A 52,612-nucleotide genomic window follows, 5' to 3' on the forward strand; every position below is an offset into this window, starting at 1 on the left:
AGACAGTAGCGGATTTGCCGTCCCAGCATTCACAGGAAGGCCAGACAGTAGCGGACCTGCCGTCCCAGCATTCACAGGGTGATACAGCAGAGGATCTTCCTTCTCAACATAGTTATGGTAATACAATGTCGTAAATTTTTACGCACAGCCTGAACCTGTTGGTCAGGTTGTTTTTTATGTTTTAAACCAATTTTGTTATACTCTTTAAAACTTTAACGTATAATTTTTCGAAAAAGGAAAAGGCTCTGGGTACTTTCATAACCAGAACCTATAATGTTTATTATTAAATTGCTGATGGCCACTTCGGCTACAAATATTAGTCGACGATATCCATATGGTTAGGGTCCATCATATTGAAGTTCTTGCTCGGCATGGCACTGTTTGTACCGTGGCAATCATTGTACATTTGCTTGACTTCTTCATCGGACAAGTCTGGGTGCATCTTTTCGATTAACGGCTTCATTTGACCAAAATTAAAAGTACCTTTACCTTCTGTCCCTTCTTCTGCAAAGGCAGCAGTGCTTGCTCCAACTATCATTGCTGCGCCTAAAAAACTTAACGTTAGTTTTTTCATGTCCTGGTCAGCTCCTTTCAGGTATACATAAATCTTACCGGAACAGTTTGCAAAAACTAAGCAGAAGCAGTGACAAAGTTTTGAAATTTGACTGGAGGCTGGCATATGTCATTATTAGAAACTTTATCTGGCCAGCCGGTTTGGCTTGCCATTATCATTAGCCTTGTAGTCAGTATAGTGATCGCGATAGCAGGTATTGTCCCGAGTGCTTTTGTGACAGCTGCGAACATCGTTTACTTCGGATTTGTCTGGGGACTCGTGCTCTCTATTCTCGGTGAAGCTTTAGGAGCGGTCATAAGTTTTATTCTGTATCGGAAAGGACTTAAAAAGCTGAGTGGCAGTACCGATTCATCAAGAACGATTAAAGTTCTGGAAAGGCTTAAGCAAACAAATGGCATGGAGGCATTCGTGCTAGTGATTTTACTAAGGCTCTTTCCGTTCGCGCCATCTGGACTCGTCACCCTGGCTGCTTCATACAGCAGGATGGGGACACGGGCCTTTGCGATTTCAAGTACTATTGGCAAAATTCCGGCTCTTTTTATTGAGGCGTATTCAGTTCATACAGTACTTGGCTGGGAAACACAATACCAGCTTGCGGCGGCAATTTTTGTGGCGGTGGCCGGAATTTCCTACTATTATTGGACAACAAAGAGAAAGAAACGGAGGAAGTAATATGTTTAACTATAGATTAGTATTGATCACTTTCTTTGCAGCAGTCTTGCTTGTATTTACCGGATGTTCAGGTCAAGAAGGACAGGAACTGCAAAAGTCTGCTTCTGAAGAAAACAATTCGAAAAATGAGCAGCAAAACGAACCTCAGGCGGAATCAGATAATGATTTTATTATTAAGGCAGCCACACAAAAAATTGAACATATACATGGGATTGGTTACCCGGGAAATGATGAGGGACTATATGTGGCTTCCCACCATGGTTTGAAGATATTCAAAAATGGTGAGTGGCTGGAAACGACGGATGAAAAACATGACTACATGGGATTTCAGGCTGTTCAAGATGGATTTTTTGCAAGCGGCCATCCAGCAGAGGGCTCAGACCTGAAAAATCCGCTTGGCATTGTGAAAAGTACCGACAAAGGAAATACATTGGATAAAATAGCTTTTTACGGAGAAAGTGATTTTCACTTCCTTTCTGCAAGCTATCATGATAAAGTCTTATATTTGATTAATGAAGAACCTAATTCTGAGCTGGAAAGAGGCGTATATGTCTCCAAAGTTAGAGGTGGGGCATGGGAACCTGTAGAACTTAATGGACTGGATGCAAATTCCCTTGGAATAATCGCGGTTCATCCTGAAAACGGCAGAACTATAACGATGTCTACGAGAGAAGGGGTTTTTGTATCGGATGATTTTGGGACAACTATGGAAAGAGCTGGAGATTATCAAATGGTTACCGCCGCAGCCTATTCTAAGGAGTCTTTGTATATCGCACCAGTAAAGAATGAAGAGATTAAGCTAATCAGACTTCCAATAGAGGAGCGAAATGCAGGGGAGGAAGTCACTATCCCTAACCTGAAGTATGACAATCCGATTACTTATATAGCTGCTGACCCAGAGCAGGAAGACCGGATTGCCTTCATCACCATCCTGAACGATCTATACGAATCCGAGGATGGCGGTAAGACATGGAAGCAACTCTTAGTAAACGGAAGAATTGAATAAAATGGAAGAGCAACCCTGCGATTTGCTTGTTATAAAGTAATTGCTAATACAATGATATTGAATAGCCAGACACCATCCTCCCCGGGGTACATATCCTGACTATTGGGAGGTGATCGCAATGGCAACAAGCAGAGCTATTGTGTATGTGGGACAAATGGGAGCTGATACGTTTACCCAGGCCCTTAATGGTGTTTTATATACAGAAGATCAAATCGGATTCATGGCTGACAGGATTTTATGGACAGAAGGCCAGATTGGAGTTATGGCAGACAGAATCGTATATGTAGTTGAGCTTTCGCAGTTCAATACGATCAAGGCAATGTATATGGTAATGAATATGTCCTTTATGGGGATGGACAGTATGATGAACAATATGTTCAAGTATGCAATCAGTGTGAACCCAGTGAGTTACATTCCATGGTTGAGCAGGAACGGGTACGCCAATCCTCCTTATCCAAATACCTATTATGGCAAAGAATAAGAATGAAACAGCAGCCAAGGCAAAATGGTTGCTTGTTTTTTTTTTATCCTTTTACAATATACGCATAGTTTTTACCGTAGAGGGTATATAAACTAGGGAGAATATTTGCAGTATGTATTCCGCGAATTCATAAATACTAATGTGTAGGAAGGGGGATTACTATGTCAATTTCTGCGGATAAGGTACTGGACGCAAAAGGACTTGCGTGCCCGATGCCGATTGTCAAAACAAAGAAAACCATGAATGAGCTAGAGCCAGGACAAGTCATCGAAGTGCAGGCTACTGACAAAGGATCTACGACAGATCTGAAAGCTTGGGCTGAAAGTACAGGCAATCAATACCTCGGTACAATAACTGAAGGTGATGTGCTTAAACACTATCTTCGTAAGGCTAGTGAAGAAGAACTAAACAATGAGTCACCTCATCCGCACACAGCTTCACTTGAAGACGTGCTGGCGAAGCTTGAGGGAAATGAAAAAATAACGATTCTGGATGTCAGGGAATCAGCTGAATACACTTTTGGACACATCCCGAATGCAAAATCAATTCCACTTGGGGAGTTGGAGCAGCGTTTCAATGAACTGGATCCTGAAGAGGATGTATATATCATTTGCCGCTCCGGCTCAAGAAGTGACATGGCAGCCAAGAAGCTGTCTGAAAAAGGATTCAAAAAAACAATTAATGTCGTTTCGGGAATGAAGGACTGGACAGGCCCTACCGAAACGACAGTTGAAAAATAAGGAGGAACCAAAAAATGAAAGTAGCTATTATCGCCTCTAACGGCGGAATGTTCGATGCATACAAAGTATTCAATATCGCGACTGCGGCGGCAGCAACAGACGCAGAAGTAGGAATCTTCTTCACGTTTGAAGGTTTGAACCTGATCCATAAGGAAGCGCACAAGCAACTTCCTATGCCTGCAGGAACTGAACACTTCCAGGAAGGTTTCGCAAGAGAAAACGTTCCTCCAGTAGAACAGCTTGTTGAAATGGCAGCTGAAATGGGCGTGAAAATGATCGCTTGCCAGATGACAATGGATGTAATGTCTCTTGAGAAAGACCAGTTTGTTGATGGAATCGATGTAGGTGGAGCTGCTTCCTTCCTGCACTTCGCCAGCGACGCAGACATTACATTGACATTCTAAAATATCAAAGCCAAAACAGGAGGAATCAAATGGTAAAGACAATTTCAGCAAAAGAAATAGCACAAAAAGTCATTAACCATGAAGACCTGTTTATCATTGATGCAAGAAATACAGATGACTTCGATGATTGGAAAATCGAAGGCCGCAATGTAAAAGTTCATAATACGCCGTACTTTGACCTGCTTGAAGGTATTGATCCAATAAAGGATGTATTGCCTAAAGACCAGGCGATTTACGTTGTATGCGCAAAAGGTGGATCGTCAGAGTTTGTTGCCGAGCAAATTGAAGAGGCTGGCTATACGCATGTTTACTCAATCGAAGGCGGCATGAAAGCCTGGAGTGAACATTTAGAGCCTGTGAAAATCGGCGACCTTAAGGACGGCGGTTCCCTTTACCAGTTTGTCCGTATTGGTAAAGGGTGCCTTTCTTACCTTGTTGAATCCAATGGCGAGGCGGCGATTATCGATACTGCGCGGATGATTGAGCAATATGAAGATTTCATGTCAGGAAAGGACTTCAAGCTTGTTGCCCTGCTTGACACACATCTTCATGCTGACCACATTTCTGGTGGAAGAAAGCTAGCAGAAAAAGTGGGAGCTAAATATTACCTCCCTCCTAAAGATGCTGAAGAAGTAACGTTCCAATATGAGCCTCTTCAAGATGGCCATGAAATCAAGGTTGGAAACACGGTAATCCGTTCAGTGTACTCTCCGGGTCATACAATCGGAAGTACTTCTTTCATCATTGATGACCAATATTTATTGACTGGTGACATTCTGTTCATCGATTCAATTGGACGCCCTGACCTGGCCGGATTGGCTCAGGACTGGGTAGGAGACTTGAGGAACACTTTATACAAACGATATAAAGAACTTGCGGATGAACTACTTGTCCTGCCAGCTCACTATATGGGAATCAATGAAATGAATGATGACGGGAGCATTTCTGAAAAACTTGGCGTCCTGTATGCCGAGAACCACGGTTTGCAAATCGACAGTGAAGATACGTTCAGGAAGACAGTTACCGAGAACCTTCCGCCACAGCCAAATTCCTATCAGGAAATCAGGCAAATGAATATGGGTAAAATCGACCCGGATATCGAAGAACAGCGAGAAATGGAAATCGGACCAAACCGTTGTGCCGTTAGATAAATAGAAAAGCGCAAGCGCCTTGGTCAGTCCCGACAATCGTTGGAGGGCCGACCAGTGAAGTCGTTCTTTGACTTCAAAGGGCGGACCGAAATCGAAAAGCGTAGGCGACTGTCCAAATCCGACAAGCGCTGGAGGTCCTGCCAGTGAAGTCGTTCTTTGACTTCACTGGCAGGACCGAAGCGTCTCGAGGAGTTAGGAGCCGCAGCTAGACAAACGATCGAGGGGCTAGGCGCTGGAGCTGGCCAACCATAAAGGAGTGCCTTATGTAAGGTACTCCTTTTTTATATAAGGTAAAAAGGCTTTTTCCATAAGCTTCATGCCAATCAGGACGTTTATGGAAATAGCTTTAAAAGAGTGGAGGAGAGGATACTATGACAAAGTTGACGATTATACAGCAAAACGATACACATGGGAGCCTGGAACTCCATCCTGAACTTTTTTGGAAAAACAACAAACCTGAACTACGTAATACAGGAGGCTTTCCGAGGATTGCGAGATATATCAAAGGTATTAAATCACAAGCAGAAAATGTTTTATTCCTAGATGGAGGAGACCTGTTTCATGGGACACTCCCTTTAGTAGCGTCGAAAGGCGAAGTGATTTTACCAGCATTGGAAAAAATGGGGCTGGATGGCTGGGTCCCTGGAAACTGGGATTTCGCCTATGGGAAGGAGAAGCTATCTTCTTTGGTAGAAGCTTTGCCGTTTCCTTCAGTCGCTTGTAACGTGAAGGACGTGAATACCAATGAAACCTTCATGAAGCCATTTATCATCAAGGAGTTTGAGGACCTTAAGGTGGGTGTCATTGGACTGACCTATCCATATGTCGATGAGACGATGCCTGAAAGCTTCTCAAAAGGCCTTGCGTTCTCAAGAGGCGTGGAAGAGACGCGTGATTGTGTGGAAGAGTTAAAGGGTCAGGTGGATCTTGTTGTGTTATTAAGCCATATGGGACTCCCTCTTGATGTCGAGCTGGCAACCCTTGTAGATGGTATTGATATCGTCTTGTCGGGACACAGCCATGACAGGGTAGAAGAGCCGATCACCGTTAATGATACGCTCGTCGTTCAGGCTGGTTCAAGTGCATCATTCCTTGGGAAACTGGATATTACCTTTGAAGGCGGAAGGATGGAGGACTATCGATACGAACTAGTGGCGATTGACGAAAGCTTCCCTGAGGATGAGGAAATGGCGGAAATCATTTCTGATATATTAGAGCCATACGGTAAGGAACGGGGCAATATAATCGGTAAAACCGGGTCAATTTTACACAGAATGACCTTGAATGAAGCACCAATGGACCAATTGATCACAGATGCCTATCTCCATGCCTACGATGGCGATTTGGCATTCTCACATGGGTGGAGGTACGGTACTCCTTTCCCAGCAGGGGATATTACCGAGTATGACCTGCATACCATCATCCCGACGAACCCGGAAATGTTCACACTCGAAATGCCGGGAGAGCGCCTGATTAATGCCCTCGAGAAGAATCTGGAGATGGTGTTCTCAAGAGACCCGTTTAAGCAAAAAGGCGGATATATACTGAGGTCCTCCGGATTATTCATGTCCTTCAAGCCATACAATCCGGAAGGCAACAGAATTCAAAAGCTGCTCATAGGCGGGCAAGAAATCGATCTGACGAGGAAATACAAGATTGCTGGCGCAGGCAAGCAGCTATTTAAAGGCGCTGAAGCAGATAAAACCTACCATGGTGTCCATGCAGTTGATATTATTAAGCAATTTTTAAAAGAAAAGGGAACATTCAAAGCTGATGGAGAATCAAAAATTCTGAGCACCTAGAAATTTTGGTTAAATGGACATTTCGAAGGCGAAGCAAAGCCAAAATGTCCAATAAAGGGGTGTTAATGGACATTTCAAAGGTGAAGCAGTCCCAAAATGTCCAATAAAGGGGTGTTAATGGACATTTCAAAGGCGAAGCAATACCAAAATGTCCAAGAAAGAGGTTTTAATGGACATTTCGAAGGCGGAGCGGCGCCAAAATGTCCAATAAGAAACAAAAAAAGTCACGGCCATAGCCGCGACTTTTTTACTTAACACCCGTAAGTTCCTTCATCATTTTCTCATCCATAGGACCAACAATTTTCTTCGTAATCACACCGTTTTCATCAAGGATATAGCTGGTTGGGATGGTAAACGCCTGATAGGTCGTTCCGGCGTTCCCATCTTCATCCATAGGAATCGTAAAGGTTAAACCATATTCCTCGACGAATTTTTTGACTTCATCCTCACCTTTATCCATATTTGTCAGGTTGACTGCAAGGATCTCAACGCCCTGGTCATTGTATTCTTCGTAGAAATTTTGCATATGCGGCATTTCGGCCTTACATGGAGGGCACCATGTAGCCCAGAAGTTGAGGATCACTTTTTTGCCACGGTAATCAGATAGCTTGATTGTATTTCCATCAAGGGTGTTCAATTCAAAGTCAGGTGCTTCAGCGCCTTCACGCAACGAAGAAAGCTTCGCGCCTGGGATGTCTTCTGTTGTATCTACAGATTCGCCTGCTGGAGCTGTGGTGGTATTCTTCTCGCTTTCTGTTGATCCTGGTTTCCAGATGTTCACGACAAGAATGACAACAGCCAGTGCTAAAATCGCAAATGATAAAAGATTTTTATTCAATGCTGAATTTCCTCCTTATTAAATCGCTGAAAAATGATTAAGTAAATTCCGAGTGCGAAGATCAAAATGTTTTCCAATGAGAGCATATCCGAAAAAAGGCTAAGTATTAGTGCTTCAAGCATGAGAAACAATATTGCATACTCAGCAATGAGCTTAATGTTTTTGATGAAAAACAAAATGTAGCCTAATAAAAGGACGGCCTGTATAGAAGTTGCAAGATAATCCTGTGAGAATGCAAATAACCCTGTCCAATACACTAAAAAGAATATAAAGTACACAGGGAGATACTCCCCCGGTTTGATGGTGCTGCCCTTTTTCCTTGTTAGCCAATATAAATAGATTGCGATTCCGATATATGCAAGAATCTGACCCTCTGTACCGCCATTAAAGTAGACAAGAGAGAAGGGAGTATCAATGAACAGCTTGAAATTGAAAATTACATAGCTGAGCTTATAGATCGCAATGTAAAGGAAGAAGCTGTTCCAATACCAATCATCGATACTCTTTTTCTCTCTGGCCCGGTAAATCAGGGCTCCGATAAAAATGGCAGCAAACGCTGCAAGCAAATCTGCTGGCAGCGTGAATCTGCCGAAAGTTATATAGTTCAAGCAACATCACCTTTTTTTGGCTGGTCTGGCGTGAACTCAATCTGATAACCGATGTCGATACTTCCGATCACAGATTGGATCATGCCGCAATTTTTCAGGACAAGTCCGGCAAGCTTCTCCGCTTGATCCGACTTATTCACTATATCAGTCTGAACACTTACATTGAAAATCAGTTGTTCAATCCGGTTTACTTCTTCCGGATTCCGCGTTGATGACACTTGTACGTCAATTCTTTTATAGTCTATTCTCTTTTTGGTGAGAATATTTGCGAGCACCGAGGTGCTGCATCCAGTTAAAGAGGATACGAACAGCTCCATAGGCCTGTAGCCCATCTCCGTATTTGGAGATATTGGCAGGAATCCATATTCAAGCTGGCCAATTAGTTTTTCATTATAATACGTAAATTCCATCACAATCGCTCCTTTTGTACGAAAACATCATTTACAGTCCAGTATGTGATCGTATTGTTAAGGAATGATTAAGAATTCCGGTGGATTGGAATCGTTATCCAAAATGTGTGATTATGCCCATCTGTATTAACGCCAATATTCCCTTTATGGGCGTCAATGATGCTTTTTGCGATAGCAAGCCCGAGTCCTGCACCATCAACTTTTGTGCTGCGTGATTCTTCAAGCCTGTAAAATCGTTCGAAAATGAGTTCTTTCATCTCCGGATCAATGTACTTTCCTTGGTGGGAAAAAGTAATTTTGTAAACCTTACCATCAGGTTGTGCAGCGATTGAAAGGTTCCCGCCAGTATCATAATCGATGATATTCTGCAGCAGATTGGATAGGACTTGCTTTAAGCCGTCTTCATGACCAAAAATGGGGGCATGTTCTATATGCTGATTGACTATTTCAAATTTGTTCGATAACTTCAGCTGGAAGGCTGCCAGTGATTCTGCCATGACTTGTTTAATATCAGTTACTTCAAACTGTTTCTCAAGAAAGTAAACCTCTTTATTCCACGCGTCAAGCTCAGCAATCAGGTCGACAATCCTGGTAATCCGCTTGGATTCCTCCAAAAGAGAGCCGAACAGCTCACGGTCGCCCGGCAATACACCGTTATGAAGGGCTTCAAGATAGCCGTTGATATTCGTTAACGGAGTCCTCAACTCATGGGCGATGTCTCTTAACATTTCTTCCCGTCTAGTCTGCACAACAGAAAGAGTCTCAGACATTGCGTTAAAATTCGTTACAAGTTCGCCCAATTCACCGCTCGCAGTGACATCGATTTTCGAAGGGATCTTGCCTTCTTTAATTTGGTTGGCGGCAAACGCCATAGTCTTCACCGGTTTCACGATCCGCTTTACTGAAAAATAATGCAAAAGCCCGGCAATGACAAATGCAATGATGCTAACTTTGACAAGGAACGAATTCAATGTGTCAACCAGCTGAGTCCCAGTCACCTGTTGATTATTGACAAGGAAGCAGGCGTAATCTTTCACGGATATACCTGCAAGCATGATGACAAGCAGGATGACGACGCTGTTGACTGCCACAAGTTTAGATAGTAACAAATCCGCCATGCTTTTAATTCGCCGCAAATTTATACCCCATTCCTCTTACTGTCTGGATATAATCTTTGGGCGTTTTTTCTTTAATTTTTTCCCGGAGATTCTTGATATGGACGTCAATCGTCCGCTCAGTAACGGCTTTTTCGTTGTTTTCATAGATCGTGTCGAGTATTTGTGTCCGCGAAAGGATTTGACCTGGATGCTGCATGAACATATGAAGAAGCTTGAATTCAAAATTGGTCAAATCGAGTGGCTCGCCATCAACCATTGCCTCCCCTTTTGCAGGCTTGATTGTAAGCCCTGTAAAAGTCAGTTTTCCGCATCTGCTTGCCGTCCTTCTTAACACCGCTTCAATCCTGACCATCAGCTCAGCCGGGCTGAAAGGTTTTACGACATAATCATCTGCGCCAAGCTTGAAGCCATCAATCCTGCTTTTCTCAGACGCCTTTGCGGTCAGCATAATGACAGGCATCATGCTTCCCAGGTCATTGCGAACCCAGCGGCAGATCTCCTCACCGCTTTTGCCGGGGAGCATCAGGTCAAGAATAAGGATGCATGGATCATATTTTTCAATCATTTCCTGAGCGACAATGCCGTTGTCAGCCTCCAGCACCTCATAGCCTTCATTTGTCAAGTAAATCTTAACAAGTGTGCGGATTTTAGGGTCATCTTCAACGACGAGTACACTTTTGCCAATCAATTCTTTCTTCACCTGTTAGGTCACTCCTTACACAGCCTGGCATCAATTGTAAGCTATACAGCTCGCTTTATACTCCGAATAAGCTGTATGCAGATAGCCATGCACTGATTTTCTGCATTTGCCCTGAAAGGACCAGGAAGCCCATTCCTACCATAATCATACCATTGACGAGTGCAAGCTTAGAAAGATACTTGTTGATCTTCTTGATTGCTTTTAATGAATAAGAAATGACAAAAGATATGATAAGGAAAGGAACGGCCATACCAAGAGAATAAGAAGTCAGCAGGTACATTCCCTGGTATAAAGTATCGGAAGAACTCGCCAAAAGCAGGATGGAGGAGAGTGCAAGTCCGACACAAGGTGACCATCCGCTCGCGAAAGCCATTCCAAGGAACACGGAACTGAATGCACCTTTCGGTTTTGTTTCAGATTGAACCTTTTTCTCCATCATCAGGAACTTGATGTTCAGCAAGCCGGCCATCTGCAGGCCGAAAATGATGATCAGCAAGCCAGCGATTTGCATCACGATTGTCCGGTAATTTGCGAAAACCTGTCCAAGAAACGATGCAGAGGCACCCATGACGATAAAAATTAAGCTAAAACCGACAATGAATCCAAATGAACGGGTAAAAAGTGTTGCACGATCTACAGCTACTTTAGATCCCTCAATCTTCCCGCCAGTCAAATGTGTTATGTAAGCAGGGAGAAGCGGGAACACACATGGTGAAAAAAATGATAAGATTCCAGCAGTAAAAGCAAAGAATAATCCAATTTCAGTCATAATAAAATATTCACTCCTTTTCTGTTATCTATAATCTGATGTCTTTGTTAAGGATTAATTAAGAGTTTCAAAAACATACCCCTAATGGTATTATGTATATATTGTATAATTACTGTTGAAAACTTTCAAATTTAGTTCATGCATCAAGATTACATCATTTGATTGCTAGTATACTGTTTCAAGGAAAAAAATAAAACCTAGGAGTTCTCCTAGGTTCTTTACAACATTATTTTTATCTCACAATTTAAACCCTGTGTGGTATAATGCGAATTAATGCTCTAAATTTCTTCTGATTCCGAAATAAGTGAACAGGGATACAGTGGATAAAATGGCCAATGAGGCGATTTCGAATTTAACATCACGATATGTGACGGAATCATCCTTTGTAAAGTACATCAAGCCGAAAATAAATACAGATAATACTACAACGGTAATGATGACATCTAACTTTTTCATTTTTATTCCCTCCAATTATATAGTATAAAGGGGTGCAATCATATTGAATCTGGAACATCTCAAGACATTCATTGCTGCGGCTAAATATGAGAGCTTCTCCCAGGCAGGGAAGATGCTGAATCTCTCCCAACCAGCCGTAAGCCATCAAATCAGCCAGTTAGAGACTTATTATAATAAACAGTTGTTCATCAGGGCCAATCGCAAAATCAAATTATCAGAGGCTGGCAAAACATTGTATGAACATGGCCAGCAGTTGATCGCATTGAATGAGAAACTGGAAAATCTTCTGGCAGAAGGGGACTCAAGTCAATCAATCAAGATTGGCTGCAGCAATACAATCGGTGAATGCCTGATCTCAAAGGTGGTCCAGGATTTCATCAAGTTGAATCCTGATATAACAAGCAACCAAATTCAGATCACCATCGGCACATCTGTGCATATTACGGATTTACTTTATGCTTCTGATATTGACCTTGCCCTTGTCGAGGGACAAGCTGGCCGATATGACTTTATTTCACATGAATTCTATGATGACTTGCTCGTACTTGGTGTTTCTCCACAGCATAGGGCAGACCCGGGAAACCAGGAACCTGCGAAGCTTGAAGAAATGACCTGGCTGATCCGTGAGCCGGGTTGTGCGATGAGGCAGGCAACGCTGGATTTATGGAAAGGTTTGAATATCCAGCCGAAATCCGTCCTTGTTTACAATAGCAACACGCTCATTAAAGAAGGCGTGAAAAGTGGACTTGGTGTCGCTGTCTTTTCCAAGCTGGCAATCTGTCCTGAGATTCACTCAAGGCAGCTTATTGTCAGTCCTTTCAAAGACAGGGACCGTTACCGCCCATTCTTCCTGTTAAGAAAAGATAAACAGTTCAAGTCCAATCTGCATGAAAGATTGTGGAACTTCATAAGAGATTTAGATGAAAATCCTAATGCTTCCTGTTAAGAAGCATTAGGGTTTTTCTTTTAGTCAAGCACTAGCGTTTGATTCGGTGCTTACGCTTTTTTATTCTTTATCCTTCTTTTGTTCCGCCAATTCCATTTCAAGCTCAGTTTGGATTGAAAGGGACTTATGCTCGTCTGTAGCAAGGTAGTCGATGATTTGTTGTCTTTGTTCATCGGACATTTTTGCTCCGTTCCCAGCCATACGGTCTACAACAGAAGTCCATGCTTCTGCACCTTTACTGTTGTTCCTCATGATTCGTCCGATATCATGGCAAGTCAGGCAAGTGCCAAGGAATGCTTCTTCATTGACATTTCTGGCATCCGGGAACACAAGAGTAGAAGCTTTCTTGATTTTGTTCGCTTCTTCCTCATTGCCTTTTTGGTTAGCTAAAATTTGATCTTTTGGTACATTCGTTTTGATGGCAATTCCATTTGGATTCAAACCAACAGGTATTGTCTGTCTGAAGTCCTTTTTCTTGGTAAGGTCGATTTTTGTAAGGGTTTTATCTCCCCAGTTTGAACCGAACATCATGCTGCCATCAGGACTCCAGCTTAGCCAGTGGATATTTTGCACGCCCCAGATTTTCCTTACGATTTTATAGTTGTCTTCAGGATCGAGGACAGTCAAGAAGCCTGCACCATTCTGGGAAGTATACCAGTATCCGTCTGGACCAAGATAAGGGATGTTTGTTCCGGGACCTGTCTTAATAGTCTTGATGAACTTTAATTTTTTTGCATCAATGATTGAGATTGACCCATCATTACGATTTCCAGTAACCAAATCGTAGGTATCACCCATGAAGCTTACGTTAACGGGTTTAGGTATATCTCCAATTTTCTTAAGGAGCTCTTCAGTTTTCGCGTCATAAATAGCAATTTCATTGTCAGCGGTATTGGATACAGCAACAAGCTTGCCATCGTTTGACATATCCAGTCCGGAACCTGTTCCTTTTCCGTAATCAGTCTCTGTTCTTTCGAGGTATCTCATATCACCAGTTTCAATGTCGATGACTGTAATGAACGGTTCTGCCTGTAAGCTGACGAACAGCTTTTTGCCGTCAGGAGTGACATTCAAATCCCTTGGCTTTTTACCAACATCTTTAAAGACTTTTACAAGTTCAGCTTTTTCAGCATCAATCATTCCAACTGCGCCAACGCCGTTCAAAGAGGTGAAGGCATATTTGCCATCCCTTGAAAACGTCATATGCTGAGGGGCAGGGTCGCTGTCAAAGCCGGGAAAATCGATATCATGTGACTCAAGTGTCTCCATGTTGATGGCTAACACACTTGTTCCATAACGCTGAGTAGCAAAAGCCCAGCTTTGATCTTTATTTAAATGAACATGGTGGGGAGTACCCGCGCTCTGGATGTATTTTACTGGATTGCCGGTTTTGATATCAGCGATGGCAATGCCGTTACTAACTTCGTTCGCAGAAAGGATCCAGCCCTCGCCGTCCCAATCCATATTGGTATCCGCGTTTCCGTTCGGCTGGTCTTTCCACCAGTTAGAAGAATAGTCCTCATGGATTGGAGGAAGTTCTTTTTCGTTTTTGTTATCAAGTGATGAATCTTTTACTGCGGCTTCAGAACAGGCAGTAAGTGAAATTGAAAGTAGTGCGAATGCTGACAGTTTCAAGATTTTATTCATTTATGTTCTCACCTCGCTTTGGTTTTCTTTAGAACCATCCAACAAGCAGGACTAGTACAAGGGCAGTTGTTGTACCCCATGTAATCCAGACTCCTGGATGTGTTAGCCATTGTGTTTTATCATCTACACGTGAAATGCCCTGGGCAAGTCCGTATGGGCAAACCTTACAGAATGAGTTCCTTGCCTTGTAAGATAAAGCTGTATATAAGGCAGCAGTTGAAGTTACAAGGAAGAAGTATTTGTTCATTTCAAAGTTAACGAGTGATTCCCAGATCGTAATCGGGTTGTAAAAGTAACTTACTGTCGCGTAAGCCATGAAGATGCTTACGAACAGGGCAAGCAAAAATGTTACTGCTTTGCCTTTCTCACCTAATTTTGATTCAATCTTGTTCAAAAGCATGCTGAACGTATTGTGCGGGCATGCATACTGGCAAAACGCCCTGTACACGATCATTGAAAGTGCAAGGAAAGCCATCAGGAACAAGAATAAGAAAACGAAAAATAGATAGCCAGCTTCATAGGATAATTCGAAGCCGAATAGGAACAGCTTTGAATTGTCGATATCCATTCTGAAGCCGTTCCAGAACGGCAGAGTGAAAATAATGATGAAAAATGCCCATCTTGTTATAGTTTTACCCACGAGAATCCCCCTTTCCTTATCTGTAATCCTTTAAGTATTCATATACTAACTCGATTTCTTTTTCGGTATAAAGATGACCGATAGCCGGCATTGTGTTACGGCCTTTTTTGATGACATTTTTAATGTCTTCCTCAGGCATCCTATCTGTTACCCCGCTTAGGTCAGGTGCTGCACCAGTAGCGTGGCAGCTCAGGCACGTACCTTCAAAAATAAGCTCTCCTTTATTATCCTGTGGAGCAGCAGCAGGTTCGACTGCTAGCTTACCAGGCATGAAGATGGCATATCCAATGGCCCAGATCGCGACAACATAAAATACAGCTACCAGGAGCTTTGGCACTCTATTGTGTTCAATTTTAATATCAGAGACAATATCCGCCTCTTTGCTATCATGTTGCTGATATTCTTTTTTCATTTTTTACACCTGCCTTTAAAATGCTGTTTTAGAAAATCATTACCTTAAACCGCGGGGGGTTAAGGTAATGATTATGAAAATGGTGCTTAGTTAGAGTTTGATTTTGCGTCGTTCAATTCTTTCTTGTATTCTTCCAGTCTCTCTTCTGTTGGCTTTAGGCTCATTAAGTAAGCGACAAGGTCATCAAGTTCCTGATTCGATAGATAATCGAAAGAAGGCATGATTGTTCCAGGGCTTGTTGATTGTGGATCAATCAAGTGCTGGCGCTGCCAGTCTTCGTTATATTTCAAGCCAACCCACATTAAATCCGGGCCTGTACGGTTAGAGCCCAAGAGATGGGGTAAATCATATTTGTAGTCGCCGCCCTTAGTTACAGGACCAAGGTTTTGGTTCGTATCAGCAGGCAATGCTCTTACAAATTGTGTATGGCAAGTCTGGCAGCCATTTTGTACATATATTTCTCTTCCTCTTGCTTCAGCGGAATCCTCTTGATAGTTGCGGAGCTCACCGCTCGCAGTTGCAGAGTTGATTTCCTGGTCGAAGAGGGGAAGGATGACCGTTCCGGCTACACCGAAAGTCCATAGAATTAAAGCAACGATTAATACAGCTGATGGTTTACGTTCCAACGTTTTCCCTCCTCCTTAAGCAGAAGCAGCTTGCTGCTGTGCTTGCTGTTTTTTCTCAAGTTTTGCAAGTTTAATAGTTTTATACATGTTCCATGCCAGGAAGAATTGCGCTACATACATCATTGTTCCACCGATTGCGCGGCCTTGTACGTAAGGTTCCATCATCAATACAGTCTGCAGGAATGGAACGCCTTCGATCCATGCGAATCCTTGGACAACGCCTGCAATCCACAATGAGAATGCGAATACTAAGAAACCGACAGTAGAGAACCAGAAGTGAGCTTCCATTGCTCTCTTGCTGAACATTTCTCGCCCAACGATCTTAGGCAGGATGTAATAGATTGCAGCGAAAGATGTGAAAGAGAACGCACCGAATGGTCCCATATGTGCATGCCCGACAGTCCAGTGAGTGAACTTAATGACTGAACTTACAGATGGAAGGGCTTGCAATGGTCCCTGAAGACATGCGAACAGGTAGAAAATTGTACCCGCAACTGTAAAACGAAGCGGTACGCTTGTTCTTGTCTGTGACCAGGAGCCTTTCATCGTTCCCCAGAAGTTAGCTAGAACTGCCCAAACCGGGATTAAAAGAACAATAGAAGGAATTACCCCAGCTTTAGAGATCCAGCCTGGGATCGGTCCATTCATCAAGTGGTGAGGACCATTCCAAACATAGAATGTTGCGATTGCCCAGAAACCAATCATGGATAACTGGTGGCTGTAAAGCGGACGTCCAGTCAATTTAGGCAACAGGTAATAAATCTGTCCAACACCGACTGTTGTCATCCAAAGACCGATTGCGTTATGGCCTAGGAACCAGCCCATCAGACCCTGCTGTACCCCGCTTGGAATCCATTGTGCCGGGAAGTTGCCGACAATCCAGGTCAATGGCAGCCATAGCAATGAACCAAGGAAATACCAGAGGCTGACATAAAGCATTTTTTCCTGGCGGCGTCCAACTGTCTTGAAAAGGTTATAAGCTACAAGTCCAATTGCGACAAGAAGCTGAACATCTACCCATAATGGGAATTCGCCGTATTCGATGACCTCGGTTTGGCCCAACAACAATGCGAAGAAACCTTCCAAAATGACAATGTTATAAAATACTAGAGCGAAATTTCCCATCTTCTCGCTATAAACCTTCGTTTTAGCTAGCTTTGGGATCATGTAGAACATAGAGCCTACATATGCCATCGATAACCATGCATAGATGACAAGCATAACGTGGGCGGAACGTACGTGCCCGTAAGTGAACCAGCGATTGTTCAACAATTCTGGCCAAATTTGTTTTGTTGCAGTAAGAAGTCCCATGCTCATGCCGATGATGATCCAGAAGACAGCAGCGATGAACCAGTTCTTGGAAGAACTCCATTTTTCGTCTGTAAACATTTTGACACTCCCTTGTTCATAAAATAAACACATAAATTTCACAATTTCTTCACAATCTGCTATGTTACATGATACATCCCATACAGAAATAAAGTTATTCAAGTTTTTTATAGTGTTATCCAATTGTTTTATACTTGCTGTAAAACTGGAAAAAAACCGCGTTAATTTACAACTTTTCCAAAAAAAAACAGAGCGAAAAGATTTCGCTCTGGCAGGGGATAATTTAATTTTGTTCTTCTTTTTTATTATTCTTTTTGCGCAGTGTATCAAGGACGAAGATAATCAGGATAGGGACTCCGATATAATAAAGAAAATCGAAATAAAAACCCAGGGATTCATGTTCCATTTGTTTACCTCCCAAATAATTTTGACCACATTGTAATGCCAAAGCCTTTTTTTTACAACCCCTAAAATACTCTGGACGGTTTCGGAGATTTCTGTTAGAGTATTTCGATAGTATAGGATTTTTAACGACAGGAGGTGTAAAAATGGCACCAGGAGCTTGGATCTTACTATTGGTCATGATCGCATTCACTGCCTCCGCGGGCATCATCTGGGCTTGGAGCAAGAAAAATGGGCTTTACGATGAAAGTGTAAAATATAGGATGCTTGATGAAGATTAATCAAGCCTGGCTCACAATCTTTACAATCTGCTAATTATAAAGATATATGAACCCAGGCTTTTATTTCTTTTTATTATTCCACTATTACTTCTTCTAGTTGTTTCTGCTTTATTTCTTATTATATTCGCTGCATTATTTCTTCTATCCTTATCTCAGAAAACTTTTTTCTTCTATTATAATATGTAACCAAAGCCATTTTCTTCATTTATAAACTACCTAGTATTCATACTCGAATTCAAACCCACATTACAATCAACAATTCAAGAAAGAAACATATCATAGTAAGATCCACATAAATCACTGTTTTTTTACAATATAAAAATCCCGAAATAAAAAGTCATAAAAAATTCATAATTACGGTTGACAAAGGTAATAATTTTTCGTAATATATACCCTGTAAGGTATTTAACAACGTAATCACGTTAGAAAAGATATAATATTTTTTTACAGTTATAAATACCCGTTACCGTAATTAACGAGAGGGAGAGAGATAATGGGAGAACAGAAGAAAACAACAATCATTTTATTCAGTGGGGATTATGACAAAGTCATGGCTGCTTATATCATTGCTAATGGTGCTGCTGCCTATGATCATGAAGTGACAATCTTTCACACATTTTGGGGCTTGAACGCTCTAAGAAAAGATGAGCCAATCCAGGCTGACAAAGGCTTTATTGAGAAGATGTTTGCTAAGATGATGCCAAGAGGCGCGAACAAATTGGGGTTATCAAAAATGAACTATGCAGGTTTTGGACCGAAAATGATCAAGGATGTAATGAAGAAGCACAATGCAATGCCGCTTCCAGACTTGATTGACATGGCAAAAGAACAGGATGTTAAGCTTGTTGCCTGCCAAATGACAGTAGACTTATTTGGTCTTACGCATGAAGAAATCATGGAAGGCGTAGAGTTTGCTGGTGTAGCAGCTTACCTTGCTGATGCAGAAAACGGAAACGTCAACCTGTTCATCTAATAGATACTTTAAATTGGAGGTCTACAAATGGAATCTGTAAAAACAAATCTTACAGTCGACGCAAAAGGGCTTGCATGCCCAATGCCGATTGTCAGAACGAAGAAAGCAATCAACAATTTAAATCCAGGCGAGGTTTTAGAAGTGCTCGCAACGGATAAAGGTTCTAGGGCGGATATCCAGGCTTGGTCTAAAAGCTCTGGCAACCAATACCTCGGAACGATTGAAGAAGGCGATGTTCTTAAACACTATATCCGCAAGGGCGGTTCAAGTGAAGAACAGGAAGAAACAAAATATCCAAACATTGTTTCAAACGACGATGTTGTAAAAAAGCTTGAAGCAAATGAGGATGTTGTTGTCCTTGACGTAAGGGAACCGGCTGAATATGCTTTCGGACATATTCCAAATGCTGTATCTATTCCTTTTGGGGACCTTGAAAATCGTATCGCAGAACTAGATAAGTCCAAAACAATTCTGGTTGTTTGCCGTACAGGCAACAGAAGTGACATGGCATCCCAGGCACTTTCAGGCAAAGGCTTTGAGAAGGTTTGGAATGTAGTGCCAGGCATGTCTGAATGGAATGGCCCAACTGAAACAAAAGTACAGTAATTAATTTTTTTCGAAAAAATCATACCCATGGAGGTAAAGTAATGATGAAAGCAATGACGTCTAAAGAAGTAACGAAAAAAGTATTCAATAAAGAACCATTCTTCATCCTTGATGTCCGTAACGAGACTGACTTCAACGACTGGAAAATCGAAGGAGAAAACTTCGAGTACCTTAACATCCCTTACTTTGATCTTCTTGACGGAGTAGAAGAAATCCTTGATAAAGTACCTACAGATAAAGAAGTCCTTGTAGTTTGTGCTAAAGAAGGTTCTTCTGTGATGGTCGCTGAAATGCTTGAAGAAGCAGGCCGTGAAGTATCTTATCTTCAAGGCGGTATGAAGGCGTGGAGTGAACACCTTGAGCCAGTAAAGGTTGGCGATCTTAAGGATGGCGGAGCAATGTATCAGTTCGTCCGAATTGGTAAAGGCTGCCTATCTTACGCAGTTGTTTCAAATGGTGAGGTTGCTTTGATCGACGCGACAAGAATGACTGATGTATATCTTGATTTCGCTAAAGAGCTTGGCGTTGAAATCAAGCATGTATTCGATACACACCTGCACGCAGACCATATTTCCGGCGGAAGAATAATTGCTGAAGCAACAGGTGCAACTTATTGGCTGCCTCCAAAAGATGCTGATGAAGTAACATTCAGCTATCAGTCTCTTGAAGATGGCAACAATGTAAAAATCGGTGAAACAAACATCGACATCAATGCACTATACACTCCAGGTCACACAATCGGTTCTACTTCTTTTGTGGTAGATGAAAAATATCTTCTTTCTGGGGATATACTATTCATTGACTCAATTGGACGCCCTGACCTGGCTGGTAAAGCTGAAGACTGGGTAGCAGACCTGAGAAACTCTCTTTACACTCGTTACAAGCAGCTTTCTGATGAGCTTGTTGTTCTGCCTGCACACTTCATGATCATTGAAGAATTGAATGAAGATGGCAGCGTATCTGAAAAATTAGGTACACTATTCGCGAAAAACCACGGATTGAACATCGAAGACGAAGCTGAGTTCCGCAGACTTGTAACTGAGAATCTGCCACCGCAGCCAAATGCATACCAGGAGATTCGTGAAACAAACATGGGTAAAATCAGCCCGGACGAAGAAAAGCAAAGAGAAATGGAAATCGGACCAAACCGCTGTGCGGTAAGATAAATCTGATAAGGGGGCTTTGCTCCCTGATCGCTTTCGAATAAACAATTTTTCATACAACCAAGGAGGATTTTTACATGAACGTAGCAAAAGTATTAGACGCAAAAGGACTAGCTTGTCCAATGCCAATCGTAAAAACAAAGAAGGCAATCACTGACCTTCAATCTGGAGAAGTACTAGAAATTCATACAACTGATAAAGGCGCTGTAAAAGATCTAGCAGCTTGGGCTCAATCCACTGGTAATGAACTTCTGAAGCATGAAGAAGAAAACGGTGTGTTCAAGTTCTGGATGAAGAAGGCGTAATTGAAAAAGGGGGAGCTTGTCTCCCTTTTCTTTTGCATTTTCATAGGATTTTGTGGATAGGAATGTGCCTGATAACAGGCCTGTTTTTAAAGATTGTTAAATAAGGAGGAAGCCTGATGGATTTAACTTTTCTTATCGTCATATTTTTAATTGGTTTTATCGGGTCTTATATTTCCGGGATGGTTGGAATTGGCGGATCAATCATTAAATACCCAATGCTATTATATATACCGCCATTGTTCGGCATCGCAGCATTCAGTGCCCATGAGGTTTCAGGAATCAGTGCGGTCCAGGTATTCTTCGCCACAATCGGTGGTGTCTGGGCATACCGTAAGGGTGGATACTTAAACAAGACATTGATCATATACATGGGCTCAAGCATCCTGGTCGGTTCCCTGATCGGAAGCTATGGTTCCAGATTCATGACCGAAGGCGGAATCAACCTTGTTTACGGTATCCTCGCTTTGATTGCAGCTGTAATGATGTTTGTTCCGAAAAAGGGCGTAGATGATATCCCGCTAGACCAAGTAACTTTCAATAAATGGCTGGCAGCATTCTTCGCATTTATCGTTGGGATTGGCGCAGGTATCGTAGGAGCCGCCGGAGCATTCTTACTAGTTCCGATCATGCTTGTCGTGTTGAAGATTCCTACTCGAATGACAATCGCAACATCACTTGCCATCACTTTCATTTCTTCAATTGGATCTACAGTAGGTAAGCTTGCCACCGGCCAGGTAGAATTCTGGCCAGCATTGATCATGGTTGTAGCGAGTCTGATCGCATCACCACTCGGTGCAAACGCAGGTAAGAAAGTAAATACGAAGATCCTACAATACATCCTTGCAGTGTTGATTTTAGGTACTGCGATTAAGATTTGGATGGATATTTTATAGGGATCTATTTAAACAAGACTTCGCTTCTGCGGAGTCTTGTTTTTTTGATTTAAGAAAGCGCCGTTATTATGACAGGTTTCAAGAGCAAAGCACCAAAGCTGTCAAGAAAACATGATTATTATGACAGGTTTCAAGAGCGAGGCCCCAAAGCTGTCAAGAAAACACCGTTATTATGACAGGTTTCAAGCGCAGAGCCCCGAAGCTGTCAAGAAAACATGATTATTATGACAGGTTTCAAGGATAAGCGTGAAAAGTAGTCAGAAGCTGATTCAACTTCAGACAGTTTTAGAGGAAAAGAAGAGGAAGAGCTGGAGATTTGTCTGAACCTTTTACGGATTTGCCTGTAGTAAACAGTTATTTGGTTTATTATGGTAAAATAGCTTTTTTTATAGTGAATCTTAAAAAGTTAAGGCTTTCGACTCACGTAAAAAACTATCAAACAATACTTTATCCCTATTTAGAATATACTGAATATTTTATATTATTTAGGAAATAGAAATATTCTAATAGGGAGTGGATAATGTGTTAAAAGTCCTTTCAACTTCAGCGCTTTCTCTTGCATTAGCAGGGAGTGCGGTGTTTGCTGGAGTCAGCCCAACTGATTCCACAGTAAAGCCACAAAGTAAATATGAATTAAGCCTTGCGCACCATGTAGGGGCTGCTCCAGAACTGGTAGATAAAGCAAAGGAATTAGGAATTGATATTTCTAAGGTCGATCCTGCAGAAAAGGCTGCCCAAAATGGAGCTAAGTTCCAGCAACCTGGAGATAATCATGTGTCTTACAAGGAAGCAACAGGCGATGTTCCAGTCCTCGTATTGCTTGCTAAATATCCTAATGGCGATGAGCCGATTGGGGACATGCCAGGACAAGTGCCTGCTGAGTATTATGAGGATCTGATTTTCGGTACTGAGTACAATCCTTATGAGTTGGAGCAGTTCAAGCAATATGATGGTCCAGACGTACCGAAGAATCGTACGATGCAAAATGCTTACAAGGAATCAAGTTATGGAAAAGTCAACTTGGTTCGCAAAGAAAATACCGATTTTGCTTGGGTAGAGATGCCTAGAGGTGCTTCATACTATTTGGATCAGGAAGGTAAATACGCAGAAAGCGGTAAATACGTGCTTGGAAATGAAAACGGCGATGCACATACTGGTGAATTCATTCGTGACCTTTTAAAGGCAGCGGACGACCAGGTTGATTTCTCACAGTATGCAGAAAATGGTCAAGTGCCGAATATCTTTGTCGTTCACGAAGGAACAGGAGCCGAATTCAGCCGCGACCCTGCTCAATTCTGGTCTCACAAATGGAGCCTGTTAAGTGCTCTATTCTATGGAAAGTACTATGAAACTGGGAAGCCTGCTCCACAGCATGAGGGTATCAGCCAGTCAGCATGGATTGATAGAACGATTAAAGAAGACATGACTTACGATGGCGTAGTCGTAAACAACTACAACATCCAGCCTGGTATCGGTGGAAACGTAGCTGGTTTCGATGCAGCAACTAACTCATACAAAGAAGAAGCAAAAACTGGTCCTTTCCCAGCTCAAACTGGAGTATATGCACACGAATTTGGACATGCTCTAGGTCTTCCAGATTTCTATGACACTGTTTATACATCAGAAGGTGTTGGTAACTACTCAATGATGGCAGGCGGATCTTGGATGCGCTATCCAGATGCACCTGTGTATGGCGGAAACTCTCCAACACACTTTGATCCGTTCTCAAAGATTTTCCTTGGATGGGTAAATCCTGTCGAAGTTAAGCCAGAGGATGGAGTTCAAACAATCACATTGCCTCCGGTTAACAAAGCAAACGCAGACAACGCGATTGTGAAGATGGAAGTTCCGGGCTCAAATGGAACAGAATACTTCTTGTTCGAAAACGTCCAGCAAGATGGATTTAATCAGGGCTTAATCCGCCAGGGCAAAGACTCTAAAGGGTTACTTGCTTGGCATGTAGATGAAAATGTCATTAACCTTTACCAAACTGCAGGCTTCCGTCCAAACAACGTTGAAAACTGGATGAACAAGCGCTTCCAGTTCAACCAGTCACAGACTGCTAGCAACGGAGAAGTTGTAACTCACTACGGATTATCTGTCCTTCAGTCAGACGGACTTTATGAGCTAGAGAAAAACTTGAACCGCGGTAATGCAGGTGACTTCTTCAAGACTGGCAGCAAAATCACTCCAGTTAGCGGCAATGTTCACACAGGTTCTTACTACTTCTGGAAAGGATTTAGCGATACACCAGCTGACTCTGGAATTCATGTGACTGGCATCAAGGAAAATGCAGATGGTTCAATCACAGCTAAGTTCTTCTATAACTTTAATTCTAGTATGAAGTAAAAACAAAAAAACTGAGCAGGAGTAAATTCCCGCTCAGTTTTTTTCACTTTTAAGTGGTACAAAAACATCCAAATGACCAGGAAGGACTCTGGCATTGAATGGCAAAGGCTCCCCCTCTTCCCCGTCAATATTCACCACATGCTGTTTGTCAGAAGTTACTTTTAGGAATGAGGTCCGTATATATTCCACTTCTTCACTTTCCTGCAATTCCCCCTTCATAAGCGATGGAATCAATGCTGCGATTTTCGGTACAGACATTTTTTTAATAATAAAAGCATGGAACTTTCCGTCATTTACGCTTGCTTCAGGAGCAAGGGCATCGAATCCGCCAACAGAATTCGTGAGCGCAGCAAGCAGTAGAAAAGTTTGGCCTTCCCATTTACCGTTATCGTGCTCGACACTTATATCGATTGCCTCTCCATTTAGGAACGATTTTGCTCCCTCCATAAAATAGGCCAGTGAACCTAGTCTTGTTTTTAGTTCAGGGCTTACACTGTAAGAAGCTTCTGCAATCGCTCCTACTGCTATAACATTGGCGAAATAATGCTCATTGATTTTACCTATATCAACAGGCTGGAGGTATTGCTCATCCAGAATCGAAATAGCTGCATAGGGATCCAGGGGAATATTCAGAGCCCTGGCAAAATCATTGACCGTACCAAGTGGGATGATGCCGAGAGCAGGCCTGTGGGCTTGTTCGGCAAGTCCATTAATGGCCTCGTTGATTGTCCCATCTCCACCCATTGCAATGACCGCATCGTATAAAGCAATACAGGCCTCAGTAGCAAATGCAGCAGCATCGCCTTCCTTTTCAGTTTTTCGAATATCTATTTCATCATATTTCTCCCGTAAGGTTTCCTCTATTTTTTCAGCATAGTCAGGAGCTTTTTCTTTTCCTGATGATGGATTCAATATAATCATGGCTTTCATCCACGATAACCTCCCAAAAAATCTAATCTCAAAAACAGACATTTAACAACCCTATTATTTACCTTTAAATGAAGTACTATAAACCGCGTTCATTGGAGTGGAAATCGCAAATATAGAAAAATGAAAAACCAAGAAAAACGGTGATTCAGTAAGAAAAACTATGATTTCTCGTCAATATTGGATTAAATTGAATAAAATGAGTCATTTTTGGCTTCCTTTTCATGTTTACAATTAGAATGTCGGAGGAGTATGATTACAACAGTTTCAGATTTCTGAACAAAATTTAATGAGTTTCATATTTCTAAATCGCTGAATCCGTTTGGAACGGGGGAACCAACTTTGTGGAGGCAATCCACTTGGGGTGAGGCCTAATAATAGGCGGGGCTATTCTGAGCCCTAATCCGACAGCTAACTCCGTAAGCGTTGCAGAAGAGGAAGATGAAGCTTGTGTGACGAGAATTTTAAAAGTCCACAAGGCTGCTATCTTTTAGCCTCTGGGGGCTTTTTTGTTTTGCTGTATTTTAGATATGTCGACTATTTTAAAATTCCAGTAATCATAAGTCCCTGCAAAGAAATATTAGACGCATAATTCCTCATACTAGGGAAAGAAGGAAGGATCATGCGCAGGAAAATATTTTTAAGGCTGGACCCACCGAAAGTTCTTGTCTATGGGTTTGGAGTAATTATATTGTTAGGGACACTGTTGCTGTCATTGCCATCTTCTACAGTAGATGGGAAGGGACTTCCGTTTTTGGATGCATTGTTTACTGCAACATCCGCAACCTGTGTAACAGGGCTTGTAGTAGTTGACACCGGTGATACCTTCACCCGCTTCGGGGAAATGGTCATCCTGTCGATGATCCAGATTGGCGGATTGGGTTTTATGAGTTTCGCCACTTTGTTCGCATTTATTTTAGGAAAGAGAATTTCATTCAAAGAACGGCTGATCATCCAGGAATCATTGAACAACGCGACTGTAGAAGGAATTGTCAGGCTTGTCAAAAGAATTTTCCTTTTTACAGCGGTAGTCGAAATCACTGGCGGAACCATTCTATCTATGAGATTTTCAGAGGAAATGGCTGCAGGTAAAGCGATTTATTTTGGTTTCTTTCATGCCGTTTCTAACTTTAACAATGCAGGATTCGACCTAATGGGCAGTTTTAAAGGCCTAACAGAATATGCAGAAGACCCGATCGTTAATATCACTATGATTTCACTGATCAGTTTGGGCGGGATTGGATTCATCGTCATGAATGAGCTTTTTGAGTATCGAAGCACTAAGACAATTTCCCTGCATTCAAAAATTGTCTTGGCAATATCAGGTGTTTTGATATTCGGAGGAGCTCTCTTGATTTTCATCCTGGAATATAACAACCCGTCGACCTTGAAGCCGTTAACAATGACTGGTAAAATATTCGGTGCGATTTATCAAGCTGTCACTCCTAGGACAGCAGGTTCGAATACTTTAAATATCCCGGACTTGCAGCAGTCAACCTTATTTTTGATCATCTGCCTGATGTTCGTTGGAGCATCTCCAGGATCGACAGGCGGCGGAATTAAAACAACTACCTTTGCCGTCTTGATCGGTGCAGTCAAGTCACAAATACGCGGGCAGGAAGATGTCACATTCTTTGGCAGAAGAATGGAACAAAGCATAATTTCCAAATCTTTGACGGTCACACTGATTGCGCTTTTCCTAGTGTTTACAATTACAATGATATTGACGATCACCGAATCAGGAAAAGATTTTCTGATGATATTCTTTGAGACAGTTTCAGCCTTTTCAACTGTAGGACTTTCAATGGGCTTGACCCCTGAGCTGTCATCAATCGGAAAAATATTGATAACCATTACGATGTTCGCGGGCCGGGTTGGTCCGTTAACACTGGCATTTGCAGTTACGAAAAAGAAAAAAGAGAATCATTATCGATATCCAGCTGGAAAAGTGATGATTGGGTAGGAGGATGTTTTTTATGGCAAAACAATACGCAGTAATCGGCATGGGCCGTTTCGGATCAAGTGTAGCGACGACTTTATACAATGAAGGAGTCGAAGTGCTCGCGATTGATAAGAGTGAACAACATATTGAGGACTACAAAGAACATGTCACTCATGCAGTAATCGGTGACTCAACGGACGAGCAAACATTGAAGGCAGTAGGGATCAGGAACTTTGATACTGTCATTGTGGCGATTGGAGACGACATTCAGGCAAGTATTCTCACCGTTCTTATTTTAAAAGAGATGGGTGTTTCTAATGTCGTTGCCAAGGCTCTTAATAAACACCATGCACAAGTATTGTTCAAGGTTGGCGCTGACAAAGTCATTTTCCCGGAAAGGGATATGGGAGAGAGAGTCGCACACCAGCTGATGGCATCACCCAATGTATTGAACTTTATTGAGCTTTCCGATGATTACAGTATTGAGGAAATCAAGCTTCCTATAAGCATGGCTGGTAAAAACTTGATTGAAATTAACCTGCGTGCCAAATACAATATCACAGTAATCGGCGTGAAAACTGCCAACAAGGTCGACATCTCTCCAGATCCAGAGAAAACCCTGAGAGCAGAGGATATCCTTATTGTTCTTGGCGAAAATGGCGACTTGAACAGGTTCACTAAAATTAAATAATGTTAATTGAAGCAGGCTGTATTGCACAGTCTGCTTTTTCTATTCATTAGAAGTTAGAAAATTAACAAAAGATAGACTTTCGGCATATTTGTAAACAAAAAATCGCTATGGTCGATGAAATACATATAAATTTTTAAAAGGGAGCAGGACATCTAGATGAAACGAATTATGAATATGCTTGTAATCTTATTTTTACTGTTAGGAACCCTTGCTGGATGTGCAAACTCGGAGCTGAAGGCGAAAGAAAGGGTCAAAATCGGTATTATGTTGTCTGACGTCGGACTTGGAGACCAATCTTTCAGTGATGCGGCTTTTGCCGGTCTGGTAAAAGCGAGAGATGAGCTTGATATTCTTTTTGATTACAGAGAGCTTCAGACTGTTGGTACCTATGAAAAGGGTTTTACTGAGCTTGTCGAAGATGGAAATGATATCGTTATTGGTTTGGGTTTCATGGTCCTTGAGGATCTTGAGAAGGTGGCAAAAAAGAATCCAAAACAACAATTTATTTTGGTTGATTCGGTTTCGGAATTAGATAATATCACATCGATTATTTTTAAAGAAGAACAAGGAAGCTTCCTTGCTGGTGCAGTAGCCGGAATGGCTTCAAAGTCAAATATCGTTGGATTTGTTGGCGGAGCGGATGTTCCACTAATCCACAAATTCAAAGCTGGATTTGAGCAGGGAGTAAAGGCTGTGAATCCGGAAGCAGAGGTAAAGGTGGCATACGCGAATGATTTTGGCAATGCCGAGCTTGGAGGAAAGATTGCTTCAGGAATGATTGATGAAGGTGCGGATGTACTTTATGCAGCAGCGGGTTTTACAGGTGTCGGTGTATTGAAGGAGGCACAATCCAAGAAAAAGTTTGCAATTGGTGTGGATAGTGACCAATACTTTTTTGCCGAAAAAGCGATCATTACCTCGATGCTGAAAAACGTCGATGTTGCGCTATATGAAACAGTCAAGGAGTTCCAGGCGGAAAATAAGCTTAAATCAAAGCAGATTGAACTAGGAATAAATGAAAAAGGTGTTGGGCTTGCGCCAATCAGGGTAATCAAGCTGACTGCGGAACAAGAAAAAAGCCTAGAAGACCTGGAAGCCAAACTATCAAGTAACGAGCTTTCAATACAGCTAGATTAACAAGTTGCAACTGGGGGAGCCAACATGACAATTAAAAAGAAGTTATTGCTTAACTTATTACTCGCGATTGGATTATCGATTGTGATGATCTCTTTTATCATCTACAGAATGCTTATGGTCCAGGCATCGAATCAGGATTACGTGCAGGTATTGCTGACGGTGCAGAATCTTCAGTCTGAGACATCTGCAACGAAGCAATCGCTTAGCAATTTTTCGTTCAACCCAACCGAGGGAAACAGGCAGGATGCTCTGACGAAAATGGAGAAGACCTCTCAGATTTTCACGGAGGCAAAAGGCTTGATTCAGCAGGAAGATAGCAAAAAAGTTTTGGACAAGTCTTTTGAAAAGTTCACTGCCCTGGAGGGTGAAGCCAAAACAGCGCTTGATGAGAAAAATAGTGCGGAAGTGAAGCGCCAGTCACTGCGCAGTGAAGGAGTCCTGAATGACCTTCATCTGCTGAATATACAGGTCAATGATTATTACGATTTTCTGCAAGAGGACTTGAAAAATCAGATTCAATTCATTATATTCTCGGCAATCATAGGCAGCATCCTGCTTGTTGTGGTCGCCGGCGGAATCGGAATCAGGCTGACGAGTACAATCACCAAACCATTGAAACAGATTGCTATTAATGCACAAGAAATCGCCAAAGGAAACTTGATGATCGAAAAAGTTCCTTATAAACATAAAGATGAGCTGGGAACCTTGAATGAGTCGTTTGATTTGATGGCGGCACAATTGACATCCTTGCTTCAAAAGGTGAATATGGCGAGCAGGGAAGTAGAGGATTTCGCAGCGGAAATTGAGCAGGAAAATATCGCGCTGACGGAAATCTCTAATCAAGTAGCAGTATCAACGGATGAGCTTTCTGCAGGAGCACAAACCGTTTCAGAGGATTTACAGCAATCAGTTGAGCTAATTGATGATATGGATAAAGAAATTATGCTTAACCTGGATCACACTCAGGAATCGTCTTCTTACAGCAAGGAAGCTGTGGAAGCAATTGGCGAAGGAAGAAAGGCAATCGAAGGACAAAAAGCCTTAATTTCGGAAAACAAAATGGCTTCACAGTCCATCCAGACAGCAACTGACCATTTCGTAGGCTATGCAGCAAAAATTGAAGATATGGCCGCATCCGTTTCAGCAATAGCAGCCCAAACGAATTTGCTCGCTTTAAACGCTGCCATCGAAGCAGCAAGGGCAGGCGAGGCTGGAAAAGGTTTTGCGGTAGTCGCAGCAGAGGTCAGAAAGCTTGCGGAAGAATCCAACACTGCTACTACGCAAATCTTTGATATGGTCAACCTGCTGAAAAACGGTCTCGATGAGATAGGAGAAGCAGTGAACAAAGGCGGTATCATCGCTGATAAACAGATGGAATCGATGAATTTAACGATGAGTGCATTTGGGAATATCGAATCCAAGGTGACCGGCATTTCGGAAAAAGTTGCTCAACTTGTTAAAGGGATGGAGGCTTCAAAAGAACTTGGTGCTAAGGTCCTCCATAATGTCGAATCCATCAGCGCTGTCGTAGAGGAGACAGCAGCAGGCAGCGAGGAAATCTCAGCTTCCACCACTGAACAATTATCGGCATTCGGTAACTTATCGAAAAAGGTTACTGACTTGAGAAAGCTGACGAGTGAGTTGAATGATTCAGTTTCGATTTTTAAGTTTGATAGATAATTTGATGAGTATCATAGCCTTAGGGTTGTGGTACTTTTTTTATACGAATAGCTATTCGGATGGATGCAGAATTGCGACTTGGTCGAAATATTCGTGAATGTGGTCGAATTAATTCGAAAAGTGGACGAAATATTCGTGAATGTGGTCGAAATAATTCAAAAAGTGGTCGAAAAAATTAAAAATTCGCCAATATATGTCCTCGCGAAGGGAGCAGGAACATTTACATAGCGAGAATTACGATAAAAGATGCCACCGTCGGTAAATTAACTTGAATTTGACATGCAGTATCGAATATATGAGTCTATAATAAAATAAAAGCAATAAGATTTATAGAAAGAGACCGCTTTAGGCACTAATAACAGAAGAGAAGGTGAAGTTTTGAAACAAAGAGATTTATTCTTAGCTTTTTTTCGAGTCGGAATCCTCGGCTATGGCGGCGGCCCGTCTTCGATTCCGCTTGTACATAAGGAAGTGGTAGAAAAATATAAATGGATGGATTCTGATGAGTTCGGGGATGTCCTTGCCTTAGGGAATGCACTGCCAGGACCAATTGCCACAAAAATGGCTGGCTACATTGGCTATCGTGTAGGAGGATTCCTGGGTATGATCAATGCTCTTGCAGCGACGATGATCCCGGCAATCATCCTGATGATCCTGCTGCTGACTGGCCTGAACTCATACAAAGATGAGCCATGGGTGAAAGGAATGGCGGAGGCTGTTGTCCCAGTTGTTGCAGTCATGCTCGCTGTCCTGACATGGGATTTCATCAAGAAGTCAGGTAAATCCAAGCTTGGATGGGCCTGGACAGCTGTAGCGCTTATTGGCAGCCTGGTACTTCTTCAATTCTTGAATCTGCATCCCGCTATTTTAATTTTTGTATTGCTGCTGAGTGCCTTGCTGAAAAAAGACCCTGCTCCTGCTGAAAATAAACAAAGAGGAGGGGAGAAACAATGATTTATTTCCATATATTTTTGGCCTTTTTCATTCCGGGAATTTTAGGATATGGCGGTGGACCTGCCTCCATCCCATTAATCGAAAATGAGGTGGTTGACCGTTATGAATGGATGACAGTCAATGAATTCAGTGAAGTTCTGGCGATGGGCAACGCCCTGCCAGGACCGATTGCAACCAAGATGGCAGGCTATATTGGATATGCAGAAGGCGGAATTCTAGGTGCAATAGTTGGAGTATTTGCCACGGTGGCACCATCCTTAATCCTAATGATCAGCTTGCTCGGACTGTTGATGAAGTTCAAAGATTCCCCGCGTGTCAAAAGGCTGACAATCGTCGTCCGCCCTGTCATTGCCGTCCTTTTAGGAGTCATGACCTATGATTTCTTTTTCTCTTCCTATGAGGGGGTCGGCCTGATGCAGACGATTCTGATTGGCGGAATCAGCTTCATCCTGATGGAAAAATTAAAAGTCCACCCTGCATATGTCATCGCAGGATCCCTTGTTTACGGTGCCCTTGTTTTATCTTAACAAGGGTTTTTCTTTTTTAAAATAAAAAAATATTTCCTTACTCCCTCAATCGTGTAAGCGGTATCAATACGGAATCTCCGAAAAAACTTTATTGACAAATAAATCAGATAGTCTTAATATTTCAATTATCGAAATTAATTTAATAAGAAACTTATCAAGAGAGACTGAGGGATTAGGCCCTATGACGTCCGGCAACCTCCTTTTTGGGAAAGGTGCCACTTCCTACAGAATGATTTCATTCTGAAAGATAAGTCGTATAGATGTTTACGATGCCTCTTTCTATGAATGAAAGGGGCTTTTTTATTTTTTAGGCTTTGTTAAACACGGCTGTTGATTTTCGTTCCATGCGCTTCGCTTTCCGCGGGTAGTCCGGGAGCCTCCTCGGCGCTTCAAGCGCCTGTGGGATCTCCCGAGGACTTGCTCATCCCGCAGGAGTCTTCGCGACTTCCACTACAATCAACAGGATTTATAAACAACATTTAGCTTTAACAGAGCCATTTTAAAAAAACGGGGGTGCAAATGATGATTGAAGTGAAAAACCTGGTCAAGATTTATGAAACGAAAAAAGGAACTGTTACAGGTGTCGACCATGTTTCATTAAAAGTAGAAAAGGGAGAAATATACGGAATTGTCGGCTACAGCGGGGCGGGCAAAAGTTCTTTAATCAGGTGCCTGAATCTCCTCGAAAAACCGACATCCGGAGAGATACATATTGACGGTGTGGAACTTACTTCCTTGAGCAAGACAGAACTGAGAAAAGCGCGCTTGAAAATCGGGATGATCTTTCAGCATTTCCATCTTGTAAGTGCAAAGACAGTTAGTGAGAACATTGCATTTGCACTGAAAGCTGCAGGCCTTCCGAAAGCTAAAATCCATGATAGAGTAACTGAGCTACTTGATATGGTCGGCCTTTCGGATAAAAAAGATGTTTATCCAGCACAATTGTCGGGCGGACAGAAGCAGCGTGTCGGCATCGCCAGGGCACTCGCGAATAATCCATCAGTGCTCTTGTGTGATGAAGCTACTTCGGCTCTGGATCCGAGCACGACGAAATCGATTCTATCTCTACTTAAAAAGATTAATAGTGAATTGGGTATCACCATTGTCCTTATCACCCATGAGATGGAAGTCGTTAAGACGATTTGCGACAGGATGGCTGTTATGCAAGATGGGAAAATCATCGAAGAAGGGAATGTATACGAAGTCTTCGCGAATCCGAAACAACAGCTCACAAGAGACTTCGTCAACTCCATCCTTCAATTCGAATTGCCGGAAAGGTTGCTGGAGGAGCGTCAAGGAAAGCTGATCAAGATTTATTTCCAGGGTGAGATTGCCGAGCAGGGAGTCATATCTGATGTATTCCAGACCTTTAAGGTCCGCGGCAATATCCTGCATGGGAAAATTGAATATATTCAGGATATTCCACTGGGGATTTTCATCATGGAGGTCACGGGAGAACAAGTAGAGATTGATCGGGCGATAGCCTACATAGCGGCAAGGACGAAAAACCTGGAGGTGATTGATGATGCTGCTTGATAACCTGATTTCAATGCTGCCGGAACTGAACAAAGCATTCTTTGAAACAATCTATATGGTCGGCATTTCCATCCTTGTCGCCATTATCGTAGGCCTGCCTACTGGGATCCTGCTTTTTGTCACTGATAAAGGACTTTTCCTTGAAAATCAAACTTTTAAAAATATTGCAGGCTTCATCGTCAATATGATCCGCTCGGTGCCATTTATTATCTTGTTGATCGCCCTTCTGCCACTGGCGAATCTAATCGCAGGTACAACCATCGGGCCGACAGCCGCATCTGTTTCATTATCAGTCGCGGCGATTCCGTTCTTTGCTAGAATTGTAGAGCAAAGTTTCCGGGAAATCGATAAAGGAGTCATTGAAGCTGCCGTTGCGACAGGCGCTACTCCGTGGATGATCATTAAAGATGTACTTATACCAGAGGCTAAGCCTGGCATCGTCCAGGGTGTGACCATCACCATCATCAGCCTTGTTGCCTATTCGGCAATGGCGGGCATTGTCGGTGGCGGGGGAGTTGGTGACCTGGCGATCCGCTTCGGCTATTACCGATACGACAATACAATCATGGTCACGACAGTGATTATCCTGATCTGCCTCGTCCAGCTGATCCAGTTTGGCGGAGACAGGATTGCAAGAGTAGTAGACAAAAGATAAATAATAGGGGGTTCTTTTAAAATGAGAAAATTATTCTTTTCAGTAGTGTTGTTATTATCAATCGGGCTGCTTGCTGCATGCGGCAGCGACTCAGCATCCAGCGGCGATGCGAAAGCAGACGCAAAACAAGTGACATTCGGCGCGACATCCGGTCCATACAGTGATATGGTCTCAAAAGCTATCAAGCCACTTCTGGAGAAGAAAGGCTATGAAGTAAAAGTAGTCGAATTCAGCGATTACATACAGCCGAACCTGGCTTTGTCAAAAGATGATCTTGACGCTAACCTGTTCCAGCACAAGGTGTATATGGAAAACTTCGCGAAAGAGCATAAGCTTGAGTTATCGGAAATCATCGTAGTGCCAACCGCGCCAATGGGGATTTACTCTAAAAAATTCAATTCATTGGATGAAGTCGCAGACGGTTCTGCCATCGCGATTCCAAATGATCCAACAAATGCAGCACGCGCCTTCCTGATTCTCGAAGACGCTGGATTAATTAAGCTTGACCCTAATGCTGACCCACTGACAGTTTCTGAAAAGGATGTTAAAGATAACGTTAAAAACCTTGAGTTCAAGCCAATCGAAGCAGCGCAGCTTCCAAGAGCAGTCGAAAGCGTCGATCTTTCCGCTGTACCAGGCAACTTTGCTCTAGCAGCAAAAATGGACCTGCTTGATGCGCTTCAGCTGGAAAACATGCCTGACCAATACCGCAACCGCGTCGTCATCAATACAAAAGACCAGGATGCTCAATTCGCAAAGGACATCAAAGAAGTCGTAGAATCTGCAGAGTTTGAAAAAATCATCGATGAAGAGTTCAAAGGCTTCGGAAAGCCAGAGTGGATGGAGTAGAATAGTTATCATAATGAAAGTCCCGGCAGCCAAAGCACCCGGGACTTTTCCTTTTTTATAGCTTTCTCCCCTATAAATTGGTTAAAATATTGAAGAGACTCTTTTTAGGAAGGCTCTTTTGTTCTTTTATAGTAGATATCTGCACTAACTAGGCGGAAAGGTAACAACCATAAGCCCAAAGAGGCCGCCGAGCCAGAAAAGGTCACATAGAAAAATTCTATAAGCACAAATGAGACCGACGAGCTAGAAAAGGTCCTATAGAACAAATCTATAAGCCCAAAAGAGGCCGCCGAGTCCAAAAAGGTCACATAGAAAAATTCTATAAGCCCAAAAGAGGCCACCAAGCTAAAAAAGGTCACATAGAAAAATTCTCTACAGGCGGGACGAGCACTTAAAAAGACACTGCGAGCCTTTCACAAGTAATAGAATGTCATTTGGAATCAATCTAACAGTAACAGAGGGAGATATATGGAAAAACGAGATAAGAGATCTAGACATTTGGCGGCTATTTCGCTGGCGATTATGGGGGCGGGGTTCCTTGCTACGATGCCGTTCCAGGATTCATTGATTGGCAAACTGCTAATGGGCGGGTTTGAAGCCGGGCTCGTTGGCGGTCTTGCGGACTGGTTTGCTGTAACAGCACTATTCAGGCATCCGATGGGTATCCCGATTCCTCACACCGCGCTTTTGCCGAAAAATCGTGATAAAGTAACGCGTGCGTTAATCAATATGCTTGAAAATGACTGGCTCACGAAAGAAAGCATCATGGATAAGTTCAAGCAGATTCATATTCTGGATAAAATTTTCGAAACGGTTGAGAAGGAACTGCGTTCTGAGTCTGTTAAGCAGAGCATTCAGTCATTCAGCCTGGATGTCGTGAAAAAGATAGATGTAGAAAGGTTTGCGCCAACAATTGAACAGGAAATCAAAGGTTTCCTTCTATCAGCTGATACTTCCGATCTTCTGCAAAAAGCCTCCAGCCACGTATTGTCGAAGGAATATGAGGCGGCAGCATTCAATTATGTGCTGATAGAGACGGAGAAATGGGCGTCGCAGGATGAAGCGAAAATGGTTCTTGGGAAACTTGGTAAACAGGCAATTGATACAACGGAAGCGGATGGTCTGTTAAAATTTGCGATCCAATCGTTCAGCAATATGATCACTGAAGAAAAAGTCGGCAACATTTTGCAGTCCTTTATTTTAAAAAGAATGAAAAACCTGCAGCAGGAAGATAATCGCTACCGCCATATGATTCTTGAGAAAATCCGCAAAGAACTTGGCAATATAAATGAGCGCGAAGCATTAATGTCCGAAATCCAGAACTGGAAAAACAAGATGGTCGAGGATATGGATTTAACCGGACAAATCAGGGGTGTACTGGCAAAGTCAAAGGATCGTGTCATTGCTTTTATCGAAGCAGACAGCTTTGTTGACGATACCGTTACTCCAGTGGTGAAAAGGTTCATACATGAAATCAAAGAAGATGAGAGTAAGGTAGCGGCAATCGAAAGCTGGCTCCACGCCAAAATTGCCGGCTTGATTGAAAGAAATCATTCAAAGATCGGCAAACTTGTTCGAGAGAATCTTGACAAGCTTGATACGGAAACACTGATTGATATGATGGAAAACAACATCGGAAAAGACCTGCAATGGATCAGGGTGAACGGTGCCGTCTGCGGCTTCCTGATTGGAATCGGTTTGACGATCTTTAAGCTTGTTGTTTTGTAAAATAGTACCTGCGAGACCAGTCCACTATCCTGGATTGGTCTTTTTCTGTATTAATGAATATGAAATAAATGGTAATATGATTATGGGAGGGGAATGCATGGCTAAAAGGAAAATGGTTTTAACATTGACTTTCATTCTAGTTAGTGTCGTTCTTTTAACAGCGTATTGGGCGTATAACCACAACATAGTGTCCGGTAATTTTGATCAATTGACCATTAGTGGCATGAATGGCGAGACAATAAAAGTTATAGAAGACAAGGACGAGATTGCCAAAATATTATCAGACATTAATGGAAGCCCGAGGACCTTCAAGTATGATAATGGTTTAACATACGATTATTTACCGCATGGCATCATGACCTTTGAAAATAGTACAGAAAAAGTGCAAATTGGCTTGCTTTTTAAAAACGGAAAGACGATTACAAAGTATTGGGAAATTGATACGGAGTTTCTTTTCGGAAATACATCAGAATAGGGGAGTGGCAAAGATGGAGAAGGTAAATATAAGTGAAAAGTTCTCGCTTTTCAGTGACTATTGGAGTCCGAAAATCGCCGGGGAAATAAATGATATGCATGTTAAGTTCGCCAAACTGAAAGGTGAGTTCATCTGGCATAAACACGAACATGAGGATGAGATGTTCCTCGTCATAAAAGGAAAGCTGCTGATAAAATTCAGAGATAAGGACGTGCACCTGGAGGAAGGGGAATTCATGATTGTACCTAAAGGCGTGGAGCACCTTCCCATTGCAAAGGAAGAAGCGCATGTTATCTTCTTTGAACCGAAATCAACTGTTAATACGGGTGAAGAAGTGAATGAAAGAACAGTTTCAAAACTTCCATCGTTATAAAATAAAAGGCTCGGTCCAATGACCAAGCCTTTCTTCATTCACTAATATTCACAAGTTGAAATCCAGTTTCTTTCCAAACATAGCGGATTCCATGGACAAATGTATTGAAAGTAGGGACATCAACAAGCAGTCCATTCAGTACGATTGATTTGGCCATTTCGGGACGTATTCCTACATAAATCGATTGCACCCCCATAAGCTTAAGGGCATTGATGACCTGCTGCAGACGGAACGCGATGGGTGCATCCAGTTCATCTGAAACACCGGTAAAGTCAAAAATGACATATTGATTTCCTTGTTGGGCGCTATGTGAGAGGATTTTTTCGCCGAGCAGTTCCAGTCGTTCTTCAGTCAATTTCCCCATAACTGGAACAAGGACAGCTGAGTCTACAGACAGCGGGATGACAGGCATATCAAGGATGTGAAGTTGTTTCCTGTTTTCCTCCAGTGTTTCTTCAAATTCGGTTACGTCTTTCCACGTAAGGATAAATCCGCTTTCAATGCCTTCATTGTTAGTTAGTCGATCCACCATAATCTCAGCCGAGAATTTGTTGAACAAGGTAATGCTAGCAGAATGAGGGAAGTTTCCTCCGGCCAGGATATTCTGTTGACGGCTGCCATGGAACTCTCCTAAATTTCTGCCGATAAATTCCGCTGGATCATTGATTCCAACATAAGGGCCAATTTGTGCCAATAATTTCATCGCAGAATCATTGATAAAAACGATTTCGTAATCTTCATTAGCGATTAAGATATTTTCGTTGATTTTATTTAAAAGTTGGTGAGTGTTTATTGCACTGAAATTGAACACAGGAATCGCTCCTATTCTGGTAGGCGTACTATGTAAAATTATAGCTAAGTTTTCCAGTTGGGACAAGGAATAGAAAAAGCCTCCTGCAAAAGCTCAGGAGGCTGACAATTCATTTAGTGGCTGCTTTCTTTTTGAAGAAGATTTTTCGAAGATATGGTATTACCCAGTGGTCTAATCCATATCTGCCTGCGTTATAGCCAGCGAAGAGGATCATGAATCCGAAGAAAATATCTGTTGGATTATGGGATACGGTTCCGGCAAGGAAAAAGCTGAAGTTCATCAGTAAACCGAAGAACATGGCGGCAGTTGTCAAACAGCCGAGGATGAGTCCCAGACCGACAAGGAATTCACCGACCGGTACTATGAAGTTGAAAAGCTCAATGTTCGGCAGCGCGAAGTTTTCCAGAAAAGAGACATACCAGCCATAAACCATGTTCCCATCAGGACCTTTTACCGGATTCGCGACGGCATTTTTCAAATAACCAGTTGCGTCAAAACCATCCCCAGTCATTTTATGCCATCCAGCAACCATCCAGTTGTAACCGAGCCATATACGTATAAAAGTCAAAATTCCGGCGGCAACATTATTTTCTCTCAACCAATTTGCGAACATATCAATCGCTTCCCTTCAAGGATGAATTATTATTTGATTACACTACAATATATTGATCTTTTAAATGAAAATGCGGGCTGGAAGTCTTTGTTCACAAAATAGCAAAAACATATTGTCAGGATTTTGAACACTTGGCGAAGGTGATAACGGTAGAAAAGGTGAGAGAAACAGATGTGGAGGATTAACGTGTAAATAGTGGGGGGAACACAAGCGGAGGATCAACGGAAAAAAGGAATTAGTCATGATATCAGGCAAAGGAGATATCGGGAAAAAAATAGCCAGTCAAAACACCAGGCAGAGCTGATAACGAAAAAAGAGCCAGTTAAAACACCAGAAAGAGCTGATAACGACAAAAAAGAGCCAGGCAAATGCCAGGCTCTTTGTTAATGATTTAAGTTAAACTGCTTTATGCGCAGTTTCAGCTTCTCTTTTGAATACAGTTTTACGGATGAAAGGAACCACCCAGCGGTCCAGACCGTATTTACCAGCGTTGTAGCCTGCGAACAGGATGATGAAGCCGAAGAAGATGTCAGTTGGGTTGTGAGATACTGTTCCGGCAAGGAAGAAGCTGAAGTTCATCACTAGGCCAAAGAACATTGCTGCAGTTGTCAGAGTTCCAAGGATCAAACCAAGACCAACGAGAAATTCGCCTAGCGGTACGATAAAGTTGAATAATTCAATGTTCGGGATTGCAAAGCTTTCAAGGAAGCTCACATACCATCCATATACCGCATTTCCGTCTGGACCCTTTACTGGATTCGCTACCGCGTTTTTCAAATATCCAGTTGCGTCAAATCCATCACCTGTCAATTTGCCCCATCCAGCTGTCATCCAGTTATATCCAAGCCAAACCCTAATCACAGTCAACAGGCCAGCAGCAACATTGTTTTCTCTTAACCATTTAGCGAACATATAAATCGCTTCCCTTCAAAAATAAGTAATTATTGATTACACTTACAATATATCAGAATCCGAAATAAAAATGATTAGTTTGTGAATGTGTTCACAAAAACACAACAACAAATTGACGGAATGTTGAACATGAACCCTGAAAAGAGGATATATCGGCTACAGTGCCTAAACAAAGCGCCTAACAGAAAGGATGAAAACAGATGGATCAACAATCAGGAGCAACTCAACAAGACCCGGGCACTGAGAAAATCTGGAGCAGGGACTTTTTATTCATTTTCCTTGCTAACTTTTTTATTTTCCTTGGATTTCAAATGACATTGCCTACGATACCATTGTTTGTGGAGCAGCTAGGTGGAAATGACCAGCTGATTGGTTTTGTCGTAGGAATCTTTACTTTTTCAGCATTGCTTGTCCGTCCTTTCGCAGGGCGCATGCTTGAAACTAAGGGGAGAGGCTTTGTCTACTTGATAGGCCTGTCGATATTCGTGTTATCTGTTGGCTCATTTGGGTTTGCAGTCAGCATCGCCTTCTTGTTTTTAATGAGGGTAGTGCAGGGAGTTGGCTGGGGTTTTTCTACTACTGCTTCTGGCACAATTGCTACAGATTTAATCCCACCCCGGCGCAGAGGGGAAGGGATGGGCTATTTTGGGCTCTCCGGAAACGTTGCTCTTGCGATGGGCCCGACTCTCGGACTGGCACTCGCTGAAGTCATTACATTTAAACAGCTGTTTTTAGGTAGTGCCTTTCTCGGCCTGACAGCTTTCCTACTAGCATCAAGGATCACGTATAAAACAGTTGAAAAAAGCGAGAGGGAAGTTGAGCGGCGCAGATGGGATGTATATGAGAAATCCGCATTACAGCCATCTTTATTATTATTGTTTATCACGGTGACTTTTGGAGGAATTGCATCCTTTCTGCCCCTCTATTCAGCCCAGAAAGGTATTGAGGGAATCCAGTGGTACTTTTTTATTTTTGCGATGGCTTTGATGCTGTCACGATCTTTTGCAGGCAAGCTTTATGATAAAAAAGGCCACGGTGCGGTTTTCCTGCCAGGGACTTTATTAATCATGATCGCAATGATTTTGCTGGCATGGTTGCCGAATAGTCTTGTTATGTTTATCGCAGCAGGGTTATATGGATTCGGATTTGGATCTGTCCAGCCGGCACTGCAGGCATGGGCAGTACAGGATGCGCCAATGAATCGAAAGGGTATGGCGAACGCGACCTTCTTCTCCTTTTTCGATTTAGGCGTTGGGGTTGGGGCAATGGCTTTTGGCCAAATCGGTCATTGGCTTGGATATGGCAGCATCTACATTGCCTCAGCCATTTCCGTTTCAATCTCGATTATCTTGTATATTTTTATGGGAAGAAGAACTGTGAGAAATTAGACCTGTTCCATACCGGAGCAGGTTTTTTATTTGAAGCATTGGTGTATTCAAAGTAAAATACAGTTATAGGTATTTATTGGCATTAAGGCAGCGCCCACTGGCATATTTTATGGCTTTTAAAAAAATATGGTGCAGGGTATAGAGGAGTATAGACTTCATGAACCTATGAAAACAAAAAATGCAGGAGGAATCGCTATGTATTTCAAATCTTTTTTTGATGATCAGCTAGCACATATGTCTTATTTAATAGGCTGCCAGAGAACTGGTGAGGCCATTGTCATTGATCCGGCAAGAAATATCCAGCCTTACCTGGATATCGCGAAAAAAGAAGGCTTCAATATTTCTGCCGCAACAGAAACTCATATTCACGCAGACTATCTCTCTGGTGCAAGGGAGCTTGCTCACCATCATGGGGCCAAGCTTTATGTATCAGACGAAGGTGATAAAGATTGGAAGTATCTATATGTCGATCAGTATGAGCATGAATTGCTTACTGAGGGATTGACTTTTAACATCGGAAATATTTATTTCGAAGTTATACACACGCCGGGCCATACACCGGAAAGCATCTCATTCCTATTGACTGACAAGGGCGGCGGTGCGAATGAACCGATGGGGATTTTCACCGGTGACTTCCTGTTCGTAGGCGATGTTGGCCGCCCAGACCTTTTGGAAAAAGCGGCAGGCATTAAAGATACATCTGAATCAGGGGCACGACAGATGTTCGAATCACTTCGCAAAATGGAAAAGCTTTCGGACTTCCTGCAGGTATGGCCAGCACACGGAGCAGGCAGCGCATGCGGAAAATCCCTCGGCGCTGTGCCGATGTCCACTTTAGGCTATGAGAAAAAATTCAACTGGGCTTTCCAAATAAACGAGGAGGAAAAGTTCGTAGAAGAGCTGCTTGCCGGTCAGCCAGAACCTCCTAAGTACTTTGCCGAGATGAAAAAGCTCAATAAAGTTGGCCCGGAATTACTTCGCCGTGAAGAAACTCCTAAAGTTTCATTATCTGACGCTGGCAATGCAGCAGTCGTCGACACCCGGCCGGCAGATGAGTTCGCTGAGGGGCATGCAGAAGGAACAATCAACATTCCGTATAACAAGTCCTTCACGAACTGGGCAGGATGGCTATTAAGCTATGAACAGGACATCGTGCTGATTGCTGATCCTGAAAAATTACCTGATGTGGAAAAATCCCTGCAGTCAATTGGACTTGACCAGGTCACAGGATATGTTGACCCGAAAGAGCTCGGCGGCAGTCTGGAAGAATACAAGACCGTAACCGCCAGTGAGGCAAAAGATCTGATGGAAGACGAAAACTATTTCGTCATCGATGTACGCAACCAGAGTGAGTGGGACAGCGGCCATATCCCAGGTGCCCACCATCTGATGCTCGGAAACCTGACTGACAACCTGGACAAGGTTCCTAAAGACAAAAAGATCATCGCACACTGCCAGTCAGGCGCGCGCTCCGCAATCGGCACAAGCCTGTTACTGAAAAACGGTTACAAAAACGTAGTCAATCTCGAAGGCGGCTACTCCGCCTGGGAACAGGAAGGACTTCCTGTTAAAAAAGATTAATGAACCTAGAGCCAGCTCAGTTGATGAGCTGGTTTTCTTTTTATGTTTAAAAGGAATAACAATCTATAAATCAACAAAAAAACATCACTCTTAAAACATGAACAAACTATGACCAAATGATTAAATAATCTGTAACAATGGTTAAAAAAGTTGATTCTAGCTTGATTCCGCTATAATTTAGAATTAACAGATATCAGGTTGACGGCTATAATGTGCGGATAAAGAAGCGACAACAGGAATTATCGTCACATAAAAGGTTCTAATGTGCGGATAAAGCAGGAGCAACAGGAATTATCGTCACATAAAAGGTTCTAATGTGCGGATAAAGCAGGAGCAACAGGAATTATCGTCACATAAATGGCTCTAATGTGCGGATAAAGCAGGAGCAACGAAGGTTATCGTCACATTAGCACAAACAGAAGGAGAAATAGAGGGGATTACCATGAAAATATTAGTCATAGAGGATAATGAGAGTGTCTGCGCGATGATCGAGATGTTCTTTTTAAAAGAGGAAATCGAAGGAAGGTTTGTGAATGATGGCCTGAAAGGGTACGAGACTTTTAAAAGTGGAGAATGGGATCTGCTGATTGTCGACTGGATGCTCCCTGGCATGGATGGTGTCACCTTGTGCAGGAAAATCAGGCAGGAGGGCAGTGATGTGCCGATCATCATGCTGACGGCAAAGGACAGTGAGTCTGATCAGGTGCTCGGACTGGAAATGGGGGCAGATGATTATGTGACAAAGCCCTTCAGCCCGCTGGCTTTGATGGCAAGGATCAAGGCTGTGGCCCGCCGCTATCAAAAGCAAAAGCCAGAAGAGAACAGTGAAGTTGGAACAAGCCTGCTTAAAGTCAATAAGGAAACGCGTGAAGTGACTCTGGACGGCAAACCAGTGACGAACTTAACTCCGAAGGAATTCGACCTGCTTCTCTTTTTCGCCCAGCATCCCCGCCAGGTTTTCACAAGGGAGCAGCTTCTCGAACGTGTATGGGGATATCAGTTTTACGGAGACGAGCGTACTGTAGATGTCCATATCAAACGGCTGAGAAAAAAGGTGGGTACGCTTGAACAGCCATTGTTCCATACTGTATGGGGCGTCGGTTATAAATTCGATGAGTCGGTTGATGGGAATGAAAGTTAAGTATATTTACCAGCAGTTCATCAGCCATATCAGCATCATCATCGTTGCTTTCCTCATTCTGAGCCTGGTCTTCACACAGTATGTGGAAACCCTGGTTTATAAAAACAAGACCGAGGAGCTGATTTCCTACGGAGAGAATATCCTCCGTGATCTTGATCGAGGCAGTGAGCGCCCTGACCAGGTGATCAATCAATATGCCCGCGTTCTTTTTGGCCGGGATATCCAGTTCAGTGTGTTTGATGAGAATATCCAGCTCCTCAATCCCATCAGGTGGAGAGGACCGGCGATTGAATTAACGGAGAGTGAGTGGAGCCAGCTTACAAACGGAACACCGATTGTTAAAAACTATGATCTCGAACGTTATGACAGGGCCGTGACCCTGGTTGTTTTGCCATATGTGGATCGTGGGAATTTCGTTGGCGGCATTCTACTCACCTCTCCAATCAGTGGGACTCGGGAAATGATTACAGAAATCAATAAGAACTTATTTTATACAATGCTGATTGCGCTCGCGGTATCTTTCCTGCTGAGCTGGATGCTGGCGCGCATCCATGTCCATCGAATCAAAAAAATCCAGGAAGCAACATCGGTCGTTTCGGCAGGGGATTATACGATAAAAGTTCCGTCCTCTGACTTCGATGAAATCGGGGAATTGGCCAATGATTTTAACAGTATGGTAAGCAAGCTTAATGAATCAAAATCTGAGATCGAAAATCTTGAAAACAGGCGTCGCCAGTTCATGTCGGATGTTTCCCATGAATTGAGGACACCGCTCACGACAATCAGCGGAATCATCGAAGGGTTGAGGAATAATATGATTCCAGAAGCTGAAAAGGAGCGCGGCATCAATTTGGTCAGCCAGGAAACGAAGCGACTGATCAGACTGGTGAATGAAAACCTCGACTATGATAAAATCCGTTCAAATCAGGTACAGCTTTTTAAAGAGGATATTGAATTGATTGAGGTTCTGGAAATCATTCAGGATCAGCTCGGATTGCAGGCGGAGGAGCGGTATAACCAGATTGAAATCGAAGCGGAAGAAACGGCAATGGTATATGCCGATTATGACCGTCTCGTCCAGATTCTCATCAATATTACGAAGAACAGCATCCAGTTCACTGAAAATGGGACAATCTGGCTTCGTGGCAGGTTGGATGGAACCAATACGGTGATTGAAATCGAGGACACCGGATTGGGAATACAACCAGCTGAGATCGAAAAAATCTGGCATCGCTTTTACAAAGCGGACATCTCAAGGACAAGTAATCCGTTTGGTGAGTTTGGGCTTGGTTTGTCTATCGTCAAACAGCTGGTTCAGATGCACGATGGAAAAATTACCGTTGAAAGCCAGCATGGAAAAGGGACAAAGTTTGTGATTGAGCTGCCTTTTCGATAAGATGAAAAAAGAAGCTGCGGGCATTGCCTCCAGCTTTTGCTATTTTGAAAGGATGAGTATTATGGTGCGTTTTGGTGTGGTAGGTACGAATTGGATTACAGAAGCTTTTATAAAAGGTGCTAGTCATCATGAGGACTTTCAGCTTGCGGCAGTTTATTCGCGTACAGAGGAACGCGCTGCGGAGTTTGCGGAAAAACTCGGAGCGAATTCCACATTTACTGATTTAGAAGACATGGCGAAAAGCGATGTGATTGATGCAGTCTATATCGCGAGCCCGAATTCCATGCATGCAAGCCAGGCAATCACGTTCATGGAAAATGGCAAGCATGTGCTGTGTGAAAAAGCAATCGCGTCCAATAGCGATGAGCTTGCAGTAATGATAAAGACTGCAAGAGAAAATCAGGTAGTTTTGATGGAGGCATTAAAATCAACCCTTATGCCAAACTTCAAAGCTGTCCAGGATCATATTGATAAAATTGGCAAGGTCAGAAGGTACTTCGCAAGCTATTGCCAGTATTCTTCCCGATATGACAAATATAAAGAGGGCACAGTGCTGAATGCCTTTAACCCTGAATATTCGGCAGGTTCCTTAATGGACATTGGCATTTATTGCATCTATCCGCTAGTAGTCTTGTTTGGAGAGCCAAAATCGGTCCAGGCGAATGGCTATGTGCTTGAGTCGGGGGTAGATGGGGAAGGCAGCCTGATATTGAAATACGATGAAATGGATGCTGTCATCATGTTCTCGAAAATCACCGATTCGACCCTTCCATCTGAAATTCACGGCGAAGATGGCAACATTAGAATCGATAAAATCAGTAGCCCTGAAAAAGTGGAAATCATCTATCGAAATGGGAAAAAGGAAGATATATCAAGAGAGCAGCTTGCTGATAATATGTTTTATGAAGCTGAGGAGTTCATCACTTTGATTCAGCAGGGGAAAACAGAATCAGTGAACAACTCGATTGAAAACTCAAGAGTCACCATGGCAATTCTGGATGAAGCAAGAAAGCAAATGGGAGTCCGATTCCCGAGTGACAAATAAAAGGGAAGGTGCACAGGAGGCACCTTCCCTTCTTCTTTTAGTCATTGGCTGTTTTCGCATTGATTGTTGCTTTTCGAACATGTCATTGCATCCGAACTCTTAAGGGCATCGGTTTCTTTTCGATGAGACTTCTGAACTGAAAATGCTCTTAAAAATCGTAAAAACCCAGGTGCCAGTTTTTACTTTGGCTGTGAAAGTAAAAAAGTTTGCGAAAAGAGCTTAGTAATTCAAAAATTTCACGCATACCGGGTCTGGAACTTTTACATCAGACTGCAATAATGTCAATTTGCCTGTCTCCTGATTACGAGAATATAGCGCGACATTGCTGGAATTCTGATTCGTCGCAATCAGGAATTTCTCACTTGGATCTAGCACAAAATCCCTCGGCCAATTCCCTTCAGTCGATGTGTGTGCGACAAATGAGAGCTTAAAGCTTTCAGAATTCACCTGGAAAATAGCAATGCTGTCATGGCCGCGGTTGGCAGCGTAGACGAATTTCCCGTCAGAGGAAATATGGATGGCGCTTCCTTGGTTGTTTTCAGTGAAATCAGCTGGCAGAGTGGTAATTGCTTGAAGCTGTTCAAAACTGCCATCTTCGGAATTATATTTTAAGACAAGAACCTCTGAACTGAATTCTGTCATCAAATAGGCAATTTTATTGTTCGGATGGAAAACAAGGTGTCTTGGACCGCTTCCAGGCGCAACATCCAATACACTTTTCTCAATCAATTGCCCGTTATCCAGGGAGTAAGTGATCAACTGGTCGATGCCAAGGTCGATGACTGCTGCGTACTTCCCATCCGGAGTAAAGCCGGCATAATGGGTATGCGCTTTTTCCTGACGCTCATCAGGACCTGAGCCTTCATGTACAGCACTTGATAAAACTGCCTCAATATTGCCATCTTCAGGGTTTAGCAGATACGAATCTGCAGATCCTTTATGATAATTTGCAGATAAAAGCAGGTTGTTTTCTTTGTTCACGCTCACATGGCATGGAGATGCTCCTGCGGAAAGCTGGGTATTAATGAACGATAATTGTCCTGAATCCTTAATGCTGAATCCAGCCACGCCACCAGTTCCTCCTTCCTTTGCCACTGCATATAGGAAGCGGTTATCTTCACTGATTGTCAGGTAGGTAGGGTTTTCAAGCGCTGCTGCCGCCTTCACATCAATAATTTTTCCATTGGTTTCATCCAGTGTAAAAGAATAGATGCCCTCACTATCACCTTTTGTATATGTACCGAAATAGCCTGTGAATTTTTCATTAGCTGCCATTGTTAATGCCTCCAATTTGATTAAGCATTTATAGTCTAAGTTATAGTCTAGCAAAAAAATGTTGTTGGACAAAATGTTACGAACAACAAGCTAATGGGTAAAATAAAGCGTGAACCTATTATTCGTGATGTTAGATTTCCTGACCAACATCTGGACTTTAAACTTTTTAAGGGATATGCTCTTTTTATAATGGTGATCTAACCTATATTAGTGAAAGAGCATGATGAATAGTTAATAGTGATTTAGGAGGTTTATTATGAGCTTGCAAAAACAGATTATAGAAGCGTTGAATGTCCGGCCGGAAATTGATCCTCAGGAGGAAATCAGGAACAGAATTGTCTTCCTCAAGGAGTACTTACAAGTTTCAAAAGCAAAAGGGTTCGTTCTTGGAATTAGTGGCGGCCAGGATTCCACCCTTGCCGGAAGGTTGGCACAGCTCGCAGTGGAGGAACTGCGTTCAGAAGGTACAGAGGCTACATTTGTGGCTGTTAGACTTCCATATTCAGTGCAAAAAGATGAAGATGATGCACAGAAAGCGTTGAAGTTCATCCAGGCTGATAAAACGATCACTTTTAACATCCAGCCGGCGGTAGACACTTTTAACACGCAGTTTGAAGATGCAATCGGTGGTAAAATGACCGATTTTAACAAAGGGAATGCGAAGGCACGCATGAGGATGATCACGCAATATGCAATTGCCGGTCAAGAAGGATTGCTTGTGATTGGTACCGACCATGCAGCGGAGGCCGTTACAGGTTTCTTTACAAAATACGGTGATGGCGGAGCCGACTTGCTACCACTATCTGGCCTGAACAAGAGACAGGGAAGGGAGCTGCTCAAAGCATTGAATGCAGAACCAAGATTGTATCTCAAAGAGCCGACGGCCGACCTTCTCGACAACAAGCCGCTCCAGGCAGATGAAACCGAGCTTGGTGTGAGTTATGAAGCGATCGATGATTACTTGGAAGAAAAGCAGATTGACGAAGCAGATGCAGAAAAAATTGAAAGAAGATATCTTACTTCAGAGCATAAACGACAAGTGCCTGCATCCATGTTTGATTCCTGGTGGAAGAAATAAGATGAAAGAAGCCTGGCTGAAATTTTCTTCAGCCAGGCTTTCATCATTTATTCCGATTGTGCAACTGCAAAATGAGGTGTATCTTCTTTTTCAGTGACTTTTTCAATCTTATCGGTGAACATTTGGAAGACTCTTTTCTTCTCTTCCAGTTCCTTGATATATTCCTTCAAATCATTGAACTTTTCCTCAAAAGGCTGATGGTACAATTCGCGGATCTTCCTGTTCAAATCTGGATTGACAGTTGATTGGACAACCTGCTTTGTAATGTTGAATTTATATGTATATACCTTTAACTCGTTCTTCACTTCTTCATATTCCGTATCAATCTCTTTAAGAATCTCTTCTATTTCTGCTTTCCATTCATCTAGCGACATCTTAACATGCTGTTCCATACGGATCCTCCTGCCATTCGCCTGTAATAAAGCTTCTTCTCTCTATTCTAGCAAGTGAATTTTACATGGAGATTGCTGCTATATTACATTGTTAAAACAATCTAGTCAGAAAGCAGAGCTGCCTTCGGACAAAATCACGTGAAAGAGCAGGAGAAATGACCAACAAGTCCTTCCCTAAAAATAATTAAAATCTCACTGAAAAAATTTTCCCAATATTTTTTATAGGAAAATAGACTTATATTTGTAATTATTTGGCGAATTTTGTTGAAAAAATAGTCCTTAAGATTTATATTTTAATTAGAACTGAAAAAGGCAAACTTATCGAAAGGTAAGGACGCAAAGCCACGAGTCTAAGGCGTTTTAGCTATGATCGTCGGGTTGCCAAAAAAGATCGGATGCAAATAAGAAGATAGGTAAAAGGTTTTATTTTACCGCTTGTAGAAAAAAATCCGCCATCTTTTTGGGGATTTTTTTATTTGGAATGTCCCTTTCTACTCAATATTGCAAAAAGAACTAAATTTCACGTTTGCCGATTGCGAGAGAGGATAAATAATACTTAAGTAACTTGACAGGACAAAATAAAATAATCCTTTTGGCAGGTTTGGTTTTATCACATAGGATTTAAAATTTAACGGAAGGTGGAGGAATCGTTGACTGTATTATTTGGAACGGTAGAGTACTTCGAACGGGAAATTGAGTTTCATTTATCAGAGGTTGAAAAAAGAGAGCGGCTGAAAGAAGAAATCAATCAAATTCAAATGAAGCTTGAAGAAGAGCTGCTGAATGATTTTATCTGCGACGAGAAGCTAAGAATGGAATGCCTGCAGAATCTATCAAATGCCTGCAGTAAATTAACAGAAGATTATGTAGTTTGAAACAAGATTGAAGCCTGTGGACCGATCCACAGGCTTTTTCTATTAATCTATTCAATTTGAAAGATGGATGAAACCAAGTTGCTATATATTCTAGTTTTTGTGAAAGAAGAATGTTGTTTTTTAGCATTGTTGGTTGGAGATCTGGAACAGAAACCAATTACCTATTTAACAGAGCATTATTTTAAAAAAGTGTTTGAACATCTCGAATAAAGGATATGTTTATCAATAGGACAGCTAAAGGGGAATCGACATGGAGAAAAAGGAATATAACAAGCTTGTTAGAGACTATTTTCCGGATTTAATGAAGGAAAAAGGCAAGAATGTTGAATTTGAAATTTTGAATGGAAGTCAATATAGTGAAAAACTTATGGAGAAGTTCAATGAGGAAGTCGAGAAGTTCCGTAATGTTGGAACTGACAGGCTGCTGAGTGAGATCGTCGACTTGCTTGAAGTGGTATATGCGATTGCCGATCATCGCGGCATCACGGAATCTGAAGTGGAGTTCATGCGCCAGCTTAAAAAGACACGCAGCGGCGGCTTCAGGAAAAAGATCATGCTCAAAACAATAGAAGAAAAATCCTGAAAAGAAAAGCCCTCTGCCTTGTCGGCGGAGGGCTTTTGCTATATCGTTAAGCAGATTTATGTGCAACTTCTGGTGTTTGTTTGAAAACAGTCTTGCGGATGAAAGGAACCACCCAGCGGTCCAAGCCGTATTTACCAGCGTTGTAACCAGCGAACAGGATGATGAAGCCGAAGAAGATGTCTGTTGGGTTGTGAGATACTGTTCCGGCAAGGAAGAAGCTGAAGTTCATCACAAGGCCGAAGAACATGGCCGCAGTTGTCAGTGTTCCAAGGATCAAACCAAGACCAACAAGGAATTCTCCCAGTGGAACAATGAAGTTGAAAAGTTCGATATTTGGGATCGCAAAGCTTTCAAGGAAGTTTACATACCAACCATATACTGCGTTTCCGTCTGGACCTTTTACTGGATTGGCAACTGCATTTTTCAAATATCCAGTTGCGTCGAATCCATCACCAGTCAATTTTCCCCATCCAGCAGTCATCCAGTTGTAGCCTAGCCAAACACGAATTACAGTCAACAGGCCAGCAGCAATATTGTTTTCTCTTAACCATTTAGCAAACATCTAAATCGCTTCCCTTCAAAAATTAATAATTAGTACACTTATAAGATATCAATGAAATTTATGGAAATCTGTGAAAAAAGTGTGAAGACACATATCAGCCATAATGTTATGAACAAATTTTGTCAAAGGATTCCCTTTAGTGGAATATAATACCTAAAGGGGTATTCGTAAGATTATTCCTTTTTCCTTGCTGCATATATTGGAAATATATAGAATAAATATATGACGAAGTACAAGCTGGAAAGGGGAATGGAAATATGAGCGAGCTCTTATTTAAGCAGTTTGAATTAACAAGAGGTTCTTTTTTGAAAAACATTGTGGCCATCACTGCGGAACAGGCAAGTGTGCAGCCAGAAGGATTCAATAATAACATCCACTGGCACATCGGGCATGTGCTGACAGTTACAGAACAATTCATGATGGGGTTCCCGAAAAAATCGAGTCATCTCCCTGCAAACTACATAGAGTTATTCGGAAATGGTACCCGTCCATCCGAGTGGACGGGGGATGTTCCATCTGTTGATGATTTGCGTGACCAAATGAAAGCCCAGCTTGGGAGGATCAAGGAAGTTCCAGCTTCGATGCTGGAAGAAAAGCTTAAGAAGCCTTTTCTGGGTCTGGAGACTTTTGGAGAGATTGCAAACATGGCACTATTTCATGAAGCCTATCATCTCGGCCAAATCCATGCGATGAAAAAATTGGTATAATAGCAGAGTCCTTTTTTGGGCTCTTTTTTTTGAAACCTGATATCCCTTTTTACGTATTAGTAACTAAGGAAGGCAGGTGGGAGAAATGGGCAAGGATAAGGATTCAAGACTTCTGAGAAGATGGCTGATCTTAATCATTTCCGCTGCTGTAGCTGGAGGATTATCAATTTTCATTGACATCATGTGGATTAAAAAGACACTGTGGGTCATATTGCTGTTAATCGGTTTTGTCGCAGCAGGGTCAGTGTATGAGTTTTATGAGAGTTGGCTAAATAATCTGGATAAAAAAAGTGATAAGAAATAAAGACTCACTTCGAAAATCGAAGTAGGATCATCAAATGATATAGAAAAAAGTTGCGGATATAGGTGAGTTGGGAAAGCAACAGCACATGGATGAGGCGAGGTATCCAACTGGGAAGTTCCGCGAAACCTATCATTTTTTCTGCGAATGACTAATAGATTTCATGGAGTAGAAGCA

The 52,612-nt window shown here is 42.3% G+C and carries 58 protein-coding genes and 3 riboswitches; of the genes, 37 read left to right on the forward strand and 21 right to left on the reverse strand.

What is annotated here, in order from left to right; translation table 11 throughout:
* Positions 1-316: 316 nt before the first annotated feature.
* The gene (locus TY49_RS05220) at positions 317-574 is read right to left on the reverse strand and encodes a hypothetical protein (protein ID WP_198135589.1); all 258 of its coding nucleotides are present in this window, start codon (positions 572-574) and stop codon (positions 317-319) included.
* 105 nt (positions 575-679) lie between these two features.
* Here TY49_RS05220 and TY49_RS05225 point away from each other — a divergent pair, with 105 nt between their 5' ends.
* The 7 genes from TY49_RS05225 to TY49_RS05255 all read left to right on the forward strand — a co-directional run bounded on the left by TY49_RS05225 (position 680) and on the right by TY49_RS05255 (position 6,830).
* Complete coding sequence (locus TY49_RS05225) at positions 680-1,246, forward strand: TVP38/TMEM64 family protein (RefSeq protein WP_041964852.1); 567 nt, start codon at positions 680-682, stop codon at positions 1,244-1,246.
* Position 1,247: 1 nt separating this feature from the next.
* Positions 1,248-2,252 (forward strand): F510_1955 family glycosylhydrolase, encoded by a 1,005-nt coding sequence (locus TY49_RS05230; RefSeq protein WP_041964853.1) that lies wholly within the window; start codon positions 1,248-1,250, stop codon positions 2,250-2,252.
* A gap of 118 nt (positions 2,253-2,370) precedes the next feature.
* Positions 2,371-2,733, forward strand: coding sequence for a hypothetical protein (locus tag TY49_RS05235; protein ID WP_041964854.1), 363 nt, complete (start codon positions 2,371-2,373; stop codon positions 2,731-2,733).
* A gap of 161 nt (positions 2,734-2,894) precedes the next feature.
* Positions 2,895-3,473: a sulfurtransferase TusA family protein gene (locus tag TY49_RS05240; protein WP_041964855.1), complete on the forward strand. Its 579-nt coding sequence runs from the start codon at positions 2,895-2,897 to the stop codon at positions 3,471-3,473.
* A 14-nt stretch (positions 3,474-3,487) separates the two neighbouring features.
* Complete coding sequence (locus TY49_RS05245; protein ID WP_041964856.1) at positions 3,488-3,877, forward strand: DsrE/DsrF/DrsH-like family protein; 390 nt, start codon at positions 3,488-3,490, stop codon at positions 3,875-3,877.
* A 29-nt stretch (positions 3,878-3,906) separates the two neighbouring features.
* Positions 3,907-5,028, forward strand: a complete 1,122-nt coding sequence (locus TY49_RS05250) for an MBL fold metallo-hydrolase (protein ID WP_041964857.1) — start codon at positions 3,907-3,909, stop codon at positions 5,026-5,028.
* Positions 5,029-5,399: 371 nt separating this feature from the next.
* Positions 5,400-6,830 carry a bifunctional metallophosphatase/5'-nucleotidase gene (locus TY49_RS05255; protein ID WP_041964858.1) on the forward strand — a complete coding sequence of 477 codons (1,431 nt, stop codon included), beginning with the start codon at positions 5,400-5,402 and terminating at the stop codon, positions 6,828-6,830.
* 247 nt (positions 6,831-7,077) lie between these two features.
* On the opposite strand, the gene TY49_RS05260 is transcribed toward TY49_RS05255, so the two are convergent.
* The 7 genes from TY49_RS05260 to TY49_RS05290 all read right to left on the reverse strand — a co-directional run bounded on the left by TY49_RS05260 (position 7,078) and on the right by TY49_RS05290 (position 11,729).
* Positions 7,078-7,668 carry a redoxin domain-containing protein gene (locus TY49_RS05260; RefSeq protein WP_041964859.1) on the reverse strand — a complete coding sequence of 197 codons (591 nt, stop codon included), beginning with the start codon at positions 7,666-7,668 and terminating at the stop codon, positions 7,078-7,080.
* Positions 7,665-8,276 (reverse strand): hypothetical protein, encoded by a 612-nt coding sequence (locus TY49_RS05265; protein ID WP_041964860.1) that lies wholly within the window; start codon positions 8,274-8,276, stop codon positions 7,665-7,667. The genes TY49_RS05260 and TY49_RS05265 overlap by 4 nt, the downstream gene beginning before the upstream one ends.
* On the reverse strand, positions 8,273-8,686 hold the full coding sequence (locus TY49_RS05270) for an OsmC family protein (RefSeq protein ID WP_041964861.1): 414 nt from the start codon (positions 8,684-8,686) through the stop codon (positions 8,273-8,275). Before TY49_RS05270 ends, TY49_RS05265 begins: the two co-directional genes overlap by 4 nt.
* 68 nt (positions 8,687-8,754) lie before the next feature.
* Complete coding sequence (locus TY49_RS05275) at positions 8,755-9,822, reverse strand: HAMP domain-containing sensor histidine kinase (RefSeq protein WP_232310386.1); 1,068 nt, start codon at positions 9,820-9,822, stop codon at positions 8,755-8,757.
* Complete coding sequence (locus tag TY49_RS05280) at positions 9,809-10,504, reverse strand: response regulator transcription factor (protein ID WP_041964862.1); 696 nt, start codon at positions 10,502-10,504, stop codon at positions 9,809-9,811. Before TY49_RS05280 ends, TY49_RS05275 begins: the two co-directional genes overlap by 14 nt.
* Before the next feature lie 55 nt (positions 10,505-10,559).
* Complete coding sequence (locus tag TY49_RS05285) at positions 10,560-11,273, reverse strand: cytochrome c biogenesis CcdA family protein (RefSeq protein ID WP_084135384.1); 714 nt, start codon at positions 11,271-11,273, stop codon at positions 10,560-10,562.
* 270 nt (positions 11,274-11,543) lie between these two features.
* Complete coding sequence (locus TY49_RS05290; RefSeq protein ID WP_041964863.1) at positions 11,544-11,729, reverse strand: hypothetical protein; 186 nt, start codon at positions 11,727-11,729, stop codon at positions 11,544-11,546.
* Between the two features lie 43 nt (positions 11,730-11,772).
* On the opposite strand from TY49_RS05290, the gene TY49_RS05295 reads away from it, so the two are divergent.
* A complete protein-coding gene (locus tag TY49_RS05295; RefSeq protein ID WP_041964864.1) occupies positions 11,773-12,675 on the forward strand; it encodes a LysR family transcriptional regulator in 903 nt (300 codons plus the stop codon).
* Between the two features lie 60 nt (positions 12,676-12,735).
* Here the strand turns inward: TY49_RS05295 and TY49_RS23845 are convergent, their stop codons facing one another.
* From TY49_RS23845 to TY49_RS25380, 6 genes are all read right to left on the reverse strand, one after another.
* Positions 12,736-14,322 (reverse strand): beta-propeller fold lactonase family protein, encoded by a 1,587-nt coding sequence (locus tag TY49_RS23845; protein ID WP_052442095.1) that lies wholly within the window; start codon positions 14,320-14,322, stop codon positions 12,736-12,738.
* 28 nt (positions 14,323-14,350) lie between these two features.
* Entirely contained in the window at positions 14,351-14,962 is a 612-nt protein-coding gene (locus TY49_RS05305; RefSeq protein ID WP_041964865.1) for a 4Fe-4S binding protein, read from the reverse strand.
* Between the two features lie 16 nt (positions 14,963-14,978).
* On the reverse strand, positions 14,979-15,374 hold the full coding sequence (locus TY49_RS05310; RefSeq protein WP_041964866.1) for a c-type cytochrome: 396 nt from the start codon (positions 15,372-15,374) through the stop codon (positions 14,979-14,981).
* Positions 15,375-15,460: 86 nt separating this feature from the next.
* Entirely contained in the window at positions 15,461-16,000 is a 540-nt protein-coding gene (locus TY49_RS23850) for a cbb3-type cytochrome c oxidase subunit II (RefSeq protein WP_052442096.1), read from the reverse strand.
* A 15-nt stretch (positions 16,001-16,015) separates the two neighbouring features.
* Entirely contained in the window at positions 16,016-17,389 is a 1,374-nt protein-coding gene (locus tag TY49_RS05320; protein WP_041964867.1) for a cbb3-type cytochrome c oxidase subunit I, read from the reverse strand.
* Between the two features lie 223 nt (positions 17,390-17,612).
* On the reverse strand, positions 17,613-17,735 hold the full coding sequence (locus tag TY49_RS25380) for a hypothetical protein (protein ID WP_269745711.1): 123 nt from the start codon (positions 17,733-17,735) through the stop codon (positions 17,613-17,615).
* 142 nt (positions 17,736-17,877) lie between these two features.
* Here TY49_RS25380 and TY49_RS25385 point away from each other — a divergent pair, with 142 nt between their 5' ends.
* The 7 genes from TY49_RS25385 to TY49_RS05350 all read left to right on the forward strand — a co-directional run bounded on the left by TY49_RS25385 (position 17,878) and on the right by TY49_RS05350 (position 24,301).
* Entirely contained in the window at positions 17,878-18,012 is a 135-nt protein-coding gene (locus tag TY49_RS25385; protein ID WP_023626701.1) for a hypothetical protein, read from the forward strand.
* A 493-nt stretch (positions 18,013-18,505) separates the two neighbouring features.
* Positions 18,506-18,985 carry a DsrE/DsrF/DrsH-like family protein gene (locus TY49_RS05325; RefSeq protein ID WP_041964868.1) on the forward strand — a complete coding sequence of 160 codons (480 nt, stop codon included), beginning with the start codon at positions 18,506-18,508 and terminating at the stop codon, positions 18,983-18,985.
* A 27-nt stretch (positions 18,986-19,012) separates the two neighbouring features.
* The gene (locus TY49_RS05330; RefSeq protein WP_041964869.1) at positions 19,013-19,591 is read left to right on the forward strand and encodes a sulfurtransferase TusA family protein; all 579 of its coding nucleotides are present in this window, start codon (positions 19,013-19,015) and stop codon (positions 19,589-19,591) included.
* 44 nt (positions 19,592-19,635) lie between these two features.
* Positions 19,636-20,757 (forward strand): MBL fold metallo-hydrolase, encoded by a 1,122-nt coding sequence (locus TY49_RS05335; protein ID WP_041964903.1) that lies wholly within the window; start codon positions 19,636-19,638, stop codon positions 20,755-20,757.
* 74 nt (positions 20,758-20,831) lie between these two features.
* Positions 20,832-21,059, forward strand: a complete 228-nt coding sequence (locus TY49_RS05340) for a sulfurtransferase TusA family protein (protein ID WP_023626705.1) — start codon at positions 20,832-20,834, stop codon at positions 21,057-21,059.
* Positions 21,060-21,175: 116 nt separating this feature from the next.
* A complete protein-coding gene (locus TY49_RS05345; RefSeq protein WP_041964870.1) occupies positions 21,176-21,952 on the forward strand; it encodes a sulfite exporter TauE/SafE family protein in 777 nt (258 codons plus the stop codon).
* 522 nt (positions 21,953-22,474) lie between these two features.
* Positions 22,475-24,301, forward strand: coding sequence for a M6 family metalloprotease domain-containing protein (locus TY49_RS05350; protein ID WP_041964871.1), 1,827 nt, complete (start codon positions 22,475-22,477; stop codon positions 24,299-24,301).
* A 33-nt stretch (positions 24,302-24,334) separates the two neighbouring features.
* On the opposite strand, the gene TY49_RS05355 is transcribed toward TY49_RS05350, so the two are convergent.
* Positions 24,335-25,231, reverse strand: a complete 897-nt coding sequence (locus TY49_RS05355) for a diacylglycerol/lipid kinase family protein (RefSeq protein WP_041964872.1) — start codon at positions 25,229-25,231, stop codon at positions 24,335-24,337.
* A gap of 297 nt (positions 25,232-25,528) precedes the next feature.
* Positions 25,529-25,670, forward strand: a riboswitch (cyclic di-AMP (ydaO/yuaA leader).
* Between the two features lie 180 nt (positions 25,671-25,850).
* Between TY49_RS05355 and TY49_RS05360 the strand changes: the two genes are divergently transcribed.
* The 12 genes from TY49_RS05360 (at position 25,851) to TY49_RS05415 (ending at position 37,775) form a co-directional block, all read left to right on the forward strand.
* Positions 25,851-27,191 (forward strand): TrkH family potassium uptake protein, encoded by a 1,341-nt coding sequence (locus TY49_RS05360; protein ID WP_041964873.1) that lies wholly within the window; start codon positions 25,851-25,853, stop codon positions 27,189-27,191.
* 13 nt (positions 27,192-27,204) lie between these two features.
* Positions 27,205-27,861 carry a potassium channel family protein gene (locus TY49_RS05365; RefSeq protein WP_041964874.1) on the forward strand — a complete coding sequence of 219 codons (657 nt, stop codon included), beginning with the start codon at positions 27,205-27,207 and terminating at the stop codon, positions 27,859-27,861.
* Between the two features lie 156 nt (positions 27,862-28,017).
* Positions 28,018-28,998, forward strand: a complete 981-nt coding sequence (locus tag TY49_RS05370) for a BMP family lipoprotein (protein WP_041964875.1) — start codon at positions 28,018-28,020, stop codon at positions 28,996-28,998.
* A gap of 24 nt (positions 28,999-29,022) precedes the next feature.
* A complete protein-coding gene (locus TY49_RS05375; RefSeq protein WP_041964876.1) occupies positions 29,023-30,678 on the forward strand; it encodes a methyl-accepting chemotaxis protein in 1,656 nt (551 codons plus the stop codon).
* A 378-nt stretch (positions 30,679-31,056) separates the two neighbouring features.
* A complete protein-coding gene (locus TY49_RS05380; RefSeq protein ID WP_041964877.1) occupies positions 31,057-31,632 on the forward strand; it encodes a chromate transporter in 576 nt (191 codons plus the stop codon).
* A complete protein-coding gene (locus TY49_RS05385; protein WP_041964878.1) occupies positions 31,629-32,159 on the forward strand; it encodes a chromate transporter in 531 nt (176 codons plus the stop codon). The genes TY49_RS05380 and TY49_RS05385 overlap by 4 nt, the downstream gene beginning before the upstream one ends.
* Positions 32,160-32,307: 148 nt before the next feature.
* Positions 32,308-32,413: riboswitch (SAM riboswitch) on the forward strand.
* Between the two features lie 268 nt (positions 32,414-32,681).
* On the forward strand, positions 32,682-33,695 hold the full coding sequence (locus TY49_RS05390; protein WP_041964879.1) for a methionine ABC transporter ATP-binding protein: 1,014 nt from the start codon (positions 32,682-32,684) through the stop codon (positions 33,693-33,695).
* Positions 33,685-34,350, forward strand: a complete 666-nt coding sequence (locus tag TY49_RS05395; protein ID WP_041964904.1) for a methionine ABC transporter permease — start codon at positions 33,685-33,687, stop codon at positions 34,348-34,350. The genes TY49_RS05390 and TY49_RS05395 overlap by 11 nt, the downstream gene beginning before the upstream one ends.
* 21 nt (positions 34,351-34,371) lie before the next feature.
* On the forward strand, positions 34,372-35,199 hold the full coding sequence (locus tag TY49_RS05400; RefSeq protein ID WP_041964880.1) for a MetQ/NlpA family ABC transporter substrate-binding protein: 828 nt from the start codon (positions 34,372-34,374) through the stop codon (positions 35,197-35,199).
* A gap of 468 nt (positions 35,200-35,667) precedes the next feature.
* Positions 35,668-36,927 (forward strand): DUF445 domain-containing protein, encoded by a 1,260-nt coding sequence (locus TY49_RS05405; protein WP_041964881.1) that lies wholly within the window; start codon positions 35,668-35,670, stop codon positions 36,925-36,927.
* Positions 36,928-37,024: 97 nt separating this feature from the next.
* Positions 37,025-37,402 (forward strand): hypothetical protein, encoded by a 378-nt coding sequence (locus tag TY49_RS05410; RefSeq protein WP_041964882.1) that lies wholly within the window; start codon positions 37,025-37,027, stop codon positions 37,400-37,402.
* A gap of 13 nt (positions 37,403-37,415) precedes the next feature.
* The gene (locus TY49_RS05415) at positions 37,416-37,775 is read left to right on the forward strand and encodes a cupin domain-containing protein (protein WP_041964883.1); all 360 of its coding nucleotides are present in this window, start codon (positions 37,416-37,418) and stop codon (positions 37,773-37,775) included.
* A 34-nt stretch (positions 37,776-37,809) separates the two neighbouring features.
* Here the strand turns inward: TY49_RS05415 and TY49_RS05420 are convergent, their stop codons facing one another.
* The 3 genes from TY49_RS05420 to TY49_RS05435 form a co-directional block, all read right to left on the reverse strand.
* Positions 37,810-38,586, reverse strand: coding sequence for an STAS domain-containing protein (locus tag TY49_RS05420; RefSeq protein WP_041964884.1), 777 nt, complete (start codon positions 38,584-38,586; stop codon positions 37,810-37,812).
* Positions 38,587-38,695: 109 nt separating this feature from the next.
* The gene (locus tag TY49_RS05425; protein ID WP_041964885.1) at positions 38,696-39,199 is read right to left on the reverse strand and encodes a DoxX family protein; all 504 of its coding nucleotides are present in this window, start codon (positions 39,197-39,199) and stop codon (positions 38,696-38,698) included.
* 396 nt (positions 39,200-39,595) lie between these two features.
* Complete coding sequence (locus tag TY49_RS05435) at positions 39,596-40,111, reverse strand: DoxX family protein (RefSeq protein WP_041964887.1); 516 nt, start codon at positions 40,109-40,111, stop codon at positions 39,596-39,598.
* A gap of 200 nt (positions 40,112-40,311) precedes the next feature.
* Between TY49_RS05435 and TY49_RS05440 the strand changes: the two genes are divergently transcribed.
* The 5 genes from TY49_RS05440 to TY49_RS05460 all read left to right on the forward strand — a co-directional run bounded on the left by TY49_RS05440 (position 40,312) and on the right by TY49_RS05460 (position 46,662).
* Positions 40,312-41,499, forward strand: coding sequence for an MFS transporter (locus TY49_RS05440; RefSeq protein ID WP_041964888.1), 1,188 nt, complete (start codon positions 40,312-40,314; stop codon positions 41,497-41,499).
* 195 nt (positions 41,500-41,694) lie between these two features.
* Complete coding sequence (locus TY49_RS05445) at positions 41,695-43,080, forward strand: MBL fold metallo-hydrolase (RefSeq protein ID WP_041964889.1); 1,386 nt, start codon at positions 41,695-41,697, stop codon at positions 43,078-43,080.
* Between the two features lie 442 nt (positions 43,081-43,522).
* A complete protein-coding gene (locus tag TY49_RS05450; RefSeq protein WP_041964890.1) occupies positions 43,523-44,221 on the forward strand; it encodes a response regulator transcription factor in 699 nt (232 codons plus the stop codon).
* Entirely contained in the window at positions 44,211-45,617 is a 1,407-nt protein-coding gene (locus tag TY49_RS05455; RefSeq protein ID WP_041964905.1) for a sensor histidine kinase, read from the forward strand. Before TY49_RS05450 ends, TY49_RS05455 begins: the two co-directional genes overlap by 11 nt.
* Before the next feature lie 61 nt (positions 45,618-45,678).
* On the forward strand, positions 45,679-46,662 hold the full coding sequence (locus tag TY49_RS05460) for a Gfo/Idh/MocA family protein (protein WP_041964906.1): 984 nt from the start codon (positions 45,679-45,681) through the stop codon (positions 46,660-46,662).
* 219 nt (positions 46,663-46,881) lie between these two features.
* Here the strand turns inward: TY49_RS05460 and TY49_RS05465 are convergent, their stop codons facing one another.
* Entirely contained in the window at positions 46,882-47,937 is a 1,056-nt protein-coding gene (locus TY49_RS05465) for a lactonase family protein (protein WP_041964891.1), read from the reverse strand.
* Positions 47,938-48,193: 256 nt separating this feature from the next.
* Between TY49_RS05465 and nadE the strand changes: the two genes are divergently transcribed.
* Entirely contained in the window at positions 48,194-49,015 is an 822-nt protein-coding gene (gene nadE, locus TY49_RS05470; protein ID WP_041964892.1) for an NAD(+) synthase, read from the forward strand.
* A gap of 47 nt (positions 49,016-49,062) precedes the next feature.
* On the opposite strand, the gene TY49_RS05475 is transcribed toward nadE, so the two are convergent.
* Positions 49,063-49,407, reverse strand: coding sequence for a hypothetical protein (locus tag TY49_RS05475; RefSeq protein WP_041964893.1), 345 nt, complete (start codon positions 49,405-49,407; stop codon positions 49,063-49,065).
* Positions 49,408-49,708: 301 nt separating this feature from the next.
* A riboswitch (cyclic di-GMP riboswitch) is annotated at positions 49,709-49,793 on the forward strand.
* 264 nt (positions 49,794-50,057) lie between these two features.
* Here TY49_RS05475 and TY49_RS05480 point away from each other — a divergent pair.
* Entirely contained in the window at positions 50,058-50,282 is a 225-nt protein-coding gene (locus TY49_RS05480) for a hypothetical protein (RefSeq protein WP_023626729.1), read from the forward strand.
* Between the two features lie 250 nt (positions 50,283-50,532).
* On the forward strand, positions 50,533-50,865 hold the full coding sequence (locus TY49_RS05485) for a nucleoside triphosphate pyrophosphohydrolase (RefSeq protein WP_041964894.1): 333 nt from the start codon (positions 50,533-50,535) through the stop codon (positions 50,863-50,865).
* Positions 50,866-50,911: 46 nt separating this feature from the next.
* Here TY49_RS05485 and TY49_RS05490 read toward each other — a convergent pair whose 3' ends face one another.
* The gene (locus TY49_RS05490; RefSeq protein ID WP_041964895.1) at positions 50,912-51,427 is read right to left on the reverse strand and encodes a DoxX family protein; all 516 of its coding nucleotides are present in this window, start codon (positions 51,425-51,427) and stop codon (positions 50,912-50,914) included.
* Between the two features lie 257 nt (positions 51,428-51,684).
* Between TY49_RS05490 and TY49_RS05495 the strand changes: the two genes are divergently transcribed.
* Both TY49_RS05495 and TY49_RS05500 read left to right on the forward strand, forming a co-directional pair.
* Positions 51,685-52,134: a DinB family protein gene (locus TY49_RS05495; RefSeq protein ID WP_041964896.1), complete on the forward strand. Its 450-nt coding sequence runs from the start codon at positions 51,685-51,687 to the stop codon at positions 52,132-52,134.
* 85 nt (positions 52,135-52,219) lie between these two features.
* On the forward strand, positions 52,220-52,438 hold the full coding sequence (locus TY49_RS05500) for a hypothetical protein (RefSeq protein WP_041964897.1): 219 nt from the start codon (positions 52,220-52,222) through the stop codon (positions 52,436-52,438).
* Positions 52,439-52,612: the final 174 nt, after the last annotated feature.

It is taken from the genome of Mesobacillus selenatarsenatis SF-1 (assembly GCF_000813125.1).
Lineage (GTDB): Bacteria > Bacillota > Bacilli > Bacillales > Cytobacillaceae > Mesobacillus > Mesobacillus selenatarsenatis.

Bases quoted from the DNA above. Each gene is read 5' to 3' on its own strand.
- TY49_RS05220 (WP_198135589.1), bottom strand. From the start codon at position 574: ATGAAAAAACTAACGTTAAGTTTTTTAGGCGCAGCAATGATAGTTGGA.
- TY49_RS05225 (WP_041964852.1), top strand. From the start codon at position 680: ATGTCATTATTAGAAACTTTATCTGGCCAGCCGGTTTGGCTTGCCATT.
- TY49_RS05230 (WP_041964853.1), top strand. From the start codon at position 1,248: ATGTTTAACTATAGATTAGTATTGATCACTTTCTTTGCAGCAGTCTTG.
- TY49_RS05235 (WP_041964854.1), top strand. From the start codon at position 2,371: ATGGCAACAAGCAGAGCTATTGTGTATGTGGGACAAATGGGAGCTGAT.
- TY49_RS05240 (WP_041964855.1), top strand. From the start codon at position 2,895: ATGTCAATTTCTGCGGATAAGGTACTGGACGCAAAAGGACTTGCGTGC.
- TY49_RS05245 (WP_041964856.1), top strand. From the start codon at position 3,488: ATGAAAGTAGCTATTATCGCCTCTAACGGCGGAATGTTCGATGCATAC.
- TY49_RS05250 (WP_041964857.1), top strand. From the start codon at position 3,907: ATGGTAAAGACAATTTCAGCAAAAGAAATAGCACAAAAAGTCATTAAC.
- TY49_RS05255 (WP_041964858.1), top strand. From the start codon at position 5,400: ATGACAAAGTTGACGATTATACAGCAAAACGATACACATGGGAGCCTG.
- TY49_RS05270 (WP_041964861.1), bottom strand. From the start codon at position 8,686: ATGGAATTTACGTATTATAATGAAAAACTAATTGGCCAGCTTGAATAT.
- TY49_RS05285 (WP_084135384.1), bottom strand. From the start codon at position 11,273: ATGACTGAAATTGGATTATTCTTTGCTTTTACTGCTGGAATCTTATCA.
- TY49_RS05290 (WP_041964863.1), bottom strand. From the start codon at position 11,729: ATGAAAAAGTTAGATGTCATCATTACCGTTGTAGTATTATCTGTATTT.
- TY49_RS23845 (WP_052442095.1), bottom strand. From the start codon at position 14,322: ATGAATAAAATCTTGAAACTGTCAGCATTCGCACTACTTTCAATTTCA.
- TY49_RS05310 (WP_041964866.1), bottom strand. From the start codon at position 15,374: ATGAAAAAAGAATATCAGCAACATGATAGCAAAGAGGCGGATATTGTC.
- TY49_RS05320 (WP_041964867.1), bottom strand. From the start codon at position 17,389: ATGTTTACAGACGAAAAATGGAGTTCTTCCAAGAACTGGTTCATCGCT.
- TY49_RS25380 (WP_269745711.1), bottom strand. From the start codon at position 17,735: ATGGAACATGAATCCCTGGGTTTTTATTTCGATTTTCTTTATTATATC.
- TY49_RS25385 (WP_023626701.1), top strand. From the start codon at position 17,878: ATGGCACCAGGAGCTTGGATCTTACTATTGGTCATGATCGCATTCACT.
- TY49_RS05325 (WP_041964868.1), top strand. From the start codon at position 18,506: ATGGGAGAACAGAAGAAAACAACAATCATTTTATTCAGTGGGGATTAT.
- TY49_RS05330 (WP_041964869.1), top strand. From the start codon at position 19,013: ATGGAATCTGTAAAAACAAATCTTACAGTCGACGCAAAAGGGCTTGCA.
- TY49_RS05335 (WP_041964903.1), top strand. From the start codon at position 19,636: ATGAAAGCAATGACGTCTAAAGAAGTAACGAAAAAAGTATTCAATAAA.
- TY49_RS05340 (WP_023626705.1), top strand. From the start codon at position 20,832: ATGAACGTAGCAAAAGTATTAGACGCAAAAGGACTAGCTTGTCCAATG.
- TY49_RS05345 (WP_041964870.1), top strand. From the start codon at position 21,176: ATGGATTTAACTTTTCTTATCGTCATATTTTTAATTGGTTTTATCGGG.
- TY49_RS05355 (WP_041964872.1), bottom strand. From the start codon at position 25,231: ATGAAAGCCATGATTATATTGAATCCATCATCAGGAAAAGAAAAAGCT.
- TY49_RS05360 (WP_041964873.1), top strand. From the start codon at position 25,851: ATGCGCAGGAAAATATTTTTAAGGCTGGACCCACCGAAAGTTCTTGTC.
- TY49_RS05365 (WP_041964874.1), top strand. From the start codon at position 27,205: ATGGCAAAACAATACGCAGTAATCGGCATGGGCCGTTTCGGATCAAGT.
- TY49_RS05370 (WP_041964875.1), top strand. From the start codon at position 28,018: ATGAAACGAATTATGAATATGCTTGTAATCTTATTTTTACTGTTAGGA.
- TY49_RS05375 (WP_041964876.1), top strand. From the start codon at position 29,023: ATGACAATTAAAAAGAAGTTATTGCTTAACTTATTACTCGCGATTGGA.
- TY49_RS05385 (WP_041964878.1), top strand. From the start codon at position 31,629: ATGATTTATTTCCATATATTTTTGGCCTTTTTCATTCCGGGAATTTTA.
- TY49_RS05390 (WP_041964879.1), top strand. From the start codon at position 32,682: ATGATTGAAGTGAAAAACCTGGTCAAGATTTATGAAACGAAAAAAGGA.
- TY49_RS05395 (WP_041964904.1), top strand. From the start codon at position 33,685: ATGCTGCTTGATAACCTGATTTCAATGCTGCCGGAACTGAACAAAGCA.
- TY49_RS05400 (WP_041964880.1), top strand. From the start codon at position 34,372: ATGAGAAAATTATTCTTTTCAGTAGTGTTGTTATTATCAATCGGGCTG.
- TY49_RS05405 (WP_041964881.1), top strand. From the start codon at position 35,668: ATGGAAAAACGAGATAAGAGATCTAGACATTTGGCGGCTATTTCGCTG.
- TY49_RS05410 (WP_041964882.1), top strand. From the start codon at position 37,025: ATGGCTAAAAGGAAAATGGTTTTAACATTGACTTTCATTCTAGTTAGT.
- TY49_RS05415 (WP_041964883.1), top strand. From the start codon at position 37,416: ATGGAGAAGGTAAATATAAGTGAAAAGTTCTCGCTTTTCAGTGACTAT.
- TY49_RS05425 (WP_041964885.1), bottom strand. From the start codon at position 39,199: ATGTTCGCAAATTGGTTGAGAGAAAATAATGTTGCCGCCGGAATTTTG.
- TY49_RS05435 (WP_041964887.1), bottom strand. From the start codon at position 40,111: ATGTTCGCTAAATGGTTAAGAGAAAACAATGTTGCTGCTGGCCTGTTG.
- TY49_RS05440 (WP_041964888.1), top strand. From the start codon at position 40,312: ATGGATCAACAATCAGGAGCAACTCAACAAGACCCGGGCACTGAGAAA.
- TY49_RS05445 (WP_041964889.1), top strand. From the start codon at position 41,695: ATGTATTTCAAATCTTTTTTTGATGATCAGCTAGCACATATGTCTTAT.
- TY49_RS05450 (WP_041964890.1), top strand. From the start codon at position 43,523: ATGAAAATATTAGTCATAGAGGATAATGAGAGTGTCTGCGCGATGATC.
- TY49_RS05455 (WP_041964905.1), top strand. From the start codon at position 44,211: ATGAAAGTTAAGTATATTTACCAGCAGTTCATCAGCCATATCAGCATC.
- TY49_RS05460 (WP_041964906.1), top strand. From the start codon at position 45,679: ATGGTGCGTTTTGGTGTGGTAGGTACGAATTGGATTACAGAAGCTTTT.
- TY49_RS05465 (WP_041964891.1), bottom strand. From the start codon at position 47,937: ATGGCAGCTAATGAAAAATTCACAGGCTATTTCGGTACATATACAAAA.
- nadE (WP_041964892.1), top strand. From the start codon at position 48,194: ATGAGCTTGCAAAAACAGATTATAGAAGCGTTGAATGTCCGGCCGGAA.
- TY49_RS05475 (WP_041964893.1), bottom strand. From the start codon at position 49,407: ATGGAACAGCATGTTAAGATGTCGCTAGATGAATGGAAAGCAGAAATA.
- TY49_RS05485 (WP_041964894.1), top strand. From the start codon at position 50,533: ATGGAGAAAAAGGAATATAACAAGCTTGTTAGAGACTATTTTCCGGAT.
- TY49_RS05490 (WP_041964895.1), bottom strand. From the start codon at position 51,427: ATGTTTGCTAAATGGTTAAGAGAAAACAATATTGCTGCTGGCCTGTTG.
- TY49_RS05495 (WP_041964896.1), top strand. From the start codon at position 51,685: ATGAGCGAGCTCTTATTTAAGCAGTTTGAATTAACAAGAGGTTCTTTT.
- TY49_RS05500 (WP_041964897.1), top strand. From the start codon at position 52,220: ATGGGCAAGGATAAGGATTCAAGACTTCTGAGAAGATGGCTGATCTTA.